At 44.8% G+C, this 43,005-nt stretch carries 36 protein-coding genes and 3 tRNA genes; 15 read left to right on the forward strand and 24 right to left on the reverse strand.

Annotated features, from left to right (window positions below; genetic code table 11):
* Nucleotides 1-198 precede the first annotated feature (198 nt).
* The 9 genes from RYO92_RS07135 to clpB all read right to left on the reverse strand — a co-directional run bounded on the left by RYO92_RS07135 (nucleotide 199) and on the right by clpB (nucleotide 14,101).
* Nucleotides 199-498 (reverse strand): HigA family addiction module antitoxin, encoded by a 300-nt coding sequence (locus tag RYO92_RS07135; RefSeq protein WP_314635782.1) that lies wholly within the window; start codon nucleotides 496-498, stop codon nucleotides 199-201.
* A 716-nt stretch (nucleotides 499-1,214) separates the two neighbouring features.
* The gene (locus RYO92_RS07140; protein ID WP_007158205.1) at nucleotides 1,215-1,904 is read right to left on the reverse strand and encodes a D-glycero-alpha-D-manno-heptose-1,7-bisphosphate 7-phosphatase; all 690 of its coding nucleotides are present in this window, start codon (nucleotides 1,902-1,904) and stop codon (nucleotides 1,215-1,217) included.
* Nucleotides 1,894-2,613 carry a nucleotidyltransferase family protein gene (locus RYO92_RS07145; protein ID WP_315369938.1) on the reverse strand — a complete coding sequence of 240 codons (720 nt, stop codon included), beginning with the start codon at nucleotides 2,611-2,613 and terminating at the stop codon, nucleotides 1,894-1,896. The genes RYO92_RS07140 and RYO92_RS07145 overlap by 11 nt, the downstream gene beginning before the upstream one ends.
* 186 nt (nucleotides 2,614-2,799) lie before the next feature.
* The gene (locus RYO92_RS07150) at nucleotides 2,800-6,522 is read right to left on the reverse strand and encodes a glycosyltransferase (RefSeq protein WP_315369939.1); all 3,723 of its coding nucleotides are present in this window, start codon (nucleotides 6,520-6,522) and stop codon (nucleotides 2,800-2,802) included.
* Nucleotides 6,519-8,072, reverse strand: a complete 1,554-nt coding sequence (locus RYO92_RS07155) for an ABC transporter ATP-binding protein (protein ID WP_315369940.1) — start codon at nucleotides 8,070-8,072, stop codon at nucleotides 6,519-6,521. Before RYO92_RS07155 ends, RYO92_RS07150 begins: the two co-directional genes overlap by 4 nt.
* A 399-nt stretch (nucleotides 8,073-8,471) precedes the next feature.
* Nucleotides 8,472-9,542, reverse strand: coding sequence for a PDDEXK nuclease domain-containing protein (locus RYO92_RS07160; RefSeq protein ID WP_315369941.1), 1,071 nt, complete (start codon nucleotides 9,540-9,542; stop codon nucleotides 8,472-8,474).
* Nucleotides 9,543-9,570: 28 nt separating this feature from the next.
* Nucleotides 9,571-9,861: a hypothetical protein gene (locus RYO92_RS07165; protein WP_315369942.1), complete on the reverse strand. Its 291-nt coding sequence runs from the start codon at nucleotides 9,859-9,861 to the stop codon at nucleotides 9,571-9,573.
* Nucleotides 9,862-9,894: 33 nt separating this feature from the next.
* Nucleotides 9,895-11,235 (reverse strand): ATP-binding protein, encoded by a 1,341-nt coding sequence (locus RYO92_RS07170; RefSeq protein WP_315369943.1) that lies wholly within the window; start codon nucleotides 11,233-11,235, stop codon nucleotides 9,895-9,897.
* 280 nt (nucleotides 11,236-11,515) lie between these two features.
* On the reverse strand, nucleotides 11,516-14,101 hold the full coding sequence (gene clpB, locus RYO92_RS07175; protein WP_315369944.1) for an ATP-dependent chaperone ClpB: 2,586 nt from the start codon (nucleotides 14,099-14,101) through the stop codon (nucleotides 11,516-11,518).
* Between the two features lie 390 nt (nucleotides 14,102-14,491).
* On the opposite strand from clpB, the gene RYO92_RS07180 reads away from it, so the two are divergent.
* On the forward strand, nucleotides 14,492-17,173 hold the full coding sequence (locus RYO92_RS07180) for a cation-translocating P-type ATPase (RefSeq protein ID WP_315369945.1): 2,682 nt from the start codon (nucleotides 14,492-14,494) through the stop codon (nucleotides 17,171-17,173).
* Between the two features lie 309 nt (nucleotides 17,174-17,482).
* Here the strand turns inward: RYO92_RS07180 and RYO92_RS07185 are convergent, their stop codons facing one another.
* The 3 genes from RYO92_RS07185 to RYO92_RS07195 form a co-directional block, all read right to left on the reverse strand.
* Nucleotides 17,483-18,277, reverse strand: coding sequence for a hypothetical protein (locus tag RYO92_RS07185; RefSeq protein ID WP_315369946.1), 795 nt, complete (start codon nucleotides 18,275-18,277; stop codon nucleotides 17,483-17,485).
* Nucleotides 18,278-19,077: 800 nt separating this feature from the next.
* Nucleotides 19,078-19,764 carry a hypothetical protein gene (locus RYO92_RS07190; protein WP_315369947.1) on the reverse strand — a complete coding sequence of 229 codons (687 nt, stop codon included), beginning with the start codon at nucleotides 19,762-19,764 and terminating at the stop codon, nucleotides 19,078-19,080.
* Between the two features lie 163 nt (nucleotides 19,765-19,927).
* The gene (locus RYO92_RS07195; protein WP_315369948.1) at nucleotides 19,928-20,716 is read right to left on the reverse strand and encodes a transglutaminase domain-containing protein; all 789 of its coding nucleotides are present in this window, start codon (nucleotides 20,714-20,716) and stop codon (nucleotides 19,928-19,930) included.
* A gap of 267 nt (nucleotides 20,717-20,983) precedes the next feature.
* On the opposite strand from RYO92_RS07195, the gene RYO92_RS07200 reads away from it, so the two are divergent.
* The 4 genes from RYO92_RS07200 to RYO92_RS07215 all read left to right on the forward strand — a co-directional run bounded on the left by RYO92_RS07200 (nucleotide 20,984) and on the right by RYO92_RS07215 (nucleotide 23,288).
* Entirely contained in the window at nucleotides 20,984-21,484 is a 501-nt protein-coding gene (locus RYO92_RS07200; RefSeq protein WP_314966089.1) for a deoxycytidylate deaminase, read from the forward strand.
* 67 nt (nucleotides 21,485-21,551) lie between these two features.
* On the forward strand, nucleotides 21,552-22,304 hold the full coding sequence (gene nth, locus RYO92_RS07205) for an endonuclease III (protein ID WP_007158223.1): 753 nt from the start codon (nucleotides 21,552-21,554) through the stop codon (nucleotides 22,302-22,304).
* Between the two features lie 3 nt (nucleotides 22,305-22,307).
* Complete coding sequence (locus RYO92_RS07210; protein ID WP_315369949.1) at nucleotides 22,308-22,616, forward strand: DUF6472 family protein; 309 nt, start codon at nucleotides 22,308-22,310, stop codon at nucleotides 22,614-22,616.
* Nucleotides 22,617-22,691: 75 nt separating this feature from the next.
* The gene (locus tag RYO92_RS07215; RefSeq protein WP_314670699.1) at nucleotides 22,692-23,288 is read left to right on the forward strand and encodes a tRNA (cytidine(34)-2'-O)-methyltransferase; all 597 of its coding nucleotides are present in this window, start codon (nucleotides 22,692-22,694) and stop codon (nucleotides 23,286-23,288) included.
* Between the two features lie 5 nt (nucleotides 23,289-23,293).
* Here RYO92_RS07215 and RYO92_RS07220 read toward each other — a convergent pair whose 3' ends face one another.
* Genes RYO92_RS07220 through RYO92_RS07230 form a run of 3 tightly spaced genes read right to left on the reverse strand, consistent with a single transcriptional unit; the run spans nucleotide 23,294 to nucleotide 24,221 of the window.
* Nucleotides 23,294-23,512, reverse strand: a complete 219-nt coding sequence (locus RYO92_RS07220) for a DUF3791 domain-containing protein (protein ID WP_040649623.1) — start codon at nucleotides 23,510-23,512, stop codon at nucleotides 23,294-23,296.
* Nucleotides 23,509-23,979 (reverse strand): DUF3990 domain-containing protein, encoded by a 471-nt coding sequence (locus tag RYO92_RS07225; protein WP_314670696.1) that lies wholly within the window; start codon nucleotides 23,977-23,979, stop codon nucleotides 23,509-23,511. Before RYO92_RS07225 ends, RYO92_RS07220 begins: the two co-directional genes overlap by 4 nt.
* The gene (locus tag RYO92_RS07230; protein ID WP_314670695.1) at nucleotides 23,976-24,221 is read right to left on the reverse strand and encodes a DUF3791 domain-containing protein; all 246 of its coding nucleotides are present in this window, start codon (nucleotides 24,219-24,221) and stop codon (nucleotides 23,976-23,978) included. Before RYO92_RS07230 ends, RYO92_RS07225 begins: the two co-directional genes overlap by 4 nt.
* 264 nt (nucleotides 24,222-24,485) lie before the next feature.
* On the opposite strand from RYO92_RS07230, the gene RYO92_RS07235 reads away from it, so the two are divergent.
* Nucleotides 24,486-25,382, forward strand: a complete 897-nt coding sequence (locus RYO92_RS07235; RefSeq protein WP_315369950.1) for a hypothetical protein — start codon at nucleotides 24,486-24,488, stop codon at nucleotides 25,380-25,382.
* Nucleotides 25,383-25,541: 159 nt separating this feature from the next.
* Here RYO92_RS07235 and RYO92_RS07240 read toward each other — a convergent pair whose 3' ends face one another.
* Together RYO92_RS07240 and RYO92_RS07245 are read right to left on the reverse strand one after the other, a co-directional pair.
* A complete protein-coding gene (locus RYO92_RS07240; protein ID WP_315369951.1) occupies nucleotides 25,542-27,179 on the reverse strand; it encodes an ABC-F family ATP-binding cassette domain-containing protein in 1,638 nt (545 codons plus the stop codon).
* 135 nt (nucleotides 27,180-27,314) lie between these two features.
* Nucleotides 27,315-28,826, reverse strand: coding sequence for a C69 family dipeptidase (locus RYO92_RS07245; RefSeq protein ID WP_315369952.1), 1,512 nt, complete (start codon nucleotides 28,824-28,826; stop codon nucleotides 27,315-27,317).
* 361 nt (nucleotides 28,827-29,187) lie between these two features.
* On the opposite strand from RYO92_RS07245, the gene RYO92_RS07250 reads away from it, so the two are divergent.
* From RYO92_RS07250 to RYO92_RS07285, 8 genes are all read left to right on the forward strand, one after another.
* Nucleotides 29,188-30,870: a methyl-accepting chemotaxis protein gene (locus tag RYO92_RS07250; protein WP_315369953.1), complete on the forward strand. Its 1,683-nt coding sequence runs from the start codon at nucleotides 29,188-29,190 to the stop codon at nucleotides 30,868-30,870.
* Nucleotides 30,871-31,206: 336 nt separating this feature from the next.
* Complete coding sequence (locus RYO92_RS07255; protein WP_315369954.1) at nucleotides 31,207-32,910, forward strand: M3 family oligoendopeptidase; 1,704 nt, start codon at nucleotides 31,207-31,209, stop codon at nucleotides 32,908-32,910.
* A 48-nt stretch (nucleotides 32,911-32,958) separates the two neighbouring features.
* On the forward strand, nucleotides 32,959-33,594 hold the full coding sequence (locus RYO92_RS07260; protein WP_315369955.1) for a uracil-DNA glycosylase family protein: 636 nt from the start codon (nucleotides 32,959-32,961) through the stop codon (nucleotides 33,592-33,594).
* A 36-nt stretch (nucleotides 33,595-33,630) separates the two neighbouring features.
* Entirely contained in the window at nucleotides 33,631-33,846 is a 216-nt protein-coding gene (locus RYO92_RS07265) for a hypothetical protein (RefSeq protein ID WP_315369956.1), read from the forward strand.
* Nucleotides 33,833-34,411, forward strand: a complete 579-nt coding sequence (locus RYO92_RS07270) for a zeta toxin family protein (protein WP_315369957.1) — start codon at nucleotides 33,833-33,835, stop codon at nucleotides 34,409-34,411. Before RYO92_RS07265 ends, RYO92_RS07270 begins: the two co-directional genes overlap by 14 nt.
* An 83-nt stretch (nucleotides 34,412-34,494) precedes the next feature.
* Nucleotides 34,495-34,728 (forward strand): hypothetical protein, encoded by a 234-nt coding sequence (locus RYO92_RS07275; protein ID WP_315369958.1) that lies wholly within the window; start codon nucleotides 34,495-34,497, stop codon nucleotides 34,726-34,728.
* Nucleotides 34,718-35,593, forward strand: a complete 876-nt coding sequence (locus RYO92_RS07280; RefSeq protein WP_315369959.1) for a HipA domain-containing protein — start codon at nucleotides 34,718-34,720, stop codon at nucleotides 35,591-35,593. The genes RYO92_RS07275 and RYO92_RS07280 overlap by 11 nt, the downstream gene beginning before the upstream one ends.
* Nucleotides 35,590-35,868, forward strand: coding sequence for a type II toxin-antitoxin system HicB family antitoxin (locus RYO92_RS07285; RefSeq protein ID WP_315369960.1), 279 nt, complete (start codon nucleotides 35,590-35,592; stop codon nucleotides 35,866-35,868). The genes RYO92_RS07280 and RYO92_RS07285 overlap by 4 nt, the downstream gene beginning before the upstream one ends.
* Here RYO92_RS07285 and RYO92_RS07290 read toward each other — a convergent pair.
* The 4 genes from RYO92_RS07290 to RYO92_RS07305 form a co-directional block, all read right to left on the reverse strand.
* On the reverse strand, nucleotides 35,858-36,097 hold the full coding sequence (locus tag RYO92_RS07290; RefSeq protein ID WP_315369961.1) for a DUF2442 domain-containing protein: 240 nt from the start codon (nucleotides 36,095-36,097) through the stop codon (nucleotides 35,858-35,860). The two genes, RYO92_RS07285 and RYO92_RS07290, sit on opposite strands and share 11 nt — an antisense overlap.
* Nucleotides 36,098-36,224: 127 nt before the next feature.
* A tRNA-Gly gene (locus RYO92_RS07295) sits at nucleotides 36,225-36,296 on the reverse strand.
* Nucleotides 36,297-36,308: 12 nt separating this feature from the next.
* Nucleotides 36,309-36,381, reverse strand: a tRNA-Phe gene (locus RYO92_RS07300).
* A gap of 6 nt (nucleotides 36,382-36,387) precedes the next feature.
* A tRNA-Gly gene (locus RYO92_RS07305) sits at nucleotides 36,388-36,458 on the reverse strand.
* Between the two features lie 216 nt (nucleotides 36,459-36,674).
* On the opposite strand from RYO92_RS07305, the gene RYO92_RS07310 reads away from it, so the two are divergent.
* On the forward strand, nucleotides 36,675-37,043 hold the full coding sequence (locus RYO92_RS07310; protein WP_331648572.1) for an ImmA/IrrE family metallo-endopeptidase: 369 nt from the start codon (nucleotides 36,675-36,677) through the stop codon (nucleotides 37,041-37,043).
* A 121-nt stretch (nucleotides 37,044-37,164) separates the two neighbouring features.
* Here the strand turns inward: RYO92_RS07310 and RYO92_RS07315 are convergent, their stop codons facing one another.
* The 3 genes from RYO92_RS07315 to pglZ form a co-directional block, all read right to left on the reverse strand.
* Nucleotides 37,165-39,531 carry an AAA family ATPase gene (locus tag RYO92_RS07315; protein ID WP_315369962.1) on the reverse strand — a complete coding sequence of 789 codons (2,367 nt, stop codon included), beginning with the start codon at nucleotides 39,529-39,531 and terminating at the stop codon, nucleotides 37,165-37,167.
* Nucleotides 39,528-41,648 carry a protease Lon-related BREX system protein BrxL gene (gene brxL, locus RYO92_RS07320; RefSeq protein WP_315369963.1) on the reverse strand — a complete coding sequence of 707 codons (2,121 nt, stop codon included), beginning with the start codon at nucleotides 41,646-41,648 and terminating at the stop codon, nucleotides 39,528-39,530. The genes RYO92_RS07315 and brxL overlap by 4 nt, the downstream gene beginning before the upstream one ends.
* A 23-nt stretch (nucleotides 41,649-41,671) precedes the next feature.
* Nucleotides 41,672-43,005: BREX-1 system phosphatase PglZ type A (gene pglZ / locus RYO92_RS07325; RefSeq protein WP_315369964.1), on the reverse strand; the 1,334-nt coding region annotated here is incomplete at its 5' end.

The following is a 43,005-nucleotide window of genomic DNA, read 5'->3' on the forward strand; positions in this document are numbered from 1 at the left end:
GGGCGGATTCGGGACTTTAACCCGTTAGAAACGTGCGCCGCTAGGCGCACAAGAACAAGGGAGTACCGCAGGCTTGCGATACTCCCTTCTAACAAAAGGAACTGTAAATATAAAAATTATGTTGTATGCAATATAGGGCTGAAAGAGGGGTAGTCTGAGCCTGCTGCATTCTTGCTACAATTCTCTTTTATAGTACCATTATGCATATTGTATTGTTTTAATTTGCTGTAGTTCGAGATCCAGCTTTCTTTTCTGCATTCGAATATCAATGTCATTCTGCATATTGATGAAATACTCATCCGAAACACCGAATAGCTTTGCGAGCCGGAGAGAGGTATCAATCGTGATTTTTCGTCTATTATGCAGAATGTCTTGGATTCTGGAAACAGGAACATGAATTGCTTGTGCAATGCTATATGCGCTCAGATCCATCGGCTCCATAAATTCTTCTCGAAGGATTTCACCAATGCTTGGTGGCTCAATATAATTTAATTCCATAACTTCTCCTTTTTCAAGTGTATATGTCAATGCTGCGATGGAGCAAACCATAAAACCATAAAAGCTTTCAAACAAGTGAAGAATTTGAACTTTTGAAAGAGTTTAATGGTAGTAATGATGAATGTAAATGGTAAATAACTTGTCCATTCAAAAAATCCGCCAGCTCTAAAGCCGAGAGCATCGTCAATATCTCAAAAAAATTAATCTTTCTATCGGAGTTATGGATCAATCGAGGCTAGTAAGCGACATCAAAATGTCGGTTTGAATGTCGGTTTGAATGTCGGTTTGAATGTCGGTTTAACAAAGTACTAGGGAGTACCGCAGGCTTGCGATACTCCCTTCTAACAAAAGAAGCTGTAAATATAAAAATTATGTTGTATGCAATATAGGGCTAAAAGAGAGGCAATCTGAGCTCGCCGATACTTACCAAAAGCCGGCGAAGTGAAGGGCTGTATAAACAATAAGTGAGAGCGACCGATGCAGTATAGGCATGAAAGAGGGCAATATGAGCCCGCCGGTACTTGCGAAAAACAAAGGTACTGCAGTTTTTCGCTTAGTACCGCTGCAGGGCGAGGTTAGCGGGAGCGTGCCCGATTTCATGCCTATACCGCATCGGAGCGAACTCCTTCGATGAATACAGTCCAGTCCTTCACTGCGAAGGCGAAGCTAGCGGGAGCGTGCCCGATTTCATGCCTATATTACCTTGAAGCGAACTCCTATGATGAATACAGCTCCCTCTCCACAATCCATCTTGCGGCTTCTTCTAAATTTTCAAAGTATGGAGGGCAAGGCTTCCCTTCCTCTTCCAGCTTCTTTTTCTCCTCTTTCCCGTAGCCGGTAGCCAGAAGGATAGGCTGTACGCCGAAGTTTTCTCCGGCTTCACAGTCTAAGATTTTATCGCCAATCATATAGGAATGAGAAAGCCAAGCCTTTCGCTCTGCTTGCTTGTGCTCCTGCTCCAATGCTTCCCGTTCTTCCCGGCTTAAGCGGTAAGGGCTTTGAATGGGAAACTCTGCTTCATTTCCCCGCAATAAATCCCACTCCGCCTGATAGAGCATTCCCGGATTTGGCTTTCGGCAATCGCATTCCCTCTGATAAGCTCCTATTCCTTTCGGATGGTGAGGACAGTAATAGATGCCTTTCAGGAAAATGTCTCTCTTCCGAAGCTCTTCCCGAAGATAACTATGGAGTACCTCTGCATCCTTTTCTCCGTAATAGCCTCTTCCGATTCCGGCTTGGTTCGTGACCACCACCAGCTGAAAGCCGGCTTTTACCAAGATGGATAAGCCCTCTAAAACATGGGGCAGAAAACGAAAGTCCTCTACTTTATGCAGGTAGGAAATCTCCTCATTGATGGTGCCGTCCCGATCCAGAAATACGGTTTTTCTCAATGCCTTATTTTCCATGCTTTCCCTGCTCCACATCCGTAATAAACTGCTGATAGTCCTTAGGAATGCCGATATCCATGAAATAGCCATCGAAGGGAAGACCGAAGATTCGTTTTCCTTCGGAGAGCCATTTGGGGACGCAGTCCTGCTCCAGACTTTGCTTTCCTTCAGGGATTTCCGCAATCAGGCTCTTCTTCATCACATAGATGCCTCCGTTGATTTCTCCGGCTAAGGGCTGCCCACCATCTTCCAGCTTCTCATTCCATGCCAAAATCCGGCCTGCTGCATCTCTTCGCACTGCGCCGTAGCGGGAAATATCCGGTACAGCTCGGGTGGCAAGGCTAAAGTCTCCGTCATTTTCCTGATGAAAACGGAGAAGTCCCTGATAATCCATGGGAAAATAAGTGTCCGCATTCAGCACCAGTACCTCTTCCTCCAAAATCTTCGGCAGGGCATTTCGGATGGCGCCCCCGGTGCCTAGTGGCTCTTCCTCATAGGAATAGGCAATCTTTAGGCCGAAGGCGGAGCCGTCCTGAAAATACTCTTCAATCATCTCCCCCATATAGCCCAGGGCAAAAATCACTTCCGTAATACCCTTGTCCCGGAGCATTTCCAGAAGGTACTGTAAAAAGGGCTTTCCGCAAATATCCGCCATGGGCTTGGGACGGTCCGAAACCACGGAACGAAGTCTGGTGCCCATTCCTCCACATAATAAGATTGCTTGCATTTTCCCTCCCTATAAAATGATTGCTACCGGCACAGAATTCTATCGAGTTATCAAAACTCTCTGCGCCGATAGCTTGATTTTCACTGCCTTACTTGATTGCTTGGTACAAATGGCTTGGTTTCTACCACTTTACTTTAATCGTTTCGACTACTTTACTTCTATAAGATGACTGCTATAACTTTGCTTCTATTTCTTCCAGTCCAGCACTTCTCCATCTTTTCCAAGACCGAAGTCTTCCCGAATGCCATCAAATACCGCCTCTGTGGAGAATGCTTTTTCCACAAATTCCAGGGACTTCTGTCCCATTTCCCGAAGCTTGGGTATGTTTTGGTACAGCAGCGCTCCGGTTTTCGCAAATTCTCTTTCTTCTCCCTCGATAGCTACTACTTCTTCAATGCCCGGGATGCCTTCCGCTCCGCAGGGGGTGGTCAGGATGGCGGCTCCTTCGTGGAGGGCTTCCACCACTTTTCCCTTCACGCCTGCTCCGTAGCGCAGGGGCACAATCACCATTCGGCTTTCCTGATAGAGGCTATGAAGCTTTTCGTCACTGACAAAGCCCAGCACCTCTATACCCTCCTGCTTTCCCAGAGCCAGAACCTTCTCTGTAGGCTTACTGCCCACGATGCGGAAGGAAATGTTCGGAAGCTGTCTTCTCATTAAGGGGAAGATTTCCTTGGCAAACCAAAGCACGCCGTCCTCATTTGGCGGGTGAGCAAAGCCTCCCACAAAGAGCATTCCTTCCCGGCCCTCTGTCATTTTCTCCACCTGTACGGAGTCGGAGAACACATAAGCGGTAATGGCCTTTACCGGAATACTGTCGTCAATCTTGTGGATTTCCTCCACCTCTAAGTTGGAGGGGTAATAACTGATGTCCGCCTTTTGCAGGACGGAAAGCTCCATGCTCTTAAAGTAGGCGATTTCCTCTAAAAGCTCCGGTCTTGGCTTCAGGGCATACTCCCTTTGCAGGCGAAGGAAATGCAGGTCATGACCGTAGAAAATAATCTTCCAGTCCGTATTTTCCTTGATGTAGTCAATGTACTTGGAGGCGATATGGGGGCGGTTCAGATAAACAATCTGAATCATCTGCTTATTGTCTTCCATCCACTTCCAAATGCCACCCTGCATCTTACTGCCGTAAAGGACTTCGATGCCCATTTGCTCCAAAGCTTCCGTGTAGGGCTCTTCCTTTAGGAAATTGTCTCCTAAGAACTTTATCTGCACGCCCTTTTCCGCCAGCATTTTCAGGTACTGGTAGGTGGTTTTGGAGCCTGCGTCCTTGTCAAAGGTGGGCACATAGTGGTCTACGAAGAGCACATAGCGCTTGCCCATGCCCCGTTCTCTGGCCTGGAAGGGGTTGGGGCTTCCGATATTGACGCACTGCTTTTTCAGCTCTTCCTTCCATTTTTCCTTAAATTTTTCCTGATTGACCTTCTGGTAACGCTTCAGGCCACTTCCTTCCACATCCGTGCCGTTGGAAATGCCTTCATAGTGGATGACCTTGGACTTGGGCTGGTACAGCACCTTTTTACCCATTTTCCGTACGGAAAATGCCAGGTCGGAGTCTTCGCAGTAGGCGGGAGCAAAGAGCTCGTCAAAGCCTCCCAGTTCCTTCCAAATGCTTGTCCGCACCAAAATGGCGGCACCGGAAATGTAGTCCACTTCCTTCACATAGTTGTACTCCGGATCCTCCGGGTCTTGCAGTCTGCCGTAGTTCCAGCCGGAAGCATCGGACCAGATAATGCCGCCTGCCTCCTGCAATCTTCCGTCCGGGTACACCAGCTTGGAGCCTACGATTCCCGCATCCGGCCGTCTTTCCATCAGCTCCACCAAGGAGGACAACCAGCCCTCCGTCACTTCCGTATCATTGTTCAGGAAGAAAATGTATTCTCCCTTGGCTAAAGCGGCGGCCTGATTGCAGTTTTTCAAAAAGCCCATATTTTCCTTGTTCCGGGCAATCACCAGATTTTCCGAAAAGAGCCGTAAATCTCTGGTGGCATCCGTGGACACATCATCCGCAATAATTACCTCGTAGGGTGTTTCCGCAGGGTCTGTGAAACGGAGAATGGACTGTAAACAGCGGTAGGTGTAGTGAATCTGGTTATAACAAGGAATCACGATACTGACCTTGGGATTGTCCACCTTGGGAAGGCAAACCTTTCCCCCGTCAAAATAGGCCTGTCCGATTTTAAAATGTCCGGAAATCCGATTTCTTCCCTCTGCCGTGAAATATAAAGGCAGGGTTTTAAAGGGGTGAAGCAAACTCCGTCCCATGTAGTGAAGAATCAGTCTTCTCTTACTGTCCTTTGGAAAACGACGGTTAAAGGCGGCGGAAAGCCGTCTTCTGATCTTGGAAGGCAGGCTTTGGTGCCGTTCAAAATAGTTCCGCTCCTCCTGAAGCTGGGCAATGTCCCGCTCATGGGCACGAATCACATTTTCCAGATTGCCCACATGCACATTGGTAAGGCGATTGACCTCCCGCTCTTTCTTTACGGAAATTTCCTTTTCCTTCAGCTCTTCCTGCAAATATTGGATCTGCTCTCTCCGAAGGGCAATTTCTTCCTTCTGCTTTTGGAAATTTTCCGGGCTCATACGACTTTGCTGGTAAGCCCAAACATTTTCCTCCTGTCCCTCTCCATGAACCTCTTCCTGGAAAATGGCCTCTTTGCGCTCGCAGGAAAGAAGCTCCGGCTTGTTGATGGAAAACAGGCGGAAGAAGCTTTCTTCGTCCTTGTATTTTAATTTGTCCTTATATTCTTCGTACCAGTAATGGAGAATGCGATACAGGAGGAAAAGCCGTTCCTCTCCCTCTTCCTTCACCCACTCGCAGTCAATGAGCACCGCCTGATCTCCGTCCATGATGACATTTTCAAAAAGTAAATCCAAGTTGGCAGGCTTTATGAAACTTTCCTCTCCCAAAAGAAGATGAAGAGCTTCCTGGATTTCCTTTACCGGCGCCTTTCCTTGGGATATCAAGTCTCCCAGAATTTCTCCGATGCTCTTTCCCTTTACAAAGGGGTACAAAATGCTGGAGGGGGACTGGGAACCGGCATAGGCCCGCCAAAAGCCTTCTTCCTCCAAAACCTGAATCTTCCGCCGGGCAAAGCTTTCGCTAAGGAGCTTCCGCTTCTTGGGTAAGGAATCAATGTGGGCATTGGCCTCCGCCCCGATGCCTTCCTTTAAGACCTTTTTAACGCCCTCTTTATCCCGAAGAATCTCGGTTTTCAGGGCATACTCCGGCTTTCTGCCGGAATTGTATTTGATGTACTCCACTTCCTCGCTGTGCACATCCTTCATGGAAAGGATAGCCGTGGCATCTCCCCGGAAGCGGTAGAGAAAGCTGGGGGCAAACTGGGGGAAAACCCCTTTCTTTCCCAGGGCCACATAGCCGTAGCTCTCCTCTCCCTCCTTGGGAAGTCTTTTTTCTGTATAAAAATGAATGGGATAGTCCAGAGAAGGCATGGGAAAATAAAGACTTGCCCTAGCCTTTGGGTAGTCCTTTTTCAGGCTCTCTTCCAGCATTTTCAAAGCATCATAGCTTTGGTAAGCCGGCTCCTTCTCGTAATAGCCGGTGGAAATGCGCTCCAGAGCATTCTCATTTTCCATCCCCAAAATCACTTCGCCCCCGGGAAGCAACCACTTCTCCAAAAAGGTGCGAAGCATCTCCTCCAGGGAACCCTGGAAGAGCATCAAATGCCGCTTGGTCAGAAGCGGAATGATGATATAGTCAAAGCGGTCTTCCTCCAAACGGAGACTGATGCTTTTTACTCTTTTTCGTAGTAGCTTTTCAAAAAGCTCCTGGCTGTCCTTTTCTGCCAAAAGCAGGACCTTGCTGTCCTTCTCCAGCCCCCCTTCTCCGGGGAAAAACGAAATCCATTCGATTAAGTTGGATTGCACCTTCGAAAAACTCATGCCTCATGCCTTTCCAGAGTCACTTCCGACTCCATATCATAAATTCCTACGGTGTTTTTATTAGATAAAACAGTGATACTGGTAATGTCGTATTTTCTGTCGTAAACCGTGTGCTCCCCCTCTTCGAAGCCGGTGCAGGAAATGGACAGAAGGTACTCCCCCCCTTGCAGATTCATTCTCTGGGTAAAGGTGCAGTAGTATTCGTCCCCCTTCTTTACCGCCGGAATTTCCTTGCCTTCAAAAAGGGTGTTGGTGCCGCTTAGGTCCATGCCTCGCTTGTCCTTGATGGTGAAGGTGAAAATGGGGGCGGCGATATCATCATGGAAGACAATCCGTTCTTTGATGGAAAATTCCTCGCCCTTTAGTAGCACATTGCTTGGGCGCCCGTCCTTATCCAGCACGCCGAAGTCCAGAATCTCCGCCTTACCGTTGCCGTACTGCTGGCTGGAGGGGTTTATGGTCAAATGGTCTTTCATAAAGCCTGTAGGTTTTTGGGAAAATTGGCCGGCTTCGGGGGATGCGGGTTCGGCGGTTCCTGAGGCTATGCCTGTGCCGACGTTTTTTTCGGTGGTTCCGACTGTACCGGCGGTGGCGGCTCCGGTGGTTTTGGCAGTGCCGGCTCCGGATACGCCTTCTTGGCCGATCCCGTCAGATTCCGTATTTCCGGCTGTATCGGCTATTCCGCTGCCATCGGCTCCGGTTTTACCGACTTTGCTATTAGCTCCGCCGCTTCCGGCATTTCCCCTACGCTCTCCGTCCACATTGCCAAGGAAGTTCTGCTCCTCCATAAACTGCTCGGCATGGGGATCCTTTCCTGCCAAAATCTTCTTGTACTTATCCACCATTTGTCCGGGAAGGCCTTCCCCAACCTTTTCTCCCTTGTGGAAAAGCACCACCCTGTCGCAGTACTTCATTACCGAGCCTAAGTCGTGGGTTACCATCAAAATGGTGGTACCCTTCCGCTTTAATTCATCCATGCGGTGATAACATTTGGCCTGAAAGAACACATCTCCCACGGACAGGGCCTCGTCCACAATCAAAACCTCCGGGTCAATGGAGATATACAGGGCAAAGGCCAGACGGACAAACATACCGCTGGAATAGGACTTTACGGGCTGGTACACGAAGTCTCCAATATCCGCAAACTCCAAAATGGCAGGGAGCTTCTCATCCATCTCTGCCTTGCTAAAGCCCATCATGGTGCCGTTCATATAGATATTTTCAATACCGGTATAGTCCTGGTTAAAGCCGGCTCCCAGCTCCAAAAGAGCGCATATGCTTCCCCGGCTTTCCACCTTTCCCGTGGTGGCACTGAGTACCCCGGTAATAATCTTCAGCATGGTGGACTTACCGGAGCCGTTGGTGCCGATAATCCCCACTGCCTCTCCCCTTCCTACGGAAAAGGAAATGTCTCGCAGGGCATAGAAATCCTTATGGTAAGATTTTTTCCGAAGGCTAATGCTTTCCAGTAGCCGGTCTATGGGCTTATCGTATAAACGATAGACCTTGCTTACCTGATCCACCGAAATGATTTTCTCTGCTTCTTCCATAGTCCCCCTTAAAATCTATTGCTTAATGTTTCTGGTTTTGCTTTGTTCTGATTTTGCTCTAATGTTTCTAATTTTACTTTGTTCTGATTTTTATTCTGATTATTCAGCTTATTCTAATTCTGTTGTTTCACTCTGTTTTTCGGCCTGGTCTGTCCCTCGCCGTTCTTTCCGCTTCGCTCTTCCTTAGCACATGGGAAAATCCTCCTGCCCATCCTTAGAAAGGCAGTGCTCTAAACGAAAAGTATAACATAAAATCAGAATCTTTTCTCTATAAACCGCATTTACATCACTGTTAAATCTATCAAGAAATCATTAGCAATTCTCTCATACAAATTTATGAACATCTTGCTTCAAATAAAAAAGACGACAGATTTTTTTAATCTACCGTCTTGTGAAAATTTATTTTAGTTCATTTTCGATTTCTTCTATGCTTGGTAATGCTCCTTTTAAACTTTCAGGAATTAAGTTTTGTAGTTGATATTCTGAAATTCCAATAGGTGCTCTTGAACTTTCAGAAGCATATTTTGCCAATACATTGTCCTTTGTCTTACAGATTAAAAGGCCTATTGTTTGATTGTCTCCATCTCCCTTTAATATATGATTTACAGATGTCACATAGGTTCCAAGTTGCCCTATATCCGCAGGTTTAAATGCAGAAATCTTAACCTCCACAACTACATAGCAATGCAACTTAATGTTGTAGAATAACATATCAATAAATTCTTCTGAATTTCCAACTACAAGCCTATATTCTCTACCCACGAACGAAAATCCTGTCCCCAGCTCTAATAAGAATTTCTGAATATTATCCATTAAAGCGTCTTTCAATTCTTTTTCATCATAATTTTGTCTGATAGCTATAAAGTCAAAATTATAGGGATCTCTTGTCATTTCATTGGCCAAATCGCTTTGTAAAGCAGGCAAATTATTTGTAAAATTTGTTATCGCTTTTCCTTGTCTATCAAACAGGTCTGTATCCAAGAAATTTAAGAGCACAGCTCTGCTCCAGCTATTTTCTAATGTTTTCGATATAAAGAAAAATGCTTTATTCAAATCTCCTTCACATCTATCCATAATATATCTTTGATGCCCCCAAGGGATACTAAAAATCTTATCAAAATTTCCACTGCTTTGTGATATTCGTAAATCGTCCACAAGCTGTGGACGATTTAATGGGGAATACATTTCATAAAATTTTTTCATATATTTTAAATTAGTAACAGAAAGCCCTTTAACATTTGGAATTTCCTTTTGTAAATCCGAACTTAGCTTTTTATAAAACCCGCTTCCCCATCTACTTTCTGCCTTTAAGCTGATGATTTCTTCTCCCAAACTATAATAGAACCTTAGCATTTCAGAATTAACGGAAACTGCTGCTTTAAGTTGCCCGTCTTGATATGATTGTTTTATTTTTTCAAGCATTTGTATATACTCTTTATCACTTATGATAGTTAAATCTTTTTTGTTCAATATCATCACTCCTATCTCTATAAATTTTCTATAGTTTTTTGCATTTTTCTTTAATTTGACGAAATGTTTCTAAGTCTTCTTCCAATTCATCTTGAATCAAACCCAAATAGGAATACCCTAGCTTATCATAGATATCAAGGAGCTCTGACTTCCCAATTCCCAGTATTTCTGCTGCTCTTCCATGAGAAATACTTTGATTTAAAATATAGGGATATAGTAAAAGTGCATTTCTTCGTAGTTCCAACTCCGGTGAAAGCTCTTCCAGATACTTACGCATTTCTACCGGAACTTGTATTGTGATTGATTCCGTTTTCACCATAGTTGTCTTCTCCCTTCCGGTAAGCTATATAAATCAGTGCTCCATCTTTTCCAATGCCAACCCAATCAATTGATCCGCCTGGTCTGCCATAAACAGCGGGATATTCAGCACATCATCGTCCAGTTTCAGATTGTCCAATGAGAAACGGATGCGGAGCTTGACCTTATCAGGGAAGAGTTCCTTGAACTTCTTCATACTCTTGCTGCTTGTGTTGGTTTCGGATTTGACCTCCACGGGAAAGATGTCATTCTCCCGCTGAATGAGGAAGTCCACTTCGTAAGGCGGGTTGTTTTGGCTCCAATACCGGGGCATAACTTCAAACTGAGTAATTAAAGTCTGCAACACAAAGTTTTCACTTAATGCGCCTTTGAATTCAGTAAAAAGGCGGTTACCTTCGCCAAAGGCAGTGGGAGCCAACTGTGCCAGACGGCGGAGCAGTCCCACATCCACCAGATAAATCTTGAAGGCAGACAAGTCATCGTAAGCTGCAATTGGCAGACCGGGAGCTGAGCTGCGATAAATTTTATGCACTAAACGGGCATCTACCAGCCATTGCAAGGCATCCTCGTACTCACGGGCTCGGGCTCCTTCCTTGACCGCTTTATAGATGAACTTCTTGTTCTCTTTTGCTAGTTGGGAAGGAATAGATTTCCAGATCATGGAGATTTTCGGGAACTCGCTGAGATTAGGATGTTTTGCAAAATCTCGCTCATAGGCTCCGATGATTCCGGACAATGCTTCCTGCATGGCAGAAACATCCCGCGCCTCCGTCCACATCAATACCGACTCCGGCATCCCCCCGGTGACATAGTACATTTTCAGCTTCTCATACAGTGGATTAAAGAAGGCATCAGGGATGGGTTCAAGACTGTCCACCTGTTCCAGATACTGTGCCAGATTTTCATCACCGTTGGCAAGTAGGAATTCCTTAAAGGTCATCGGGTCAATCTGCATAAAGTTGACCTTACCCACCGGAAAAGAGGAGGGTTTCGCTAGCGCAATACCCAACAGAGAACCGGCGCAGGCAAGGTGATACTGCGGTGCGTTCTCGCAAAAATACTTCATGGAGTTGATGACCTTCGGGCAATCCTGTACCTCATCAAAAATAATAAGGGTTTTTTCAGGCACAATTTTTTGACCACTTGCCAGCATAAGGTTTTGTAGAATCCGATTCACATCCTTAGTCGTTTCAAAAAATTGCTTATATTCTTCATTTTCGTCGAAGTTAAAGTAAGCTGTATTTTCATAATAGCGCCTGCCGAACTCTTTCAGAATCCAAGTCTTACCCACCTGACGTACGCCTTTCAAGATTAATGGCTTGCGATAGGGAGAATTCTTCCAATCCAGCAATTTTTTTAAGATAAATCGTTCCACAAAAACAATCCTCACATTTTTATTATATTTTTGTGCTTATAAATCACACTTTTATTATATTTTTAATCCGTGGAAATTACAAGTAAAAATACAAAATTATTTGATTCACCTAAACTGCTTGTCAGAAAAATTCCTATACCTGCGTATAATCAAAGAATAGGGCATCTCTATACCTGCGCATAATCAAAAAAATAGCAGAAAGGACTGTAAGTTCCCCTTCTGCTATCTTCATTTTTCCTTATCTTAACAAGCGCCTCTTATGAAACACAAGCCATCTTTTTTAAACCACCGCCGCAGTTAGTTTTCCGTCCTGCAAACGGATTTCTATATTGTCACCTTCTTTTACCCTGTCTTCCAGAATTTCCTTAGCCACCAATGTTTCCACATGCTTTTGCATATAACGCTTCAGCGGTCTTGCACCGAAGCCGGGCTCATAGGCATTTTCCAAGATGAAGTCTAAGGCTTCCTTCTGAAGATGGATGTGCAAACGACGCTCCTGCAAACGCTTATTGATGTCCTTCAGAATCAAATCGGCGATTCTTTCCATATCCTTCTGTACCAAAGGCTTGAAGAGAATGATTTCATCCAAACGGTTCAGGAACTCCGGGCGGAAATGACCGTGAAGGGCTTCCATAACTTCCTTCCGTACATCCTCCGGAATGTCTCCATTTTCAGAGATACCGTCCAGAAGCGTCTGGGCACCGATATTGGAGGTCAGGATAATGATGGTGTTCTTAAAGTCCACCGTCCGTCCCTGAGAATCGGTGATTCGTCCGTCATCCAGCACCTGTAAGAGGATGTTGAACACATCCGGATGGGCCTTCTCGATTTCGTCAAAGAGCACTACCGCATAGGGCTTTCTTCGAACCGCCTCGGTCAGCTGTCCTCCCTCTTCGTAACCTACATAGCCGGGAGCCGCACCAATCAAACGGGACACGGAATATTTTTCCATGTACTCGGACATATCGATACGTACCATGGCATTTTCATCATCAAAGAGGTTCTGGGCAAGGGACTTGGCAAGCTCCGTCTTACCTACACCGGTAGGTCCTAAGAAGAGGAAGGAACCGATAGGCTTTGTGGGGTCTTTGATTCCGGCCTTGGAACGAAGAATAGCCTCTGTTACCTTGGTCACCGCCTCTTCCTGTCCAATCAGTCTCTTATGGATTTCATCGTCCAGATGAAGCACCTTGGAACGCTCGGATTCGTTTAACTTGGTTACCGGAATGCCGGTCCAACGGCTGATAATTTTGGCGATTTCTTCCTCTGTCACCTTGTCGTGTACCAAGCCCTGGGCTTCCTTAGACTGCGCAAGTTCCTCCGCCTCCACAAGCTCTTTCTCAATCTGCGGAAGATCCTGATATTGCAACTTCGAAGCCTGCTCATACTCTCCTTTTTGAACCGCAATGTTTATCTCCGCCTGCAACTGATTCTTCTTTTCACGAAGAGTCTGAAGTTTGGATACGGCGTTCTTTTCATTTTCCCACTGGGCCTTCTGCACATTAAACTGATCCCTAAGCTCGGAGAGCTCCTTCTGAAGGGTGGCCAGTCTTTCTTTGGAAAGCTGATCCTCTTCCTTCTTTAAAGCCAATTCCTCAATCTGGAGCTGCAAAATCCTTCTTTGCATTTCGTCCATTTCCTCCGGCATGGAGTCCATCTCGGTCTTAATCATGGCGCAGGCTTCATCCACAAGGTCAATGGCCTTATCCGGCAGGAACCTGTCGGAAATGTAACGGTCGGAAAGGGTAGCTGCCGCAACCAGTGCGGAGTCGGTAATCTTTACCCCGTGGTAAACCTCATAACGCTCCTTAATACCTCTTAGGATGGAAATGGTGTCTTCCACATCCGGCTCGTCCACCATGACAGGCTGAAAACGTCTTTCCAAAGCAGGGTCTTTTTCAATATATTTTCTATATTCATCCAGAGTGGTGGCTCCGATACAATGAAGCTCTCCTCTGGCCAGCATGGGTTTTAAGAGATTTCCGGCATCCATGGAGCCTTCGGTTTTTCCGGCTCCTACAATGTTGTGAATCTCATCGATGAAGAGCAGGATTTCTCCCTCGGACTTCTTCACCTCGTCCAAAACTGCCTTTAATCTTTCTTCAAACTCTCCTCTATATTTAGCGCCGGCAATCAATGCACCCATATCCAGGGCGAAAATCTTCTTCTTTTTCAAGGAATCCGGCACGTCTTCCTTGGCAATTCTTTGGGCCAGGCCCTCTACCGCAGCGGTTTTACCAACCCCGGGTTCTCCGATTAAGCAGGGGTTATTCTTCTGCTTTCTGGAAAGGATACGGATGATGTTACGTATTTCGTCATCTCTTCCGATAATGGGGTCAAACTTCTGCTGTCTGGCTCTTTCCACCATTTCATAGCCATATTTGTTCAAAGAATCATAGGTGCCTTCCGGGTTGTCCGTAACTACCTTCTGATTTCCTCGAACGGAGGACAGAGCCTGTAAGAAGCCGTCCTTGGTAATATGAAATTCTTTGAAAAGCTCCTGAATCTTCTTATCTCCATCCTTTAGGAGAGCCAGGAAAAGATGCTCTACGGAAATATATTCGTCTCCCATGGCTTTGGCATGGTCTTCCGCATTCATCATAACCTTATTGGCGTCCTGGGAAAAATACTGCTGTCCCCCGGAAACTTTAGGCAGGCTGTTAATCTTCTCTTCCAGCGCTCTCTTAAAGTCTCCTACCGGAACTTCCATCTTTTCCAGAAGCTTTTCAATCAGGCTGTCTTCAATGTCTAACAAACTATATAAAATATGAAGCTGTTCAATGGCTTGATTGCCGTGGTCCATAGCAATCTTTTGGCTGTTGTTGATACTTTCAACGGATTTTTGGGTAAAACGATTAATGTTCATAGGAGTACCTCCTTTATTTTCCTTAAGATAGCTCCATTATACACGCGTTGTTAGCACTGTCAAGTGATGAGTGCTAATTCTTTTGTGATTTTTTTGTGAAATGATATTGTTAAAATTTCACTTGCTTTTTTTGAAATCTCCCGCTATACTTACTCCCGTTATATATTTCATAAGGGAGTAACAAGAGCCTAGCTCGTGGATATCAACATTGCATGCAGGAAACTGCTGGTATCTACTGAAAATGTGAGACTTATGCAACCCAGTTTTTCTGAGTGGCATAGGTCTCTTTTTATTCTATGAAGAGCACCGACGCAGAGTAGGCTATCTCATTTTTAGAAGCAATCAGGTACTTGCCTCTTATGAAAACCTAGGGAGAAAGGGTAAAGGAAAATGAAGGATCAAAACATGGAACAGAAAAGCACAAGAAAAGTATGGCAGGACAAGGCTTATCAAATGGAGATAGCCCAGCTGCTGAGAGCCGTAGAAAGTCCGGTGGAAACAGGACTTTCCTCTGCCGATGTAGCCAAAAGACAGGCAGAGTACGGCAGTAATGCTCTGGAAGTGGAGAAGCACTCTTCTCTATTAGAAAAATTTATAGAGCAATTTAAAGATTTTATGATTATCATCCTTTTGGCTGCTGCCGCTGTTTCTCTTTTTGCCAGCCATGAATGGCATGATGCGGTGATTATCCTTTTGGTGGTGGTTTTAAATGCCATTATGGGGGTGATTCAGGAGGCAAAGGCGGAGGAGGCTATCGATGCCTTAAAGGAAATGGCTTCTCCGGATGCCAGAGTTCGCAGAAACGGCAATGTGGAAACCATCAAATCCCATGAGCTGGTGCCGGGAGATATCGTGCTTTTGGAGGCAGGAGATATTGTTCCTGCAGATATGCGTCTCTTGGAAGCCAACTCCCTGAAGGTGGAGGAAGCGGCTCTTACCGGAGAATCCGTTCCCGTGGATAAGGACATTGCCCCCATTACTTTAGAGGATGCAGGAATCGGCGACCGGAAAAACATGGTTTATTCCGGTACCAATGTAACCTATGGCCGTGCCGTGGCAGTGGTTACCGCCATCGGTATGGATACGGAGGTGGGACATATCGCCAACATGCTGGCCCATGCGGAAAAGACCAAGACCCCTTTACAAAGGGATCAGGACCGTTTGGGAAAGAGCTTAACCATTATGATTCTGATTATTGCCGCAGTAACCTTTGTGGTGGGTCTGCTTCGGGGAAGAGCCATTACCGATATGCTTTTGGTATCCATTTCCCTGGCAGTAGCTGCTATTCCCGAGGGCTTACCTGCCATTTCCACCATCATCCTCTCTCTGGGAACCCGTTCTATGGCGGAGAGAAAGGCTCTGGTGCGTACTCTTCCGGCGGTGGAGACTCTGGGAGGCACCCAGGTAATCTGCTCCGATAAAACCGGAACCCTGACTCTGAACCAGATGACCATTGAGAAAGTGTATTTTGACGGAAAATCACAGGACCGCAACGCGGAAATTCCTGTGGATAATCCCCTCCTTCGCAGTCTTGTTTTGGCAAATGACACCAAGCTGGATGCAGAGGGAAAGCTGATTGGCGATCCTACGGAAACCGCTATGGTACAGTTTGCGTTAGATCAACATTTTCCTCTTCAGGAAAATGAGAGCAAGTACCCTCGTGTGCAGGAGCTGCCCTTTGATTCAAGCAGAAAGCTGATGAGTACCTTCCACCCCATGGGCGGAGAATTCCTGCTTTGCACCAAGGGTGCACCTGACCAGCTTTTACAGCGTTGCAGTCATATCGTGGAAAATGGAGAAGTTCGCCCCTTAACAGAGGAGGATAGAAAAACCATTCTCTCCGAAAATACCAAAATGGCAAGAGAGGCCCTTCGTGTTCTGGCGGGAGCTTATCAGATTTGTCATTCCGTACCGGACTCTCCCCGTTCCGAGGAAGTGGAGCAAAACCTGATTTTTGCCGGTCTTGTGGGCATGATTGACCCGGAGCGTAAGGAAGCGGCGGCAGCGATTTCCGTAGCCAAGGGCGCCGGCGTTCGTACCGTAATGATTACCGGCGACCATGCGGAAACCGCCCAGGCCATTGCCGAGCGTTTAGGCATTCTTCCTATGGGAGAGGATAATCGTGGGCATGTTTTAACCGGTGCCGAGCTGGAAATGATGTCCGATAAGGAGCTGGAGAAAAAGGTGCCGGAGATTTCCGTTTACGCCAGGGTTTCTCCGGAGCATAAGGTTCGAATTGTGAGAGCATGGCAGAAGAACGGCAAGATTGTTTCCATGACCGGTGACGGGGTAAATGATGCTCCTGCCTTGAAGCAGGCGGATATCGGTGTAGGTATGGGAATCACCGGTACGGAAGTTTCCAAGGGTGCTTCCGACATGGTGCTGGCGGATGATAACTTTGAAACCATTGTGGTAGCCATTGAAGAAGGAAGAAAGGTATTCTCCAATATTCAAAAGGCGGTACAGTACCTGCTTTCCGCAAACTTTGGAGAAGTGATTACCCTCTTTGTGGCAACCCTTTTGGGCTGGACCATCTTACAGCCGGTACATATCCTTTGGATTAACTTGGTAACGGACGTTTTCCCGGCTATCGCTTTAGGAATGGAAAAGGCTGAGCCGGATGTAATGCAGAGAAAGCCCAGAGAAAAGAGCTCCAGCTTCCTTTCTAACGGCGTACTGGAAAGCATTCTTTATCAGGGTGTTTTAGAGGGTGGACTGACGCTCTTCATCTATTGGATGGCAGGACAGTATTTCCACGAGGAAAACCTCTCCGAGACCATGGCCTTTGCCACCTTGGGACTGTTACAGCTCTTCCATGCCTTTAACGTAAAGTCCGTTTTCCGCTCCCTATTCAATGGAAATCCTTTGGACAATATTTACTTAAACGGTGCAGCACTGCTTTCCGCCTTCCTGCTTTTAGGCGTAATCGTTACTCCGGGAATCAATCAGTTCTTTGATGTAACCCCTCCAAGCCTTGTACAGTGGGCTATGGTTTTAGGTGTTTCCGTAAGCATTATTGTGTTCGTGGAGATTGCCAAGGCAATTTTCAGAGCAATACGGAAAGAAATGTAAACAAAATATCGCGCAGTTTCCGGGCGATACCCATTAAGAACCATCGCTAACATTTTCAAATGTTACCGATGATTCCAACCAATGTCTATAAAATAATAGTCCCTCTTCCGATATGAATTTTCAGATCGGAAAAGGGATTGTTTTGGTTTTAACAGTTCTTAGTAAATATTGTCTTTGTGCGTCATTGCTTAGTCAAGAAGGATCCGGTCAAAATCAGAGTACTAAGCAGGTATTTCCTTACTTTACAAATATCCTGTCTTTTCATCTATTTTCCATAAAAAATCTTCTCTTCCCATTCCATTAACTATCTTATTCAAAACGAGCGTTGGCTAAACCGATGTAATCTCCGTCATTTACTGAAATTGCCTTAATTCTTACCTTTTCGTAGCCGGAAATATCCACATCGATATCAAAGGCTTTGGTGTCATAATAGATGTCATCCGTTGCATAAAACTCTTCATCCTCTCCGGACAGCACCTGTAAAAGCATGCGATCGTCCCCATACCAACCATCCCATCTTTTTACCGGAAAAACAGTTGCCTTAAGATGGGTATATCCGGCAGAGTTATCAAACTCTATATATTCTCCATCCCAAAATCTAAAGCACTTGGTATAGGATTTATTCTCCCGATTACTTACTAAACTATCCTTTTTCTCGGCGTGATTCAAAAGTGGGGTAGCATTATACAAGGTCAATCCGCCCTGTTTGCCGCTTCTTCCTTCGCTTTTTTCATCGTCTTGGCTACTACCTTGGGAAGTATTTTTCACAGGATTTCCAGCCTGCCCACTTCCCATATTTCTGGTCTGAACCACCCCATTCACTACCCATGCACCACTGCCATTCACCTGATATCCGTCCGGTGTAGTCGCATTCATCATGCAATAGCCCATGCGATCAAAGTAGTAACACTCTGCAATGCCGTCGTTGTTTCCGTCAATCCACTGCCAGCTGCTGGAGGGCCAATTGCCGTTACCATAGTTGTACCACCAGCCATTTGCATCATTAATCCAGTTGCCCGCAAAGCTTGTAAGAGCAAATGCTCCTGTGCATAGCATGGTTGCCGCTAAAACTTTCATGGCTTTTTTTACATCCTGTCTCCTCATCTTCTACCTTCCTTTTTTTGTTTTCATGAATAGAACATCTTTACATAGCTTACTCAAAAGTAAAAGCTATTTATTCTCTTGGACTTTAACATGAAGGTATAGCTCATTCACTTACATTTTCTTACACCAAGGTCGGTGTAAGTTTGGTGTAAGGAGAAAAAAACAGTGGATTTTAGCCATTCCTTCTCAATTTTCTACACAGAAGAAAATTGCAATAAATAGTTGGAGTAGTCTTTTTTTACACAAAAAAAGAGGCTACAAAATCAAAATAAATGAATGTTTTCAGCAATATGGGTCTAAAATGGGGTAGTCTGAGCCCAACGGTACTTGCGAAAATCCGGCGATGTGAAGGACTGTAAAAATCAGTAATTGAAGCGAATAATGCAGTATGGGTCTATAATAGGGGCAATCTGAGCCCGTCAGTACTTACTGAAAGCGAGCAAAGCGAAGCTTGAAGTTAGTACTGCTACGAAGGCGAGGTTAGCGGGAGCGTGCCCTGATTATAGACCCATACTGCATTAGAGCTTATCTTTATAATAAATACAGTCCTTCAATATGACAGGTTTAAGCTAGCGGGAGCGTGCCCCGGCTTCAGACCTATATTGCGTAAAAAAACTATTTTGATTTTTATATAGCCTCTTTTAAATGCGAGGAGATGTTATGCTCTGCTTCTCATCGTCCATGATATAAATCCCTTTTGCAAGGGCTCTTCTGTCTGCGAGCCATCTCCCCGTGAAAAGACATCCCTGTCCTTTCTAAAAACTACTATTCCGGGAAATTTTTCTTCTGAAAAACCTTTTTTAATGTCCCATATTGGAACCGCTGGCTACCAGGTTGGAACCGGAAGCTACAGGCTTTGGAAGGTTGGAGCTGCTGGCCTTAGCGCCATTTTTCTTGCCGCTTGCGCCTCCTGCCCCTCCTGATCCGGAACTGCTTCCGCCGCCGGAGAAGCTGATAATGGTCTTTGTGGGAGTGGTGCTTGCTGCCGCCTCTGCGCTCTGCTTCTGCTCTACGGAAGGATATCCCTTTCCGGCCTCATATACGGGAGTGCCGTCAGCATTTACCCAATGTCCCTCAGCATCTACCTTATAGCCGTCCTTCTCGGAAGAAACCAAAAGCTCTCCGAACTTAGGGCCTTCTTCCTCCTGCAAATAGTAGGAATATCCTCCTACCCACTGCCAGCCCTGAAGAAGCTTTCCGAAGGTACCGTCGTGTAAAGTACTCATAAAGAACCATTTTCCGGCATCATTCTTCTGCCAACCGGAGAATAAAGTGCCGTCCTCCTTTAAGAAGAACCAGCTTCCGTCAGTATAAATCCAACCCTGATACTTGCTTCCGTCAGGCTTTACGAAAGACCACTGTCCCGCTTCCTGCTTCCAGCTTCCTTCTGTGTTTAATGGTGCCGCTACTGCGGGAATGGCAGATACCAGTAAAGCTGCTCCCAATCCCAATGCCAAAAGACTTCCTTTTCTTCCCATTCTTTTCATCTTTCTCTCCTTTACTTCCGTACTTACTTTCTCAGTACTCTTCCTTAGAAATTCACTTGTTTGTATTATTTCTTAAAAAGTTCTTTTCCGAGAGAAATCTTAACATAATCCATCGGCATTCTCAATATTTCTCCAAAATGTTATTAAATTCGTCAGAAATACTTTAGGATTTAACTTTTCTATTTTGATAATTTTTGAAAATTTTTTCTGTGATATGGTTGCCGGCAATTTCCTCCTCTGTTCGAAGAAAATATTTGTCGATAATCTGATTTTCTCCATCCTCCGTCACCGGATCATCCCAGGTACAATCCACAGAAAGCCATTTTCCGTCAATCCAAACCCTGTTCCAGGCATGGCTGCCTACTGCACCGCTTCTGCCAACGGACTTTCCTACCACAACCTCATGGGGAATGCCCAGAACCTCCATAAAATAATCAAAGGCTTCCACATAGCCGTTGCATACTGCAACTCCCTTCAGCATCACGCCTTCGATATGGTAAGAATCCTCCGGAATGGTTCGTCTTCTCTGGTTCTCAATATCGTACTTGGTCTGCTGAATAATCCAGTCATGAACCGCCTTCACCTTCTCCCTGTCGCTCATGGCGTCATTGCAAATCTGCTCCGCCACGGTGAAGACCTTAAGCTTTGCCACTGCCTCGGGAGAAGAGGCATCCAGACCATAAGCACGCCGTCCTTCCTTAATTCCGAAATGCAGGTAATGACTCCAAAAGGCGGAGGGATTCATTCCGTAGGCCTCCAGCACATCCGGATTATCCTTGGCATATTGCTCCGCATCCAGATATTCTCCATTTTCTCCGAAGCTTAAGGCGGTTCTCCTGTCTCCTTTTATGGGAGAGGCGTAGCTTTGCAGACTGAAAAGAAGGGGAAATAGCAAGAACAGCAGTAGCTTTATGCCCTTAGTCTTTAAGCTTTTGTTTTCGTATGGATTCATCTATGACCTCCTCACTGTCCCTGTTCGCAGCATCATTTTCCGCAGAAGCCTTCCTTTTGGTCATTTTCCTCTTTCTGCATAAGGCTTCCCTAATTATTAGCATTTATCCTATCGGACAGAACTTAAAATATATAGTGTTTATCATTACATCTTTTTTAATCTTTTTCTTATTTTCTTTTTTGAATTCGCTCTTTCCATTCCCCCTGCCTTTTGCTATCATTAGAGCCTAAAGAATACATGTTTTTTCGATGAAAAGGAGGGTTTTCTATGAGTGAAAATGAAAAGCGGCAGGACGCGATTTCCTGGGATGAGTATTTTATGGGAATCTGTACGCTATCCGCCCACCGTTCCAAGGACCCCTCCACCCAGGTAGGAGCCTGCATCGTTTCCCCGGATCATAAGATTCTCTCCATGGGCTACAACGGCTTCCCAAAGGGTTGCTCAGACGACATTTTTCCTTGGGCGAAAATGAAGGCAGAGCAGGATCCCTATAACGCCAAGTATTTTTATGTAACCCATGCGGAATTGAATGCCATTTTAAATTATAGGGGCGGTTCTTTAGAGGGGGCTACCATCTATGTTACCCTCTTCCCCTGCAATGAGTGTGCAAAGGCCATTATCCAATCCGGCATCAAGACTTTGGTATACTGGGAAGATAAGTATGCGGATACTCCTGCGGTAAAGGCTTCCAAGAGAATGTTGGACGCTGCCGGTGTACGCTATTACCCCTATCAACCTACCGGAAGAAGCATCACCATTGAATTTTAAGCTTCTCCCTTCGGTATCTTCGGGTACATTTTAAAAAAAATATCAATAGAAAGAAATACAGGAAATAATGTTTATTCGTTCTGAATCAAAGAAAAAAAGAGAAATGAGAGTTCGAGAAATCATGAAGAGGCTGGATGCCCATTATGGGGACCGGCCCATGATTTTTTTAGAGGCGGAAAATGCCTGGCAGTTGCTTTTTGCCACCATTTTAAGTGCCCAATGCACCGATGCCCGGGTAAATATGGTGACGGAAAAACTTTTTGTGAAATATAAAGATTTGCAGGCCTTTGTCGATTGTGATTTAAAGGAGCTGGAAGAGGATATCCATTCCACCGGCTTCTATCATAACAAGGCCAAAAATATGAAGGCCTGCGCCAAAGCGCTGGTGGAAGAATATGGAGGAGAAGTTCCCCGGAATATCGAAGCCTTAACCGGCCTTCCCGGTGTGGGACGGAAAACCGGAAATCTGATTTTAGGAAACATTTACCATATTCCATCTATCGTGGTGGACACCCATGTGAAGCGCATTTCCAACCGTTTGGGACTGGCGGATTCCCCGGATCCCACCAAGGTAGAGTTTCAGCTCATGGAGCATCTTCCGGAGGAGTTTTGGATTCGTTGGAACACCCACATCATTGCCTTGGGAAGGACCCTTTGTACTTCTCAGAATCCCAAGTGCGGCGAATGTTATTTGCAGGACCTCTGCCCTTCCAGCAAGAAGGATCCGGAGACCTGGCGGCCTGTAGGCGAAAGAAAGACAGTGGGAAAGAAAAAGACTGCTGCAAAGAAAGCAACGATGAAGAAAAGTTTGGAGGTTTAGTCCATGTGTGAATGTGAATTATGCAGAAATTTGGCTTTTGACGATGAAGAGGAAGACTATGAGTGCATGGCCGAATTTGATGAAGATGAAATTGCCAAGATGTGGCAGGAGGGTAGCCGTTCTCACTGCCCCAACTGGAAAAGCAATGAAAATGAATACCAGACCGTAAAATATCAGGCTATCGGACATTTGGCTATTGAGGGTGCGCACTCGGCAGGTTCTGCTTCCGAAAAGGAAGAGGATGCCGCAAAGAAAAAGAAAATCCTGGCGGATTCCATTGCCAAAAAAGTGGCGGCAAAGATTGGTTCCTAAGTCCTGTGAACTGCAAATCACCAAGAATATTATACGCTGAACCATAAAGATAATGGATAGAATCGGAGAGACTTTATGAATATCGTTTTACATGAACCGGAAATTCCTTTTAATACCGGAGCCATCGGCAGAACCTGCGTGGCAACCAAAAGTACCCTGCACCTGATTAAGCCCTACGGTTTTATTTTGAATGATAAAAATATCAAAAAAGCCGGCATGGATTACTGGCCTTTGTTAAAGCTTCGGGAATATATTTCCTATGAGGAATTTATGGCAGGTGTGGAGGAGGAAAGAAAGGAAATGGAAAAAGCGATGGGAGAAACTTCCTCGGAAAATACTCTTTCTGAAAATGTCGCCTCTGAAAACGCTCCCAAGACAAGTATTGCTCTTCCCAAGGTTTGGTACGCCACCACCAAGGCTCATAAAACCCATACGGAGGTCTCCTTTTCTCCCAATGATTACATTGTCTTCGGAAAGGAATCCGCAGGCATTCCGGAGGAAATTCTGGTGGACAACGAAGAACAGTGTATCCGCATTCCCATGTTGGAGGAGGCTCGCTCCTTAAATCTTTCCAATTCTGTAGCCATCATTTTATATGAAGCCCTCCGGCAGCAGGATTTTCCTTTCTTAAGTAAGGAAGGGGCATTACATCATTTGCAGTGGAAGGAATAGCGTTACTACTTTCTTTGAGAATCCTTATATTCTTCTTCCAACTCATCAATCAGATATAAGTCACTTCTGCAATGCATATCGGAAATGCCTTGGCTAATGAGTTGATACAGCTCAGATTTATAAAAAAAATCCAAGGCATTTTCTAAAGACATTTTTTCTTTCTCTGCAAAGCCTGCTATAATGCGGGCGTATTTTTTTTGTAAAAGAACGGGATGGGCATTCATAGGATTTCACTCCCTTCATAATGCAATACAGAAAGAGCCTCTTCTGTACGAAAGCAATACTGGATGTTAGGCTTTTCATAACGAAGCCTTTTTATTGCCTCTTCTTCATCAATCAAATGGTCAAAATAAAGCTCTACTGTATTAAACACCTTGTCATTTGCAATTCCGCCAATCACAATATCGTAGTCACTTTTATCCTGTCCACTCCTGCACTTCACTACAAAATCCAGCCAATCCAAAGAATAGGTATCGAAAGACAAAAGCTTTCTTTCGGCCATTTTCCTTTCATCCATAGAATATATGGACAATACAGCTTCTTTCCCCTGCCGTTTATAACGCTTACACCATTGTTCTGCTTGCTCTTTCAACGGAGTCGCATAAAATCCCCTGCCAAAATCCACATAGGGTCTGGAATGTAAAATATCCGGTTGGGGAATAGCCAAATTGGAACCATGATAGAGAATCATAGCTTCACCCCCCATTCTTTCATCACAGACAAAAGCTCCTGAAGGATATATTCTTTTCCTTGCGTATGAAGCACCTCATATTCCGGTATGATATAGTTCTGCAAAAAGTTTTTTCCACTGCTAAGCCCCTGATAAACACTTGCTCCATCCTTATGCAAAGCTTCTGCTAAACTTTCAATACAAAATAGGGTAAATTCCAGTTCATGAATGTTATTCAGTTTGTTTTCTACCGATTCTTTCATCACATTACCTCTACTCATTCCCTAGCTATAGCTGTATATTAGCATATATACATTCTATGCCAAATACTATTGCAAAAGTAAATTTTGCTTCATTTTTAAACTTATATACCTTATTGCACTAATGCTTTATTTTCTTTATAATCATTACAATATAATTCTGTTCGGAAAATCCTGACGTAAAATCTCCAACATTTATCCGCTCTTAGGTTTTCCACAGAATCGTTCTTGCTACAGTTAAATATTTTTCAAAAGGAGAATATCGTTATGGAACAATCCAAAAAATTCTTTCCCCTCTTGCTTTGCTCTGTCCTCTTTACTCTTACATTATCCTTTGTTTGCTTTGCAGGAAGTTGGAAGCAGGATGCCAAAGGTTATTGGTATCAAAATGATGACGGAAGCTACCCCAAAAATACCTGGCAATGGATTGATGCGGATGGCAATCACATTGCCTACTGCTACTACTTTGATGCAGAGGGTTATTGCCTGCTAAATCAAAAAACACCAGATGGATATCTGGTAAGCTCCAGTGGAGAATGGATTTTTGATGAGCTTTATTTTCCGGCAACAAAGCTTGTAAATACTCCTAACGTGGATGCCAATGTCTTACCTTATTTAGCTGCTTCCATCCACTATGGAATGTTTGATCCCTTTAACGAGAAAAATAGTTTCTCAGTTGATTTTACAGAAAAACAGCCAACTACCGAACAGACAAATCTAATTTTAACGGTTCTATCCAGCCCCTATTATGTGGAAAGCAATTTTCCGGACTTTGCGGCAAAATATTTTAGAACAGTCCGTTCTGATGGAGAGAAAGCGATTGCTTTGGATTGGGATAGCTATAGGCAAGTGCTGGAAGACTTATTGGGATTAGATGTTAGTGATAAAGCCTGGGAGTCCACTATCAAAGGTGGCGAAAATTACAATCTCATCAATAAAGATACTGCTATTTTCGGAGTAGGGGACTTTGGAGCGGAAGAGCCTTACTTTAATACAGAAAGCATTATTTTCGAAGATGGAAAATGGATTGTAAAAGGAAAATTCGCTTTCGTCTTCATTGAGGGGGGAGCCAGAAAGTACTCTTACCGCATCGTTGCAGAGGAAAATCCCCATAGTATTTTCGGACATTTAACCGTGCAAAAGCTGAAAGTGACGAAGGAATGAAAAATATTTAGAAAAGCATACTTATAGGACAAAACGAGTCCTATAAAAGAGAATCGACTCATAAGGCAAAACCTGTTGATTATAGAACCAAGATGGTTATTCAAAAAGCTCAGGCCATATGGTCTGAGCTTTTTTCTATGACATCTTTTTAAGCCTGTTTTAGTTATCCCCTGCATCTTCCTCGGAGAGAGTAAAGGTAAATCTCTTCTTGATTTCCTCATCGGATGCCAGGTACTCATCATAGGTGGTGAGCTTATCAATAAGCTTTCCGTCAATGATTTCCATGATACGGTTTGCAGTGGTTTCCACAACCTGATGGTCACGGGAAGCAAAAATGATAACGCCGGGGAAGTTCTTTAAACCGTCGTTCAAGGCGGAAATCGCTTCCATATCCAGGTGGTCTGTAGGCTCATCCAAAATCAGGACATTGGATCCGGAAATCATCATCTTGGAAAGCATACAACGAACCTTTTCTCCTCCGGAAAGGACGTTGACCTTCTTTACGCCGTCATCTCCCTTAAAGAGCATTCTTCCTAGATACCCTCTTACAAACTGGGTATCCTTGTCCGGAGAATACTGGGTAAGCCATTCCACAATGGTGTCCTCGGAATCAAATTCCTTGGTATTGTCCTTCGGGAAATAGGACTGGCTGGTGGTTAATCCCCACTTATAGTCTCCGGAATCCGGCTCCATTTCTCCGGAAAGAATCTGCATCAGTACGGTCTTTGCCAGCTCGTTAGGACCAACCAAAGCTACCTTATCGGTACGATTTAAGATAAAGCTGATATTGTCCAAAACCTTTACACCATTAATGGTCTTGGTCAGGTTGTTCACTTCCAAAACGTCATTTCCGATTTCACGGTTTGGCTTAAACTGGATATAGGGATACTGTCTGGAGGATGGCTTAATGTCATCTAACTCAATCTTCTCCAAAGCACGCTTTCTGGAAGTCGCCTGCTTGGACTTGGAAGCATTTGCCGAGAAACGCTGGATAAATTCCTGCAATTCCTTGATCTTCTCTTCCTTCTTTCGGTTGGCTTCCTTCTGCTGACGAACAATCAACTGAGAAGACTCAAACCAGAAATCATAGTTTCCGGCAAAGAGTGTAATCTTTCCGTAGTCGATATCCGCAATATTGGTACAAACCTTATTCAAGAAGTAACGGTCATGGCTGACTACAATCACGGTATTTTCAAAGTTAATCAGGAAGTCCTCCAGCCATTCGATGGAGCCCAAGTCCAGGTGGTTGGTCGGCTCGTCCAAAAGCAGGATGTCCGGATTTCCGAAAAGTGCCTTAGCCAAAAGTACCTTCACCTTCTCGGAACCCTTTAGCTCGTTCATCATCTTGTGGTGAAGCTCCGGGCCGATTCCCAGGCCGTTTAACATGGTCTCCGCATCGGACTCCGCATTCCAGCCGTCCATCAGGGCAAATTCTCCCTCCAGCTCTGCTGCACGGATACCGTCCTCGTCGGAGAAATCCGCCTTTGCGTAAAGCGCATCCTTTTCCTGCATCACTTCATACAGGCGCTTATTTCCCATGATTACGGTACTAAGCACAGGGTAAGCATCATATTTAAACTGATCCTGTTCCAATACGGACAAACGCTGTCCCGGGGTAATGATGACTTCACCGGAAGTGGGCTCCAAGGCTCCGGATAAAATCTTTAACAAGGTGGACTTACCGGCACCGTTGGCACCGATTACCCCATAACAGTTCCCCTCCGTAAACTTGATGTTGACCTCTTCAAAAAGGGCCTTCTTCCCTACACGATAGGTTACATTACTTGCTGCAATCATTTTTCCCCTCTCTGCTTCCGATATTTCGGAACTTTACTATAAAATGGCTTTTTCCCACCTATTATAAGGGGAAAGCCGAAGAACTGGCAAGGGGAGTAGGGCTTTTCCCCAAAAAAGTTCTTTGTTAATAGGCTTTTAAGCATCCGACCTGCCGTAGCCGTTCTTCATCTGGCAGCTGACTTCATAGAGTACTTTATCCAGTACGTCTTCGGTTTCTTTCTTTACCATGTCCGCTATCTTTGCATTGCATTCTTCTAATAAAGAGGAAATTCCTTTTTTCTTCTTTCCGTGCTTTTCCAGCTCTTCTTCAAAGGCCTTCATAATCGTATAAGCCTTGGTGGGTACTTTGCTTTGGTAGCGTTCAATATGGGAGCGGCAGTGGCTGTACTGGCTGTCTGCCAAAGCGCCGATAATGCGATTTGCCCAGTAGAAGCTTTCCGTGGTTACCCGTTTTTCCGTATTGGCAAAGTATTCCGGAGTCTTATCGATATTGGCATAGAAGGGCACAAAGGCGTTGAAGGTATTGGAGCCGAAGCAAACCCATTCCAAAACCGCATATTCCTTGGGCACATTCGGACGAATCTGGGTGAGGCTTAGGAAATTATTTCTGCTGATACCGATGGGGCGGTACTTTCCTCTTTCCTTTTCCTCCCCGTATTTTCCGTAGCAGTCATAGGGAGTTCCCTGGAAATGTGCGGAAAGAATATATTTTACATCCTCCGGCGTAATCTTTAATTCCGGGCATAAGCACCAGGGAATATCATCGGATTCCGGGGTAAACTCCGCATTTTCCCCTTCGAAACGGAAGGTATTGCGGTTAAAATATCTTGCCATATACCAGGCTCTTGGGGTGTTATACACATGGTCCGCATCGGAATGGGAGCCGAAGCACTCTCTTGGATTAATCCAGTCTCCCCCGGTCTTTTCGATTTCGTCTTCAAAGCGCAGATCCAAATGATTCTTTTTGATAAATTCCTTTAAATCCTTGGAACAGATGTATTCCTCCTGCTGCCCAAAGGCATCTTCAAAGTCAAAGTAGTCGATACCCAGCTGGTTTGGCATCATCACATAGGCATTGTCCGGCACTCTTCTGGCAATGTAGTGATGTCCGCCAATGGTTTCCATCCACCAGATTTCCTCAGAATCGGAAAAGGCAATGCCGTTCATCTCATAGGTTCCGTACTGATCCAGTAATTCTCCTAAACGAAGCACACCCTCTCTAGCGGAGTGAATGTAAGGAAGCACCAAAGTAACTAAATCCTCTTCACCGATTCCGCCGATTTGCTCCTCTTCTCCATCTTCCGCCTTTTTATACACTACCAGAGGGTCTCCGGAAAGCACCCGCTCATTACTGGTAATGGTTTCCGTTGCGGTCATGGAAACATTTTCACTGTTTACCCCTGCTGCTCCCCAGATGCCTTCTCCTGCCACCGCATTGGGCATGCAGGTATAGCGAAGGGGATTCTTGGGAAGGGGAATGGTCACATGGGACAGTACCGAGGTATAAGTCTCGCCCTGGTCCTTGGGTTCCACCACTATAAACTTCTTAGGGGAAAATGATCCTGAGCCGGAATCCTCATTTCTTGCAATCATAGTGGACCCGTCGTAGGATGCCTCTCTTCCTACCAAAATCGTTGTACAAGCCATCTTCTGCCTCCTTTATGTCTTATCCTTTTGTTCTGCTGAGGGTTTGTGACATTGCTTTCTGCCTTTAACCTCTATTTGTTCTGTTTTTTAGTATACCCCATTCCTAAGGGCTTTTCTATAGACGGAAAGATTCTTTCCCTTTTCATCTATTTGTATATTTTAAACAAAGCTCTAAAAAATAATATTTGTTCTTATTTACCCTTTGTCTTAGTTTAGAGCTTAATTAATTTTGTATCTTGCCGATAATCTAATACTTACACAGAACCGTAAGCAAAATACCATTATCTTAAACTGTTAGTATGCAGAATAGTATGCAAAAACAATGAAGACCAAGATATTGGACTCATCCTAGGAGGGGATTATGAAAAAGAGATGGAACCAGTCCACTAAATTAGCCTTTTTTTCGATTGGGAGTATTCTGCTTTTGCTCCTTACCGCATTTGCCGGTGTAGTAAATAAGGTGCAAAGCAAAAAAGCTACAGAACTTATAAAGGAGCAGTTTGAATTAACCGTGGCTGCCGGAGACTATTCCGATGGTAGTGTTACCCTGAGTAAAACCTCCAGAGCCTATGCCGCAACAGGCGATAAGGCTTATTTGGATGCCTACAACAAGGAACTGACCGTGGATAAAAACCGGGAAAATGCCGTGGAGGTCATGCATAAATACGGTTTAAGCGAGTCCGAAGAGGCCGCCTTAAAGGGAATGTCCGATGCCTCTACCTATCTTGCCGGTTTAGAGGCGCAGTCCTTTACCATGGTGGAACAGGGAGATCTTAAGGGAGCCTTGGACTTACTCTACAGTAAGGACTATCAGGAGAAGGAGCAGGCGGTTTCCGATGACTATGACACTCTTTATGATGAGGTAGCGGAAAGAACCCAGGGAGAGAGTCATGCTGCAGAACAAATGGCGGCCCTGACCCAATTTCTCAGCCTTTTCCTCCTGATTCCCACCATTATTTTCGTACTCATAACCGTGTTCTTCGTTCGGACAGAGCTGATGAAGCCTCTCCTTGCTATCAAAAATTGTATGCTGGGACTTTCTCAGGGTGAGCTGATGAATACCCATTTGGCTCTTCCCGTAGATGAAACCGAGGTGGGAAGCACCGTAAAGGCCATTAAGGATATGAATGCCCACTTAAAGTCCGTTATTGCGGATATCGTAAGCCGTTTAGGCAATATGGCTGCCGGAAATTTCCAGGATGAAGCCGCTTGCCCGAAGATGTACAAGGGAGATTATTCCGCCATCTGCGATTCCTTGAAGACTATCCAGTCCATGCTGAAGAGCACCTTATTGGAAATTGAAAATGCCTCTAAAGAGGTCAATGCCTCCGCCAAGGAAGTTTCCCATGGCAGCGATGTGCTTTCTCAAGGAGCCGCTGAACAGGCCAGCTCCTTGGAAGAGCTTTCCGCTACCATTCAGGCCGTATCCGATCAGGTACGAAACAATGCAGACAATGCGGAAAATGCCGCTCTCCTTTCCAAAACCACAGAGACGGAGCTGGAGTCCAGCAGTACACAAATGAATGCCTTAAATGACTCCATGAGCGAAATGAACCATACCGCTCAGGAAATCAGCAATATCATTCACACCATTGACGACATTGCCTTCCAGACCAATGTCTTAGCCTTAAATGCAGCCGTTGAGGCGGCAAGAGCCGGAGAGTTCGGCCGAGGCTTTGCTGTGGTTGCGGATGAAGTTAGAAATCTTGCCGGAAAGTCCGCAGAGGCGGCAAAGAACACCACCGCTCTCATTGAAAATACCGTGCGTTCCATCGAAACCGGTTCTCAGATGACCGAGGAAGCCGCAAAGTCTCTGGCACAGATTGTAAAGCGCTCTCAGGAAATGCACGAAAAGATTACGGAAATTGCAAGCCTTTCTCAAAGCCAGTCCAAGTCAGTGGAAGAAATTGCTCAGGGTCTGGAACAGGTGTCCGCTGTGGTACAGCATAACTCCGCTACTGCGGAAGAGTCCGCTGCCAGCAGCGCCAAGCTTTTTGATCAAGTGCAGACCATGGAAGAGCTTTTGGCAAAGTTCAAGTTATAAGGCTTTTCCTAAAATCAAATTGCATACTGCACTTACAAAGCTAAATATAAAAGCAATTCAGGAAACTATAGATTTCATTATGCTATCCCTCCAATCGCTCGGGCCTTCGGGTCCGGGTGATTTTTTTGCTTATATCGATTATCCCTCGCAAAGTGTGCGATATCTCCTTGTCTATACACTGACTAACGCTTTCCAAACATGCACTCCTCTGCCCGCCACAATTCTTCCGGGCTTCTCCATCAGCCCCGATGAAATTCCCTTCCCATTGACCTACCAAAAAAATCGTCTTATTATCAAGGTGTTTATGATGTCGGTCTGAGTATTGGAGGATAAAAAATGAAATTTAAAGATATGCCCTATGAGCGCATTTCCGTGGAAAGCATTAAAGAGGAAATGAAGGCGCTGATTCAAAAGCTGAAGAAAGCCAAGGATTTCGAAGAGGCGGAGGCTCTTTTCTTAGAAAATGAAAAGCTGCAAGGCCATGTATTTACCATGTGCAACCTTGCCCTGGTTCGCCACTCCATTAATACGGAAGATAAATTCTACGATGAGGAACAAAACTATTGGAACAATGCCTATCCTCAGATTCAGGAATTTAATCAGGAATGGACCAAGGCCCTTTTAGAGTCTCCCTTTAAAGATGATTTTGCCAGAAAATACGGAAACATTCTCTTCTTGAATGCAGAAATCGACTTAAAGACATTTTCCCCGGAAATCATCCCCATGATGCAGGAGGAAAATGAGCTGACCACCGCCTATGAAAAGCTTCTGGCAAGTGCGCAGATTCCCTTTGAAGGAAAAATCTACACCATTTCCCAGATGTCTCCCTTTAAAAATGACAAAGACGATGCCAGAAGACTGGCCGCTTGGAAGGCGGAAGGACAGTGGTATAAGGACAATCAGGGAGAGCTGGACCGTTTGTATGACAAGCTTGTGCATCTTCGGGATCAAATGGGGAAGAAGCTGGGCTATACCGACTTTACCGAGCTTGGCTACTACCGGATGAGAAGAAACTGCTACGACAAGCAAGATGTGCAAAAGTTCCGTGAGGCTGTGCAGAAGTATGTGGTGCCCGTTGCCGCAAAGATTTACGAAAGACAGGCTGAGCGGCTTGGAAAATCCTATCCCCTAAGCTATGCGGATGCGGCCATTGAATTCCGCTCCGGAAATCCGAAGCCGAAGGGAAATCCGGACGAAATCGTAGCTTCCGGAAAGAAGTTCTATGACTGGCTTTCTCCGGAAACGTCAGAATTTTTCAATCACATGATTGATGATGAGTTAATGGATCTGCTCTCCACCAAGGGCAAGCAGGGTGGGGGATATTGTACCTCCTTCCAGGACTACAAGACGCCCTTCATCTTTGCCAACTTTAACGGCACCCAGCATGATATTGAGGTCATCACCCATGAGGCAGGCCACGCCTTTGCCGCTTACCTGAACCGAAATCGGGTACCCTATGAGTGCATTTGGCCAAGCCTTGAGGCCTGTGAAGTCCACTCCATGTCCATGGAATTCTTTGCAGAGGCATTTTCCGAAGAGTTCTTCGGGGAGGATGCCGGAAAATACAATTACTCCCACTTGGCAGACGCCTTATGCTTTATTCCTTATGGCACCATGGTGGATCATTTTCAGCATATCGTGTATGAAAACCCGAATCTCAGCCCTGCAGAGCGACACGCCAAATGGAAGGAGCTGGTACAGATTTATCAGCCCTGGTTCAAGCTGGATGGAGAAATTCCTTTCTATAGTGAGGGAGAGGGCTGGCAGAGACAGCACCATATCTACTCTTCTCCCTTCTACTACATTGACTACTGCCTGGCACAAACCGTGGCTCTCCAGTTCTGGAACATGATTCAGAAGGATCAAAAGGAAGCTTGGCAGCACTACATGGCGTACACCAAGCAGGGCGGTTCCGTGGTTTTCACAAAGCTCCTAAAGAACGCCGGTCTGGAAAGTCCATTCCAGGAGAGCTGCCTTAGAGGAATCTGCGATACCGCGGCGAAATATCTTGCGGACTATGATTTAAACGGGATTGCATAAGAAAAATGGGCTTGGCTTATTTTTTGAGAATTGGAGGATGCTTAGCTTATGGCACAGAATAATAAAGCACTGAAAGCGCTTGTTGAGGAAATCAAAGCTCTTCCGGAAAATCAAAGCTATACAGAACGGGACGTCCCTCCCATTTTCCAATTCCATGAAGAATCTAAGATTCTTCTGGTGGGACAGGCTCCCGGCAGGAAGGTGGAGGAATCCGGTATTCCCTTCCACGACCTTTCCGGAAAACGCCTGATGGAGTGGATGGGCATTTCCGAAGAAATCTTTTATGGGAAATCCATCTCCATTATCCCTATAGACTTTTACTATCCGGGAAAAGGAAAGGGTGGTGACTTGCCTCCCCGCCCCTTTATGCGAAAATACCATGACGCGGTAGCCTCTCTCCTCCCTAAGGTGAAGCTTCGAATTTTGATTGGAAAATACGCCATTGCCCACTATGATTCGAAGGGAGCAAAGCTCCCCTTAAAGGACTTGCTGTATCCTTACGGAGAAGCATGGGAAAAGGACAATGGGACAAATTCTCTTTTGTCTGGACAGACTTCTTCGGAAATCTTGAATTTTCCTTTGGTACATCCCAGCCCTCTAAACTATGGATGGATTAAGAAAAATCCCTGGTTTATGGAGAGGAATGTGCCGCTATTGCAAAGGATGGTGAAGGAATTATTGTAAGTCATCCACTTTACTTTATAGGGAGGAGGATAAACGATGCCCGAAAAGCATAGCGATTTGAAGGACAAGCTGCAGCATTTATACCGGCAGTGTCGGGAAACACTATCTCCGGAAAATATGATTTTGTTTGACGAAATCGATTTTGAAAATGCCGAGGAGTTCAAGCTCTATATGACCCTATCTGAATTATTTCTTCAGGAACAACAGGAAGAGCTACTGAAAAGGAAAGAACAGGCCAATGGAAAACAATAAGAGATATACAATCTTTGCAGGCGTTAACGGCGCCGGAAAGTCCACATTATACACCTTGCTGAAGCAGGCAGAGCTCGGAGAGCGGATCAATGCGGACGAAATCTTGTTTAGCAACGGCTGGGACTGGCGAGACGAAAAAGCACAGTTTAAATCCATGCGCATTGCCGTAGATAAAATCAATCGCTGTATTCAATCCGGCACTTCCTTCAACCAGGAAACTACTCTCTCCGGTATTTCCATTGTAAAGACCATCCAAGCTGCGAAGGAGCAGGGATTTTTCGTGAAAATGTGTTACATCGGTTTGGAAAGTCCCGAACTGGCTATTGATCGGGTGGCAAAAAGAGTCACGGAAGGCGGCCACGGCATCAAAGAGGAAGACATCAGAAGGCGCTATGAAGCCTCTCTGAAAATGCTAAAAGACGTAGCACCCCTATGCGACTCTGTAGCTTTTTTTGATAATACCGTCAGATACAAAAAAGTTGCCAATCTAAACAACAAGCATTTACAGATTAAGGAATATGATATTCCTTGGTTCAATCGCGGGATGGAATGGATATCTCGTTAAAACTTAAAAAATGGGAATTATAGAAGTTATGCTCTATAATTTCCATTTTCGCTATAGGGAAAGATTGTTTGAAAGGAGGCTGAATGACAAAAGAAGAAATTTGGGAAATGACCCTTCCAAGATACTTGCGAAATGATATAGAAGCATACGTAAAAGGAGTAGAAGAAAATTCAAGTCTCCTGGATTGTCTTTGGGGAGAAGTCTACGGATCCATAAATTCTGCCCTATACAGTTACGTAATATCTGATGAACAGGCAAGGTTTTTACGAAAAAAGTACTTAGGCATCATTTTGGAGGACGACGAACATGTCGATTGACTTTACGAATTGTCCGGTGAATAAACTTCTTTGGTATGGAGGTGCAAATGGGAAGAAAATAGGCATTCAATATAATAATGAAACCTATATGCTGAAGATCCCTTCCTTCGTTAGAAACAGCTTGAAGCAGGATAATGATAATAGTTCTATCAATGAATATCTTTCCTGCCATATCTATGAAAGCTTAGGGATAGATACCCAGAAAACCATTCTTGGAACATATAAAGATACGCTTGCCGTAGCCTGCAAGGATTTTACCGAGGATGGCTCTGCATTAAAGGATTTTGCTTCCCTCAAAAATTCGATTCTTTGTAATTCAGAGAGTGGATATAGTACTGAATTGGATGGTATTTTAGAAACTATACAAACACAAGAAGTCATATCCTGCAAACTGCTTGAAGAACGTTTTTGGGATATGTTCGTTGTAGATGCTTTCATTAGAAATGTTGACAGACATAATGGGAATTGGGGATTTCTTATTAATAGGGCAAAAGGGAGCATACACTTAGCTCCCGTGTATGACTGTGGCTCTTCCTTATATCCTAGTCTCACTGAAGCCGGCATGAAAAATATCCTTTCCTCGGAAAGGGAAATGAACGATAGAATTTATGTCTTTCCAAATTCAGCAATTCAGTATAAAGATAGAAAAATTAATTATTTTGAATTTCTAAATACTACCGATAATATTGCCTGTTTAAAGGCGCTTAAACGAATTTATCCTAGAATCAATATGGATAAAATTAATGCTATTATTGAGAGCACCCCATATATTTCAGGTATTCAAAAAGATTTCTATCGAACTATGTTGGCACAGAGAAAAGCAAAGATACTTGATAGCGCAATAAAAAGAGGAGAAAGAAAATGAAATACGTTTATCCTGCAGTTTTTACACCTGAAGAAAATGGACAAATTTCCGTAAACTTTCCTGACTTAGAAAGCTGTTACACCTGTGGGGATGATTTAGTAGATGCTCTTGATATGGCTGAGGATGTTCTCGCTATGACATTAGTAAGCTATGAGAACAATAGCACTCCCATTCCGACTCCCTCTAAAAAGCTAAGTTTAGAAGACGGCGAATTTCAAAACTTTATTGCTTGTGATACAGATAGTTATAGAAAGCAAAACATTTCTATACACTGATGGAATTATTATACAATTCATACGGTGCGATATCCTGGCCGCCTTCCCACTCTACGGTATGGTTTGCAACCCTTACTTTTTTAAATGTTTCAAGGTCTTTTAATTCCCCGTACCACGCCCCGCTTATGTATGGCGAGACATCAAAGATTTTCTTTTCCCCGTTTTCGTATAAAAGCAAAAGCTTATAGTCGTCCTTAGGAGAAACGCTCAATAATTCAGGCTGTAACATATCCCCCCCTATTTTAAAGGCTCAATAGTAAAAGTTTTTTCGCCCTTCTCCAATAAATCCCAGTTAGCCAAAAGGTCATCGTAAAACAAAAGAAGCCTGCAAATCAGGCTTCTTTCTTTTCTTAGAGAGCGCGAGACGGGAATCGAACCCGCGACCTTCTCCTTGGCAAGGAGACATAGTACCACTCTACCACTCGCGCATATTGGTCAAATGCCCAGAACCGGAATCGAACCAGTGACACGAGGATTTTCAGTCCTCTGCTCTACCGACTGAGCTATCTGGGCAAAAAAAGCGGGTGATGGGAATCGAACCCACGTGTTCAGCTTGGAAGGCTGACATTCTACCATTGAACTACACCCGCATATATCCTTTAAAATTTTCAAGGCACGAATGGTATATTACAACATGGATGCATTCTTGTCAACAAATTTTTGAAAAAAGATGGAGTAAACATTTTTGAACAACTTTCACGGGTCGGTGAGAAACTGGTAAAACGCTGCAGTTCCAGAGACCCTTTTGAAATTGCAAGGCAGCTTGGTATTAATGTAATTTCGGTTCCCTGAAGGGAATGTACCGGGTGATTAAGCGAAATCGCTTTATTTTCCTGAAGAACAGTCTGGATGAAAATATGCTGCGCATTGTGTGTGTACATGGATTAGGGCATGACCAGTTTCACCGGAATATGGCGAAAACCACCCCGATTCATGAGTTCATGCTCTGCGATATGAAATCCAAACCTGAATATGAAGCCAACATCGTAGCAGCAGAAATCCTGATGGACAGCGATGAAGTCCTTCGCTACATTTATGAATATGGATACACTGCCGAACAGATTGCCAGTGCGATGTCCACTGACAACAGCCTAGTTACGCTGAAGGTCGCGCACCTGGCAACACTTGGCTATAATCTGCACGCACTGGAATATAAGAGCAACTTTTTGAAATAATGTACCTTCGAGGAGCCTGGACTGGCTCCTCTTTTTTGTTGCAAATTGTGCAGATGCCGTCTGCACAATTTGCAGTGAAGGGGCAGTTTCTATCATTTATGTGCTGGTTCATTTCATGATTTTATGCGAATTCTTTTATATTGCTGCACCAGCCCTGAATTTGACATTCTGCATCATTTATATCAGACAAATGTGCCTTTACATGAACCGGATTCAGCAAATACATAAAACACAAAATATCCCGAGCCGTTCTTTTCTTTTCATCCGGAGAGAGGACTGCAACAAAATCGGCATCTTCAAGAGTTTTAGCTCGTTCCTCCATATGGCTTTCTCCATTAAGAACCAGGCGGTACATCAAGTTTTCAAAATATGTTACATAGCATTTTTCACCAAGTAAAGATAAGATATCCTTGTCACATGATATTGCATCGATGGGCTTTTTATAAACAAAAGTCGAAAAAGTCTCCAATGCACGGCGCATTGTATTCCCAATTATCATATCATTTTCAGGAGTACCATTAACTGCAAAATCATAAATTGTTTTTAAAAGCTCGCTATATTCGTGCCTTTTTTTGTACCTGAAATCAACAAGCTGCCGATTTTCCAATTCCAGAAGGAGGTAGTTACATTCAGTACCGATTTCATCCTTTGCGGTAACTCTTATCTCATTAAAGGCTTTTTCCAAGTCAAATACAGCGGGTAGATCATGCGTCATGACCAATAATTTTGAATTGCGATTTCCACACATAATTTTTCGCATTTGCGATCTCAAAAAAGATATGATACCGATTTTGTTTTCAAAATCAAAGCTTGAAACTGGGTCGTCGATGACTACCAACACCTCATTTGTATACGCATCTTCTATAGCACAGCCAGAAAGCATTTCTGCGAAGAAATAACAGAGTGCAATTATATTACGTTCCCCGAGCGATATTTCGTTTGGTTTTACGTCTGCTTTATTTGACTGGAGCAGATATACACCGTCTTTCACTTTTATTGCCAATCTGTCATTAGCAAAAAAGATATAGCGAAGATTACTATTGATTACATCAACTGCAATCATAATGTTCTTCTTCTGCGCAAGTAATTCATCAAGAGTCTTCTTCTTGGTCAGCGCATCTTCCTTTAATTGCTTGAACTGGGAATCAGCATATTCCTTTTCTTTGAGCTGTTTTAAATAGGTCTCATGGATTGGCAAAATCTCATAATAGGCCTTTTGCTTATTTAACACCTGCAATTCGGATTTGATCTTGCTAATATCAAGAAAAGGTTTATTGTGTTCTACTCTTGCGACTTCCAAGTCACTAATTGCACTCACTAACGCAGCCCGCTTTTCTCGGAGACCAAATTCTACGCCTAATATCGGTTCAAAAGGATTGGCAATTTTCTTCTTGATTTCCGTATTGCACTTTTCTATTGCATCATTTAATGCAGCAGCCGCATTTATTACGTTATTTACCGTCGATTGATTCAGTTTACTAAATGGAGTAATATCAAAACTTATCTGTTGGATTATTAGCTTCGATAAGCATTCCTTGTGATCCTCAACTTGCCTGGATAGTACCTTTTTTATACTTTCAATTAAATTATTCTTATATTCCTCCGTAACTGGCTGTAAGCAGAAAGGGCATTGTTTCACAGCTTCATTAGAGAAAGTTTCCTCTATTCTCTGAAGTTGACCGGACTCAACCAGAGTGAGTAGAAATTCTTCTCGTGGTGTCAATTCAGGCTTTTCTATTCTTTCTGCCAGGATCATGATAATATCATCATCTCTAAACTCAGGAATATGAACCTGAACGCTTTGCGAAATCGTTGCACTTCCGCTTTTCGCAGCAGAAAGCATATCAAATTTTTTACGATATTCACATTCTACATCAGCTTCAGATAGTGCTGGGGCTGATGAGATAATCGTATTATAAGTGCTATCATTAACAGCGGCGTTACGACGATCTTCTTTAATAACTCTTTCTCTGCCAGCCCAGTGAGTATCTCCAGATAAAGCATTATTCATTTGAGCGAGGTAATATGCGGGCGCAAGAACAGACGATTTATCTGAATATGTGTTGCATACTTCTTCCTGCTGCTTTCTCGCATTTTCGCTAGCCGTCAATGCGCTCTGTGCTGCAATAATTTTTTCCTCTAACTCTGCTTGTGCGCCAAGCATAATTATAGTACTTAAACCATCTTCTTTTAAGCGAACATTTCTTTGTATATACTCCTCATTAAAAACATAAACTCGCCGCGTAGTGTCATCTGTTCCCCGCACCACAGGATTGCCGTTTTCGTCGAGCAATGCTGCACTATCAATATCGCTTACATCTCCACCGTTAACTTTTATAAAAGCCTTTGCTATTGTAGTTTTTCCACTTCCGTTTCTACCATACACAAGAGCCATCCGTTGATTTTGATTCTGAAAAATGGACAATTCCGTTGCAGATGTAAAAGAACCCCCAGTAAACTTTATTTTACAAACCGATTCAATCATCATTCCACCCCCAATGCCTTAAACACTGCATCTTCCGCGCTGCTGTAGAAAATCAGATTAAAACTGCCCACCAGCTCCGGCGGCACGGTGCCAAGGTCTGCTGCACTGGTAATCGGCAACAGCACTTTCTTCGCACCGCTGTCCAGGCATACCTGCAAGGAATTCGCCAGTTCATCGGCTTTTATCATTGTTCCGCTGATGCTGATCTCCCCCAGGACAGCCATACTGCTAAGTACGGGCTTGCCCAGCGCGATGGAGCACAGCGCAATCAGAGTCGGCAGCGCTAGTTTCCCGGTCATCCCGATGCCCTGCAAATCCTGATAGTTGATGATATAATCCTTTGTCGTGGTGCTGATGGAACCGCTGATGCGGTTGCCGTTGGCCTTGAGAAAATTGAACGCTGTATTCGCAGCTTCCTTGCAGTCACGTTCAGAACCGATACCAGTACGTTCAAACTTGCCGTTTCCAGGCAGCATCTGGCTTTCGAGACGGAACACGCCGATCATGCCGGACTTGCCCTGCGAAACGGTATAGACCTGACCCGGATTGCACATCCCTTCCGGAATCAGCTTGCCGCCACCCTGTTCCGGAACGGAAACGTAATGCTCCTCAAAGGTCTCATTGTCTATGTAGGAGAAGTTCACATCGTAGAACTCCATGCCGCCTAGCTTTTTCAGCTGCTCCTTCACACGACGGCGCATTTCGAGCGAAATCTGGATGACTTCCTCCAGTTCTTCCTTGGTAAACTCCCCATCAGGATAGAGCAGCTTCAGATAGCCATCTACCATACGGCGCACGGCGATGGTATCACGTTGGTTCAGGTTCTTGCCCAAACGGAAGTAATGGTCGAGCGCATCGCCGTACTGTTCCTTGCGCAGTTCCCGGATGAACTCTGCCAGATAATCGCTGATAAAGCCATAGTCATTCGTGAAATGCTCCGGGCGGAACTTCGGAATCTCCCAGCCGGGGAGATAGCAGTGCATCCGGTCGAGAAACGCCGTGTCGGTACCCATTTCTGGCGGGAACGGGTCAAACAGGCTGGACGTTTTCAGCAGCACGTCCACGCTCTGATTGATGTTACCGACAAAGACCATCGAGGCCGTTGCAGCCTTTTCTTCTTTGCCACGAGCGAAAGAACCGGAGGCCATGTAGTCCTTCATGATCTGCACGCCGTCTTTATCCTTGAAGCGAATACCGGCCACCTCATCGAAGGCAACACAATCCCATAGGCCAACCAGACCAACTGTCTTGCGGCCCATGTTATAAAACAGGTTTGCCACCGTCGTCTGCCCACCGGAGATCAGAATACTGTTTGGCGAGATTTCTTTGTACAGATGCGATTTACCGGTGCTTCTCGGCCCCAGCTCAGACAGGTTGAAGTTGTTCTCAACCAACGGAATCATACGGGTCAGCAACAGCCATTTTTCACGATAAGTAAACTCGTCTGGCTCCATACCGATGGAGCGCAGCAGCACATCCAGCCATTCATCCTTTGTAAATGCCTTGCGTCCCTGCTTCAGCTCGTCAATGTCAATGTGTGGCATCTGAATCGGCGTTAGCTTGCGGATGCTGATGGGCGAAATGTCCTTCTGATTCTTCTGTTTAGAGCGCAATGGATCGCCATCGGCATTGATAATGCCAAAGTTGCTGTCTCCCTCAGACTCATATTCCAGCTGCACGATGCACCAGATACCGCCGCAAAGCAGCCGGTCATATTTTTCCGGGTAATCATCTGTAATCGGCACATTGATGAGGCCAAGGTTAGAGAACTCTGCAAAAAAGCAATCCTTTTTGATATCCAGATGCACTGTCACCATATCAATAATGGTATGGCTCCCGTTCTTGCGCAGTTGTGAGAGAATTTTTTGAGCCTCATCCGGGCGGACAAAGTTGTCTGCCAGAATACGTTTCACATTCTGAACGCCCTGCTCAATGATTGCCTCATCGTCTGAACTACAATACTGACCCAGCAGGAACTCCAGCACATAGACCGGAACATTTGCTCCTTCTTTTATTTTCTTTGTCAGGTCTTTGCGGACGATCCGACCGTCAAAGTTGCTGCGCAGCTTTCGACGCAGTTCTTCACGGGTATCGTCTACCGCCATATCCATCATTTCCATACGGAATTCCTGCCTCCTCTGTATCAGAATCCGAATCCAAAGTCATCCGCAAAGGCAATGTCCATGATAACAGGCTGCCTCCACTGCTCCAGACCGCTTTCTTCGTCATAAACCACAAGGTAATATTGCTTGTCCTTGTCGTATTTCTTATTTTTGAATGTGAACCGCATCCGGAAGATACGCTTCTGCGCATTTTCCTCACGACTGTCCGCCACATAACTGTTTTCGTTCGAGATTTTCTCATTGTCTTCCGAGAGGAAGAAAATGCGGTACTTTGCCGCTTTTACAGTATCACTGACGGCATCCGACTGGATAAAGTCCATGGAAGTGATCAGGTTCGTAATCTTATGGACGATGCTGACCAGAGCAATCTCTGCATTCTTTGTTTCCATGTGACCGCGTTCCATCTTAAACTCCAGCACCGGCACCAGCATTTCCTGTGGTGAGGAACCGCCATGCACATAGTTAGCACCGCCTCCGGCCACCTTAAAGACATTGCTGCTGACTGGATAGGACACTACCTTGCTGTCCTCGTTCCCCAGAACGCGTCCCATGCTCATATGATCGATGCCGTCATTTTCCAGTGCCGCCTTGGAAACTATAAATCTGCGATTGACAAATGCTTTGTCCTCGCTTTTCCCGGAAATCTTATCACTTTCTGTCAACTTATCACGCTTGTAAATAAAGCCATGGTCGGCAGTAACGATAAAATGATAGGTGTTGCCGCTGACGGAGATTCGATGAATCAAATCCATAATTTCCTGAACGGCTTCCTCACACGCATGAAACACCTCATCCTCGGTATTAGCCTTGTCTCCACGCGCGTCGATCTGATTATGGTATACATAGATAATCTGACGTTTTGTCAGCACATCTCGCAGCTCTGCCACTTTCAGATTTTTGATATCATCGAACTGTACACAGACACTATCCGGGTTATAGCTTTGCAGCACCTGCTGCCGACCTGCCAGATTATCGCAAAGGATACCATCTACCAGCACCTGGAAGTCATCCGTCATCTCCAGTGTTTTATGCGGCAAAAGTGCTGCCATACCGAGCCTCGTATAAGACGGAAGAACACCCAACTGTACAGAAAGTTTTGCCGTGCATTTCGGGTCATCCTGCATTCTGGAAAACAACTCCTGTCCTACCTCGTAACGCATGGCATCCGAAATAATGACCACGGTACGTTCTTTGGTATAGCGCAGGTTGGCATTGTAAAACTCCCGCTGCAACGGAATTGCCGAAAATGCGGCATCCTGCTGGATTCCAACATTCCAGGCTGGGAGCAGACAAGCCAGATATTCATTCGTGTAGATATTTTCCACCAGTTCCCGAAGCGGCTCAAAGCTTTCCG

The organism is Oribacterium sinus, assembly GCF_963553175.1.
GTDB classification, from domain to species: Bacteria; Bacillota; Clostridia; order Lachnospirales; family Lachnospiraceae; genus Oribacterium; species Oribacterium sinus_B.

Coding starts and splice junctions, on each gene's coding strand:
- RYO92_RS07150 (WP_315369939.1), bottom strand. CDS start 6,522: ATGAGTTTTTCGAAGGTGCAATCCAACTTAATCGAATGGATTTCGTTT.
- nth (WP_007158223.1), top strand. CDS start 21,552: ATGTTTATTCGTTCTGAATCAAAGAAAAAAAGAGAAATGAGAGTTCGA.
- RYO92_RS07315 (WP_315369962.1), bottom strand. CDS start 39,531: ATGATGATTGAATCGGTTTGTAAAATAAAGTTTACTGGGGGTTCTTTT.
- RYO92_RS07135 (WP_314635782.1), bottom strand. CDS start 498: ATGGAATTAAATTATATTGAGCCACCAAGCATTGGTGAAATCCTTCGA.
- clpB (WP_315369944.1), bottom strand. CDS start 14,101: ATGAACATTAATCGTTTTACCCAAAAATCCGTTGAAAGTATCAACAAC.
- RYO92_RS07265 (WP_315369956.1), top strand. CDS start 33,631: ATGCCCGAAAAGCATAGCGATTTGAAGGACAAGCTGCAGCATTTATAC.
- brxL (WP_315369963.1), bottom strand. CDS start 41,648: ATGGAAATGATGGATATGGCGGTAGACGATACCCGTGAAGAACTGCGT.
- RYO92_RS07255 (WP_315369954.1), top strand. CDS start 31,207: ATGAAATTTAAAGATATGCCCTATGAGCGCATTTCCGTGGAAAGCATT.
- RYO92_RS07235 (WP_315369950.1), top strand. CDS start 24,486: ATGGAACAATCCAAAAAATTCTTTCCCCTCTTGCTTTGCTCTGTCCTC.
- RYO92_RS07155 (WP_315369940.1), bottom strand. CDS start 8,072: ATGGAAGAAGCAGAGAAAATCATTTCGGTGGATCAGGTAAGCAAGGTC.
- RYO92_RS07250 (WP_315369953.1), top strand. CDS start 29,188: ATGAAAAAGAGATGGAACCAGTCCACTAAATTAGCCTTTTTTTCGATT.
- RYO92_RS07245 (WP_315369952.1), bottom strand. CDS start 28,826: ATGGCTTGTACAACGATTTTGGTAGGAAGAGAGGCATCCTACGACGGG.
- RYO92_RS07290 (WP_315369961.1), bottom strand. CDS start 36,097: ATGTTACAGCCTGAATTATTGAGCGTTTCTCCTAAGGACGACTATAAG.
- RYO92_RS07140 (WP_007158205.1), bottom strand. CDS start 1,904: ATGGAAAATAAGGCATTGAGAAAAACCGTATTTCTGGATCGGGACGGC.
- RYO92_RS07165 (WP_315369942.1), bottom strand. CDS start 9,861: ATGGTGAAAACGGAATCAATCACAATACAAGTTCCGGTAGAAATGCGT.
- RYO92_RS07180 (WP_315369945.1), top strand. CDS start 14,492: ATGAAGGATCAAAACATGGAACAGAAAAGCACAAGAAAAGTATGGCAG.
- RYO92_RS07190 (WP_315369947.1), bottom strand. CDS start 19,764: ATGAAAAGAATGGGAAGAAAAGGAAGTCTTTTGGCATTGGGATTGGGA.
- RYO92_RS07210 (WP_315369949.1), top strand. CDS start 22,308: ATGTGTGAATGTGAATTATGCAGAAATTTGGCTTTTGACGATGAAGAG.
- RYO92_RS07195 (WP_315369948.1), bottom strand. CDS start 20,716: ATGAATCCATACGAAAACAAAAGCTTAAAGACTAAGGGCATAAAGCTA.
- RYO92_RS07280 (WP_315369959.1), top strand. CDS start 34,718: ATGTCGATTGACTTTACGAATTGTCCGGTGAATAAACTTCTTTGGTAT.
- RYO92_RS07285 (WP_315369960.1), top strand. CDS start 35,590: ATGAAATACGTTTATCCTGCAGTTTTTACACCTGAAGAAAATGGACAA.
- RYO92_RS07270 (WP_315369957.1), top strand. CDS start 33,833: ATGGAAAACAATAAGAGATATACAATCTTTGCAGGCGTTAACGGCGCC.
- RYO92_RS07215 (WP_314670699.1), top strand. CDS start 22,692: ATGAATATCGTTTTACATGAACCGGAAATTCCTTTTAATACCGGAGCC.
- RYO92_RS07240 (WP_315369951.1), bottom strand. CDS start 27,179: ATGATTGCAGCAAGTAATGTAACCTATCGTGTAGGGAAGAAGGCCCTT.
- RYO92_RS07230 (WP_314670695.1), bottom strand. CDS start 24,221: ATGAAAGAATCGGTAGAAAACAAACTGAATAACATTCATGAACTGGAA.
- RYO92_RS07200 (WP_314966089.1), top strand. CDS start 20,984: ATGAGTGAAAATGAAAAGCGGCAGGACGCGATTTCCTGGGATGAGTAT.
- RYO92_RS07220 (WP_040649623.1), bottom strand. CDS start 23,512: ATGAATGCCCATCCCGTTCTTTTACAAAAAAAATACGCCCGCATTATA.
- RYO92_RS07275 (WP_315369958.1), top strand. CDS start 34,495: ATGACAAAAGAAGAAATTTGGGAAATGACCCTTCCAAGATACTTGCGA.
- RYO92_RS07185 (WP_315369946.1), bottom strand. CDS start 18,277: ATGAGGAGACAGGATGTAAAAAAAGCCATGAAAGTTTTAGCGGCAACC.
- RYO92_RS07225 (WP_314670696.1), bottom strand. CDS start 23,979: ATGATTCTCTATCATGGTTCCAATTTGGCTATTCCCCAACCGGATATT.
- RYO92_RS07145 (WP_315369938.1), bottom strand. CDS start 2,613: ATGCAAGCAATCTTATTATGTGGAGGAATGGGCACCAGACTTCGTTCC.
- RYO92_RS07260 (WP_315369955.1), top strand. CDS start 32,959: ATGGCACAGAATAATAAAGCACTGAAAGCGCTTGTTGAGGAAATCAAA.